Source organism: Cytobacillus sp. FSL M8-0252 (assembly GCF_038007345.1).
Taxonomy (GTDB): Bacteria; Bacillota; Bacilli; order Bacillales; family Cytobacillaceae; genus Cytobacillus; species Cytobacillus kochii.
Map to the genome: position 1 here is coordinate 576,715 of NZ_JBBOWZ010000001.1, position 57,671 is coordinate 634,385.

Here is a 57,671-nt window from a genome sequence, read left to right on the forward strand (position 1 = left end):
GATGTTCAGATGACAATTTGGAATGATTTAGCCGATTTAGCTTTTAAAAATTATTATGTCGATGCCAATGGAATAAGAACGAGAGTGCTAGAAGCAGGAACTGGTGAACCACTTATTTTGCTTCATGGTACAGGTGGTCATATAGAAGCCTATGCTCGGAATATTAGAGGATTAAGTGAGCACTTCCGCGTCATTTGTATTGATATGCTTGGGCATGGATACACGGAGAAGCCTAACCACCCATATGGAATTGATAGCTATAGTGATCATCTATTAGGAGTGATTCAAGCTTTAGATTTGAGGGAAGTCTATTTATCTGGTGAATCCCTAGGCGGATGGGTTGCAGCCTGGTTTGCAGCCCATCACCCTGGCATTGCTAAAGCTTTAGTATTAAATACGCCTGGAAATGTGAATAACAAAGCTGAAGTGATGAAAAAACTGAAGGAATCTACCGTTAAGGCGGTGCTAGAAGCAAACTATGAAAATGTGAAAACGCGGCTTGAATGGCTAATGTATGATAAGAGTCAAGTGACGGATGAACTGATAGAGGCACGATACAACATCTATACCCAACCATCCTATCAAAAGGCAGTTGATCATATTGTCGCCTTACAAGAAATAGAATTTAGACAAAAATATAGCTGGGACCCCTCTTGGTGTGGAAAGATTGATGTGCCAACCTTATTAGCATGGACCGACCATGACCCAACTTCAACTGTTGAGGAAGCTATGCCGATTCAAGAGATGATACCCGGAAGTGAATTAATCGTTATTAACGACGCGGGCCATTGGCCGCAATGGGAAAAGGTTGATGCGTTCAATAAGGTCATTATTGACTTTTTTAGCAAAATACCTGTGAAGTAAGTTTGTTTTGTCTTACCTGACTTTGATAGTACAAGTGTAAAAATGTACTATCAAAGTTTTTTTGATATTCACAAGAAAGGGAGTTTAATCATTTGAGTAATCAAAAGACGATTAGTATACAGCAAATATACGAGCATTTACTTCATGCTGAACAAACGAAAACAGCGATTAAGCCACTAACTAATCAATATCCTAACCTAACTATTCACGATGCATATCAAGTCCAACTAAGAGCAATTGAACAGAAAGTGAAAGACGGTCATAAAGTTGTTGGTAAAAAGATTGGTTTAACATCCTTTGCGATGCAAGAACTTTTAGGAGTCGATCAACCTGATTACGGTCACTTATTAGATAGTATGAGCATACCCAACAAGGGATCAATCGATATCGATTCACTTTTCCAACCAAAAGTTGAAGGGGAAATTGCATTTGTACTTAATAAGGATTTAAAAGGCTCACATGTGACAGCCGAGGAAGTTTTATCCGCAACTGAATATATTATTCCTTCATTAGAAATTGTAGATAGCCGTATTCACAATTGGGAAATCAAATTAGAAGACACTGTTGCTGATAATGCATCTTGTGGGCTTTATGTATTAGGAGATGAGAAATTTAATGTTAGTGGTTTGGAGCTAAATAAAATCGAAATGAGCCTTTATAAAAATGGTGAATTATCGAATAAGGGAACAGGTGCAGATGTCTTAGGCCATCCAGCTGCATGTGTAGCATGGTTAGCGAATAAGTTATTTGAATATGATGTTGTTTTAAAAGCGGGAGAAGTAATTTTATCAGGTGCCTTATCCGCAGCAGTCGTTGCGCAAAAAGGAGATGTGTTTACTGCGGAATTCAGTAAGCTAGGAAAGGTGGAAATTGTTTTTCGTTAAAGGTACATACAAATAATCTATTATGCACCCTTATGAAGTATCAGTCTGATTACTCCATAAGGGTTTTTGCACTTTAATAGAATGGATATGGTTCTTTTGTTCATAATAAAGGAATAAATAACCATTTTAGGTTACGTTTTATACGTGATTATTACAGGTGATGTAAAAATTAAAGTATCTTAAATACAAAGTCGTTAAGTTAGGATTAAAATGCGTATGATGAATAGATTCTTTTGTATAATAAATGCGTTTTAATGCTAATAAAAGTAGGTGTGTAAATAATGGAAACCATCACAGATATATTTAAAAAACCAACTTCAAATAATGAAATTCAATTAATAGGGATGAAAGAAGAGGAAATTGCATTTGATCATTCGAAGGTGAAGTTTGTCGGAGAGGGCAATACATTAATTGTTGAACGTGGCGCCAAATTTAAAAATACGAATATTCATTTTAATGGCAATCATTCAGTTGTCATTATTGGTAAATCCAATCGACGTGCGACATTTAATGTTTCAGTATGGAATAATAGTGCCTTCTTTATTGGGCGCAATTATTCTTTTAATGGGAGTGCTAGATTTATTCTTTCAGAGCAAAAGAATCTTTTCATTGGTCATGATAATATGTTTTCCACAGGTGTGGTTGTAAGGTTAGCAGATCCACATTTGATTTATGATGCAGCAACGAAAAAGCGCATCAATCCAACTAAAAGCGTTTATTTAGGTGATCATATTTGGATTGGACAAGATGTGATGATATTAAAAGGTGTTAATATTGGGTCTGGTTCTATTCTTGGAGCAAAATCACTTGTGACAAAATCATTACCATCCAATGTGTCAGCAGCGGGAAGTCCGGCTCGAATTGTGCGCAATGATGTGTTTTGGGCTCGCCCATCTGTACATGCGTATACAGAAAATGAAACGGAAGCCGCAGAGCAATTTGCCGATGATCGGTTCATTTATAGCGAAGATGGAAGTATAAAGGAACCTATGAAGGTTATTGAAAAGCAATTAATTGATGCTGCTAACTGTGATGAGAAAGTAAATATCTTATTGCCTTACTTAGAAAATACTCCTAAAAATCGCTTTTATACTCCTGTGAAATCGAAACAGAAAGAGCCATTACTTAAAGGGATATTTTCAAAAGGAGAATAATTACTTCACATAAGTTGGTAATTGGTATAATATAATTATAAAATAATTGATGATTGATTAATCAATCATTTCAAGAAGGTGTTCAAATGCCATTATCGGAAAAACAAATTCAAAATATGGAGCTCCGGAAAAAGAAGATTTTAGAAGCGGCTATGGGGTTATTTGCGACTGAAGGGTATGAGGGTACGACAATTAAGAAGGTTTCTGTTGCTGCTAATGTTAGTTTTGGTAGTGTGTTTACTTATTTTAAAGATAAGGAAGCATTGTTTTATACCGTTGTTGTTGAACCATTAACAGAATTGAAGGAGCGCGTTTTATTTTTTGATGAGACGTCTGCTGATCCTTTATTGGAAACAAAACAGATGTTAAGAGAGCATTTTAGAGCATTTGCAGAAATGAATCGTTATTTGCAATTGGTTGTACAAGTTGTGGGACAGCATGAACGGTATGCTGATGTGTTTAAGGAATTAGATGAGTTCCATGATGTATTTCGTGGGAAGGTCGGGAAATTGGTACAAAACGGGCAGCAAATAGGGGTGTTTAAGAAACAAGATCCGCTTATTGTTGCTACATTGTATACGAGTCTCTTAATAGGCGTTCGTTTAAATTCAACTGATAATCGCTATAGTGATGTGTGGGAACAATATGCTGTCACTGCACTAAATCTTTTTGCACCAACTGAAAAAGTAACAGATAAAGGACTTTCTTAGTTTAGGGAAGTCTTCTCATTCGCTTCAATAATGATTGATTAATCAATCATTAAAAAGAGGAGGAATATGTATGAAAAATCTGCACCCAGCCATCCGTATTAGATTACTGTTACAATTCATTTCATCTATTTCAACAATGGCGATTTTACCTTATATCATTATTTATTTTGCTGAAGAAGTTGGGAAGGCCGTGACAGGTGTTCTATTTCTATGTGTGATGTTGGCAAGTGTTTTAGGCTCCTTATTAGGTGGATTTACTTCAGACAGAGTAGGGAGAAGGAAGGTAATATTGCTTGCAGAACTGTTTGTATTTATAGGGTATATAGGTGCTGCAGTTGCCAATACATCCGTTGGTGCCTATCCTTACATCACTTTTCTATTTTTTATGATCATTCAATTTAGCACAGGTGTCGTCAATCCAGCCTATCAAGCATTAATCATTGATGTGAGTTCCCCTGAAGAAAGAAAAATCATTTACACTTATGCCTATTGGGTTCGAAATTTAGGGATTGCTATTGGTAGTATGGTCGGCGCTTTCTTCTTTTTTTCCCACCTTGTCTTATTACTCCTTAGTGCAGCTCTTGTGTCCTTCCTTTCTATTTTGATGACAAAGGTGTTTATTAAAGAAACCTATCAACCTAACGTGCAGCGACAAAAAAGTAGTCAAACGATTCAAGTGTATAAAGAGTATTTAAATATATTAAAGCATAAATTTTTTATCATATTTATTCTTGCTAGTGTATTAATTGTAGCTGTGGAGGAACAATTAACGAATTATATTGGTATTCGTTTAAAAGAACAGCTCCCAAATCCAATACAAATCATTACCGCCATTCCTATGGAAGTAGATGGTGTGAATCTACTAGGATTTTTGAAGGCAGAAAATACTTTACTTGTTGTTGCGCTTACGTTCGTTGTTATCACAGTCATAAAAAAGTGGAAGGAACGTGTGACATTTTTGGTTGGACTTTTGCTATTTTTCACCGGTTATACAGTTCTTAGCTTTACAACCATTCCCATGCTGCTTATTGTTGCTATGTTCCTCGCATCAATTGGTGAGATGATGTATATCCCGATGCAGCAGACCTTGCTCGCTAATAGTGTGCCTGATCATGCGAGAAGTACTTACATGTCGCTGTATGGTGTTTCAATTTTCTTAGGTGTCAGTGCTGCAGGTGTCGTTGTCATTGTAAGTGAATGGGTTCCGCCTCTTGTTATTACTGGTGCAATTGGTCTAATGGGCGGGGTGAGTTTTATTTTGTTTGCGCGGTTAGTAAGCATAGCAAAGGAACAAGAAGAAACAAATATAACTAACCTAAAATCAGTCTCTAGATAGTAGGTTAGGTTAAAACGCAATATGTTTAAAAATCGACAAAAAAAGGGTGCCTACCTTCATCCAAACAATACTCGACCCGTTGCCTGTAGTTTTGCCATTCAATCATTTGTAATGCCTGGTCAATAGGGAAGTAGCCAACTGCTAAGCTTTCTGAGCTTGTGGTTAGTTCTCCGCCGGTAGGTTTGGCAAGGAATAAGGTGTTACAGATGGATTTTTCTACGTTTTGGAAGATGCCACAGAAGCGTAGGATCTCTACGTCGATTCCAGATTCTTCTTTTGTTTCGCGGATGGCTGCCTCTGTGATGGATTCACCTTCTTCTACTTGTCCACCAGGCATTTCCCAACCTCTTAGTGGCCCTTTTATGAGTAGGATTTCATTATGATCGTTTAAAACAATCGTTGCTGCTGAGACAATATGTTTAGGTGTAGCCATAAAATCTCCCCTTGTATTTTTTAGATAATTTATTCCATATTATCATGAATGGATGAGATTTTTTCTAAAAGTTAAATCTATTAAAACATTTCAGCTTTACCTTACTAAAGAGTTTTCTTTTTCTGCAAAAAGGTCTACAATTTGATGTAAGTAATCATTGTGGAGGATTTAGGATGATAAAGCGAAGTTTAGTTGAAATTCAAGATATGTTAAATGGTTCAGGTCTGCAAGAAGAGTACGCTGATATCCGTGTTGACGGGGTTTCGATAGATACAAGAACATTACATAAGGGGAATTTATTTATTCCTATTATGAGAATTGATGATGGTCATAACTATGTAAATACGGCTTTCGATCGGGGGGCTACTGCAACCCTTTGGAAGAAGGGGCATAAGCATCCACCCGAAGGCGTACCTGTGATTTACGTTGATGATCCACTTCTAGCATTACAAGAATTGGCAACTGCTTATCGTGAGCAATTAAATATAAAGGTTGTCGGTGTAACGGGGAGTAATGGAAAAACAACAACAAAGGATATGGTTAAGTCCATCTTACAGACGACATATAAAGTCCATAAGACAAAAGGGAATTTAAACAGCCAAATCGGGTTGCCTCTTACCATTCTTGATGTCGCAGAAGAGACAGAGGTCCTTGTTCTAGAAATGGGTATGAGTGAAAAGGGACAAATTCATCGTCTGTCAACCATTGCTCAGCCTGATGTTGTAGTTATTACGATGGTTGGTTTGGCACATATTGCGACACTAGGTTCAGAGGAAAATATCGCTAATGCTAAACTGGAAATTATTGATGGTTTAAGAGATGGCGGCTTATTTATATACTATGGCGATGATGCTCACTTAAAGCAGGCGTTAGCCAATGTTGATTTACCCATGCGTGTTAAAACATTCGGTCATGAGGTAACGAATAATTACTACTATGAAAAAGTAAAAGAATATAAAAAATATCTTGAGTTTGATATCGCAGGAGAGCAGTTATTTAAAGATCTAAAAGTATCGATCATTGGTAAACATAATGTGAAAAATACGTTAGCAGCGGTAGCTGTCGCTCTTGAATTGGGAGTGACACCTGAAAACATTATCGCTGGATTGAAGAACTTAGATTTGACTGCCATGCGAATGGAAACAATTCAAACAAAAAAAGGATACACCATTATTAATGATGCTTGGAATGCGAGTCCTAACTCTGTACAAGCTGCGATTGAAACAGTACAGGAAATGGAGGGCTATCATCAGAAAATATTAGTACTAGGAGATATGCTAGAGCTAGGTGATAGTGCTGAAACTCTCCATAAACAAATGGCAAAGGCAATTGACCCGAATGAAATTGATTTTGTCGTCACATATGGAATATTAGCCTCTGCAATTGCTAAAGAAGCGAAACAAATGATGGGGGAAGACAAAGTGGTGTCTCCTTATACAAAATCGGAAATCGTCCAATTTATTAATAAAATCGTGAAGAAAGAAGCCCTCATTCTATTTAAGGGCTCCAGGGAGATGAAATTAGAAGAAGTAGTGAAAAACTTAATCTAAGTTTAAAAGCAGCTCACTTAAAATTTATGTGAGCTGCTTTTTTATTTTCCTATTTGGTATAATTCTCCTTTCAATAACAAATAGTAAGGTCAGAATATTGTGAAGGGAAGTGCACGCATGACAGAAGAAAAGATTAACCTTTCTTCTTCGGAGTTAGCGTCTTTATGGACATCTTATATGCAAAATACGATGTCCGTTCAGTTTTTAAGTTATTTGCGAGAAAACGTTGAGGATAAGATGATATCTCAACTAGTACAAACTGCTTGTCAGATTTCAGAAGACCATATAGCAAAATTGAAAAGTATCTTTCAACAAGAGAAAATACCCATTCCAAAAGGGTTTACTGCTGAGGATGTAAATATTCATGCCCCGAAAGTGTATACAGATATTTTTATGTTAACCTACATTCATCATATGGCTAAAGCTGGCATGCTTAGTTATAGTGGCTTTCTTGCCTTAAGTGCAAGAAAAGATATAAGGAAGCTTTTTAATAAGACACTTTTTGCGACAGCTGATTTATTTGAGCAAAGTTCAGAAATACAAATCAATAAAGGTGTATTTGTACGATCGCCTGTTATTCCTTATCCAAAAGAAATTGATATGGTGGATGATAAAAGTTATTTCAAAGGATTAAATCCGTTTGCAGACAAAAGGGCGTTGAATGCTGTGGAAATCTCTCATCTTCATCTTAATTTTTTCAATAATGTTGTTGGGCTAAAATTAGCTACAAGCTTTGCCCAAATGTCACCAAGAAAAGAAGTACAAAAGATATGTATACAAGGCAAAGATATTTCAGAAAAACATGTGGAATTATTTGCTGTTACTTTGATTAACAATGGTCTTCAAGCACCAATTGATGGAGATGTTAGTATTACCAATTCAACTGCCGAAGTATTCTCGGATAAATTAATCCTTTTTCAATTAGGGATGTTAACAGCTGCCGGGAGTGGAAACTATGCGACGGGTGCTGCAGCAAGTCAAAGGCATGACCTGATCATCAATTATGAACGTTTAGCTATGGAAGTGGGTCAGTATGCAAAGGATATAGGGAATTTAATGGTGGAATTGGGTTATCTTGAACAACCACCTGGAACATTAGATAAAGAAACATTAGCCAAAAATAAAGAAAAACATTAGTAAGGTAAGCATCGTGAAGATGCTTACCTTTTTACTATCCGTGATTGGTAGAACGTCTACTTTACGCCATTGACCTAGCTCTATTTATTCTTAGGAGGCGATTAGATCTCTTGTAGATAGAGTAGTTTAATTTCACTAACCATCTTTGGATTAGATGAATCAAATGAGCAATAAATTCCAACGTCCATCCCTCCACACCGATATTACGTGACGAGCACGTAGCCCTATCTTTTCCTAAAGAATAAATGTTATACAGATGAAAAGTTGGTAATAAATGACGAATGTGACATGTTTAATAAAGGGGAGAAAGGGAATGGGTTAAGTAGAATCAATAATATCCCTAAAGGAGCTTGATTATACTTATGCGAAATTATACTAAGCAATATATTAATGGCGAATGGGTCACATCAACGGGATCTAAAACCATTGATGTCATTAATCCAGCAACGGAAGAAGTAATGGGAAAAATTAGTTCAGGAACAGAAGAAGATTTAGATAAAGCAGTGGCAGCGGCCAAAGCTGCATTTCCATCATTCTCTCAAACATCAGTAGAAGAAAGAATTGAGTTACTTGAGCGAATTTGTCAAGAATACGAAAAACGTAAAGACGATATTATAGAAGTGATTACAGAAGAACTTGGCTCTCCTGTTAAGCGAAGCAATAAAGTCCATTATCAAATGGGTTTACAACACTTTAAACAAGCGGTAGAGGAATTAAAAACGTTCAAATTTGAAGAAGAACGAGGAAACACATTAGTTCGCAAGGAAGCGATTGGTGTAGCAGGACTCATAACACCATGGAACTTCCCTACGAATCAAACCTCTACTAAACTGGCAAGTGCGTTTGCTGCTGGTAGTACCGTAGTGCTTAAACCAGCATCTAATACACCATTTGCAGCGATGATTTTAGCGGAAATCTTTGAAGCGGCAGGTTTGCCAAAAGGTGTCTTTAACCTAGTAACAGGTTCAGGTTCAACAATCGGTAATGGCATTAGTTCACATCCTGATATTGATTTCGTATCCTTTACAGGATCTGGTGAAGTCGGACAAAAAATTATGGAAAACGCAGCTTCAACTATCAAGAAAGTTTCTCTTGAGTTAGGTGGAAAATCACCACTTATCGTGTTAGATGATGCAGACATTAAAGGAGCGGCAAAAACAGCCGTTGCGCTCGTCGCAGGAAATACAGGTCAAGTTTGTACAGCGGCAACAAGAACACTCATTCCAAAAGGAATGCATGATGAATTCGTTGAGGCTGTAAAAGAAGTGATTGAAAACTTCCCAGTCGGTGATCCAACAAGTCAAGATGTTCAAGTGGGTCCTCTTGTCGATGCAGATCAATGGGAAAGGGTACAATCGTATATTAAAAAAGGATCAGAAGAAGGAGCAGAATTAATTGCCGGTGGTCCTGGAAAACCAGAAGGACTGGAGAAAGGTTATTATACGAAAATCACTGCTTTTACAAATGTGAAAAACGATATGACGATTGCCCAAGAAGAAATCTTTGGACCAGTAATGAGTATCCTCACATACGATAACTTGGATGAAGCAATCGAAATCGCTAATGATACCATTTATGGATTAGCTGGATACGTTTACGGTGGCGATCGTAACACATTACAAAAAGTGGCCAAAGGCATTCGCGCTGGACAAATCCAAGTCAATAATTCAAAAACTGATTTCTCAGCACCGTTTGGCGGCTTTAAACAATCAGGCATTGGACGTGAATGGGGAGACTTTGGTATCGAAGAATTTTTAGAACCTAAATCCATCATCGGCTACTATGCTTAAATCTAATAGGTTCCCTTGTACCGGGGACCTTTATTAATTTTTCTAAAGGTGTTGACAGAATGTAACACTAGATGTAAAGTGAACATGGCAATCCATATGAATCCTCGTTAGGTGAGGCTCCTGTATAGAGATATGCTACTGCCCAAAAATGTCCAAAGACGCCAATGGGTCAACAGGAACCATCGACATAAGGTGGTTTTTAATGTAGCTGGTATTTACCTATGCTGTACAGTGCTAAAGCTCTACGAATGGAGGGGTAATTACTGCTTGTACAATACGCGTACATGTTGTATTTTCTATGCATTTTATGCACCTCCACGGTTAGTTGGAGGTGCTTTTTCATTTTAAAAAAACAAGGAGGTGGTGCGGGATGGATAGTATTCCCAATCCGAGGTCGAGTAAACAGGAATTGATCAATAGGGAGAAAAGAGGAGGGTATTTGTTCTGCACCACTCATCTTATACAGAATAAATAGGCTCTTCTTCAGAAATGGAGGAGTCGAAATGAACCAATTATTAAAATTAAAACAAAAAAAAGATTACCAAAAACAAGTATTAAAATATATCACTGAACGCAACTTAAAAATGTTTCGTGAGACATTCCTTGAATTGCATCCGACGGACCAAGTAGAAGTGTTTAAAGAAATGGAACTGCCATTACAAAAACAATTGCTACTTTTTCTGACACCCGAAGAGTTCTCTGATATTTTTCAAGGGCTAGACTTAGAGGATCAATCTGAGGTTTTCACTCATATAGGCTTTCAATATGCTGTCGCGATGTTTAATTATATGTCCGCTGATGACGTTGCCGATTTCTTGCTTGAAATGGAAGTAGAAAATGCAGATGATATCCTTCAATCCATGGATCAAGAAGAAGCCAATAAAGTCATCGAGCTGATGACTTATGCACCGAGAACGGCCGGTGCCATTATGACGAAAGAATTCATTCGCATTTCAGTTGAGTCCACTGCCGCCCAAGTCATTGAAGAACTAAGAGAAACGGCAATGGCTGCTGAGACGATTTACTATTTATACGTCGTCGATATAGAGGAGCGTCTTGCTGGGGTTGTTTCATTAAGAGATTTAATTATTGCACAGCCTGATCAAATCATTGATGATATTATGAGCACACAAGTGGTTTCTGTACCGGTCAATGAAGATCAAGAAAAAGTGGCACGTTTGATTAAAGAATATGATTTTCTAGCGGTTCCTGTCATTGGGAAAGAAGGAAAGCTTGTCGGTATTATTACAGTCGATGATGTTATCGATGTACTAGAAGAAGAGACAGATGATGATTTTGGAGAATTTGCTGCTTCTAAAGGGGCGACAGATTTAAACTTAACGGCTTTTAGTGCCGCAAAAAAGCGTGCACCTTGGATTGTTTTATTGATGTTTTTCGGTATGATTACCGCTAACATCATCGGTCGCTTTGAAGAAACATTACAGCAAATTGTCATCCTCGCTGCATTTATGCCATTGATTATGGGAACGGCAGGTAACACAGGGACACAATCATTAGCTGTTGCTGTCCGTGGATTAGCCACTGGATCAGTAGAGAAAAACGGTGTATGGCAAATAGTGAAAAGGGAATTGGGTACTGGTTTGATGCTCGGTGTCGTATGTATGATCGTATTAACAGGTATTATTGGTCTATTCTACCAAGGAAATTGGCTGCTTGCTTTTATCGTTGGTGCGTCACTATTTTTAGCATTAAGTATGGCCGCAGTGATTGGAGCAGTTGTTCCGCTCATTATCAACCGCTTAAAAATTGATCCAGCCATTGCATCCGGCCCTTTTATTACTACATTAAATGATATTCTTAGCCTACTGATTTATTTCTCTATTGCAACGACCATGATGGACAAAATTATATGAAAGAACCAACACTTCCATTTAAGAATGGAGGTGTTTTTTTATGGGGAAAATACAATACAAAGCAAGCGGAGAAAGATAATTAGGAAATCGGGGAAAGATAACTTTGTATTATTCTTGGCGTGTGACAGTAAATTCGCAACGAGCCAGGATTTGTTGAGAGTACCGATTTTTGGAGCGTTTACTTCTTAAACGAATCAAATATAGAGTAACCCTATGCTATTTGATACGTTTTCAGCAAGAACGAGTCAGTATTCTGAGGGCTGTGAAAAATTTGAAGCGTTTGTCTGTTAAACGAGTCAAATATAGTAGAAGGTTCAAATGTTTGATTCGTTCCTTTCCAAAACGTGTCAAGATTTACAGAATGTCCAAATTTTTGGAGCGATTACTTGTTAAACGAATCAAATATAGAGTAACCCTATGCTATTTGATACGTTTCCAGTAAGAACGAGTCAGTATTCTGAGAGCGGTGAAAAATTTGAAGCGTTTGTCTGTTAAACGAGTCAAATATAGTAGTTGGTTCAAAATAATTGCCGCGTTTCCAACTATTACAAAAGCTAGCTCGCCTATTCTGATTCGAGTTCACTAGAACAAGCCAATATTTCCGGCTGAGTACAATTCAGGCACCGTCATCTCATCAGCCCGTTTATCATTCTATATCATCCTCCGAAAAGTATCATAGAGGTAAAATAATCAATCATATCTTTCTTTATCAAGTGAGAGATATATAATATGAAGTTTCTTTTTTTGAGATATCTGCTGTTATCAGTTAAAATATAATTGAGAATGGGGAGTTGTGGACTGAAAAAGCTACCACTTGATTTCAGTTACAGTCCATTATATAATTTTCTCATAAACTATAACGTAATAGTTTGTGTTTTTTCTTAAAAAGTTTCAACCTATAAACATAGGTTTTAGATAAAACTGAAACGTAATACTTAATATAGAAAGGGGGTTACTTCATTGGGAAGGCGTTATTGCGAATTGGTCAGGTGGCGAAATTGAGCGGTTTAACATCACGGACGATTGATTATTACACAAAAAAGAATTTATTGAGTGTCGAACGTTCCTCTTCAAACTACCGTCTTTATCCTGAGGATGTCCTGAATACGTTAGAAAGGATTAAAGCTTTGAAGAAAGAGAGATTATCAATTCTAGAGATTCAGAGAGTACTTCATACACAGGATAACCAAGGAGTAGACCCCATGGTAATAGAGGTCCAAGAGGAAATCAATCGTTTAAAAGGGAAGCTTGAAATCGTAGAACAACGATATCAACAATGTTCCGAAATCGAAAAAAAGCGTGTGTTTCGCTTACTTGAAAAAGAATTATCAGATTGTTTCAAACGATTGAATGAGTGTTAACTATTTTGGAGGTGAATCCCTCAGTTAAGAGGGAAATAATTGGACATAATAACCATTACGAATTTAATAATGCTTGTAATTTTACTTGCTCTGACGGCGTTTTTCGTTGCGTCTGAGTTCGCAGTAGTCAAACTCCGTATGTCGAGAATTGACCAGTTAATTGCTGAAGGAAATAAAAAAGCGGTTCTTGCTAAGAAAGTAGCAGCGGACCTGGATTATTATTTATCAGCTTGTCAACTTGGTATTACGGTAACAGCCCTTGGTTTAGGTGCATTAGGTAAACCGGCTGTTAGTGCTGTGTTGTATCCTGTTTTTAGTTGGTTAAACATTTCTGCTACTATTGCTGATGTTGCTTCTTATGCAATTGCTTTTGCATTAGTAACTTATTTACACGTGGTAGTCGGAGAGATGGCACCGAAAACTTTAGCTATTCAATTTTCGGAAAAAGTGACGTTAATGCTTGCTCCTTCACTTTACTGGTTCGGTAAGATTATGTCGCCGTTTATTTTTGCTTTAAATGGTGCTTCTCGTCTTTTATTGCGTATGTTTGGTGTCGCGCCAGCTCCGCAAGAAAAGGCATACACTGAGGAAGAATTAAAAATCGTTATGGCACAAAGTTTCCAAGGTGGAGAAATTGATCAAACAGAACTGAAGTATTTAGAGAACGTCTTTTCTTTTGATGAAAGAGTAGCAAAAGATATCATGGTTCCAAGAACAGATCTTGTGACAATTGATAAGGATATGACTCCAGATGAACTGATCGCCATTTTAGATGAACATAATTATACGCGTTATCCCGTTGTCGAAAATGGGGATAAAGACCGTATTATTGGTGTTGTCAATGCGAAGAAAATGCTCAGTCACATTGTGAGTGGCAGGGAAGTAAAGTTAGAGCAATATATGCGTGATGTTCCATTTGTTGTAGAAGTAACAAGTATACAAGATGCGCTGTTGAAAATGCAGCAAGAACAAGTCCATATGACTGTTGTTATGGATGAGTACGGCGGAACTTCTGGTGTTTTAACGATGGAGGATGTACTTGAAGAGCTAGTTGGCGAAATTCGCGATGAATTTGATGAGGATGAAGTAGCGGATATCCGTCCAGCGGGTGAACAAAAGTATATCATCAATGGACGTGTGTTATTGACTGATTTGGAAGACCGGTTTGGCCTAACATTTGAAGATAGTGAAGATATCGACACAATTGCTGGTTGGATACAATATAAAAACCTTGAAGTAGTAGAGCAGGGTGACGAGGTTCATCACGATAATCATGTGTGGGAAGTGGCTGAAATGGATAATTATCAAATTAAACAAGTCATGTTCCATCAATATTTAGAAGATCAAATAGCAGAGGAAACCCCTCAATCATCGTAATCATCTTGGAGGTGAATCCCTCAGGAAGAGGGAAATAATTGGACAGTATAATCATATTAAACTTGTTTTTAGTTGCATTATTTATTTTGTTTACGGCATTTTTCGTAGGTGCCGAGTTTGCTATATTGAAAGTGCGTATGTCTAGACTCGATCAATTGATCGCAGAAGGAAATAAAAAAGCAGTACTTGCTAAAAAAGTAGCTCATAATCTTGACTATTATTTATCTGCCTGCCAGCTAGGTATTACCATTACAGCGCTTGTTTTAGGTGCTTTAGGTGAACCAACTGTACAGAAGATTTTAGAACCTTTGTTTATTGAATTTGAAGTATCAGCCGCTGTAGCGACAATACTTTCTTATATCATCTCACTGACTATTGTCTCGTTCTTACACGTCGTTATTGGTGAACTTGCACCAAAAACATTAGCGATTCAATATGCAGAAAAAATGACACTTCTACTGGCGCCAGCTTTATATTGGTTTGGTCGCATTATGAAGCCAGTTATTAGTTTATTAAATGGTTCCGCAACGTTTATTTTAAGACGATTCGGTGTTGAGCCAGCTGGTCATGATACTGTGCACTCGGAAGAAGAGTTGAAGTTGATTGTCACACAAAGTTATGAAGGTGGAGAAATCAACCAAACAGAACTTGCTTATTTGGAGAACATCTTTGCCTTTGATGGTCGTCAATTAAAAGATATTATGATTCCGAAAGAAGAAATGATTACACTGCAGAAGAATCAGTCATTGGACAGCATGTTAAAGGTCATCGATGAACATGAATATACAAGATACCCTGTTACATCTAAGACGAAGGAATATATCGGCTTCATTAATACGAAGGAAATGTTAACGAGTTTAGCTGCAGGACGTAAGGAAGATTTTAAAGAATTTATGCATGAGATTCCAAGCTATAAAGAAACTATCTCCATTAAAGAGGTTTTCTTGAAAATGCAGCAAACACGTACACATATGGCCCTTGTAACAAATAATCAAGGCAAAACCGTCGGGTTAGTAACAATGGAGGATATTCTTTCTGAAATTGTTGGTGAAATTAAAGATGAATCGGATGGCAATGAAGTGTACGCCTAACAGAAAAGATTGACAGTGATCACAAGCTTATATAAACTGAGAAAAGTAAATGAATAGACTGGAAGATATCCAGAAGAGGTTCATAGCTTTAAACCCTCTATAAAAAACTATGGATGCATGAAAAAAACCATGTCCATATTCGGGCGTGGTTTTTTGTTTCTTAGTTGACAGATGGTTTTAGCTCCCTGAACGAAATTGATTCAAGGAGGCTTTTTTATGTCAGGAAGAAAAGAAGAACAAGGATTAACGGATTTAACTTTATTAGGTAATCAACAGACCCAATACCCATCAGATTACGCACCAGAAGTACTTGAGGCTGTGGACAGCTTACATAGCGGTAGAGATTATTTTGTCAAATTTAATTGTCCAGAATTCACAAGTCTTTGCCCCATCACAGGCCAACCGGATTTTGCTACGATGTATATCTCTTACATCCCTGATGAAAAAATTGTAGAAAGTAAATCATTGAAACTGTATCTCTTTAGCTTTAGAAATCATGGCGACTTTCACGAGGACTGTGTCAATATTATTATGAATGACCTCATTGATTTATTGAACCCCCGTTATATTGAAGTTTGGGGGAAATTTACGCCTCGTGGTGGTATTAGCATTGATCCGTGGTGCAATTATGGCCGACCGGAAACGAAATACGAAAAGATGGCAGAGCATCGATTAATGAACCATGATCTCTATCCAGAAAAAGTGGATAATCGATGATTCTATATTTAAACGGCATCTATGTGGGCTTGCTTATTTTAGCTAATATAGTTGCTGTGAAATTATTCAGCCTTGGCGATTTAGCGATTCTTCCAGCAGCAGTGGTCGTTTTTATCTTTACGTATCCAATCATTGATATTATCGTCGAATTATATGGGAAAGAAGCTGGTAAACAAACGGTGAAAGCTGGTCTTATCACACAAATATTGGCGATTATCTTTATTATGATCACCATCCAATTACCTGCTGCTCCCGTATTCGGCGAACAGGCATCATTTCAGGCGATTTTAGGTGGTAGCTTTCGTGTAATAGTTGCGAGTCTTGTGTCTTATTTTATTAGCCAGCATATTGTTGTGTATGTTTTTCATCAACTAAAAATGCGTCATGGTAAGAAGAAGTTATGGTTCAGAAATAATATGTCTGTAATGATTAGTCAAATCGTCGACACATCGATATTTATTACGATCGCCTTTTACGGAACGATTCCAACTACCGCATTATTGGGATTGATTCTCTCGCAATATTTATTTAAATTTATTGCCTCAATTTGCATCACACCGCTTGTTTATTTAGTTGTGCATATGATTCGTAAGCGTGAATTCATCATGGAAAAAGTGTAATTCGATGAAAAATTAGAGTCTTGCTTCCTTTTAATTGAAGCAAGGCTTTTTTTATACGGTTCTATTGGTTTTTTCCCCCACTTACATAACTGTTCTAAAATAGGTACAGACTTAGGTGGTCATCGATTTGTTCAAAGAAAAGTTTAGACCAAAAGGCGATAATTATGTAGATATCACTTCTTATCTTTCAGCAATCGTACCCAATAGTTTAAGAGCTAGGTATTTTCGCGTTTGCACCACCTTCTCTCAATTAAAATAATATGATGAAGAGGAGGGGAAGCCCTATGGAACGAGGAAATTACGGAAAAGAAACAAAATGTGAGGAGATTGTATTTAGCTTTCCGAAACAAAAGCAGAATAGACAGCCAGGGATGGAATACGAAATGGTACCAAGACCCATATATGATAATCCGCAATATAGAGGTACCGGCAAGCTAAAGGATAGAGTAGTAATTGTAACTGGGGGCGATAGTGGGATAGGGAGAGCCGCTGCGGTCGCTTTTGCGAAAGAAGGAGCGAATTTAGTAATTGCCTATTATGATGAACATCGCGACGCAGAAGAGACGAAACAGGCAATCGCTTATTATGGCGGGAAATGTCTTCTTATTCCAGGTGATCAAAGGGAGGAAGCGCATTGTAAACGAATTGTAGAAGAGACCATCCAAACCTTTGGCAGATGTGATGTGCTTGTGAATAATATCGCTGTACAGTTTTTGCAAGATGAATTTACAAATATTAGTTCAGATCAGTGGAACATAACCTTTGACGTGAATATTCGGTCGTATTATTATATGACAAAAGCAGCCATGCCTCACTTGAAAGATGGGGCCAGCATTATTAACACAACCTCAATTAATGCCTATATCGGTAGAAAAGATCTCATAGATTATTCGGCAACAAAGGGCGCAATTGTTAGTTTCACACGAGCGTTAGCTAATAATGTTGTAGACAAAGGCATTCGTGTCAATGCCGTTGCACCGGGGCCAATTTGGACGGCACTCCAACCTGCAAGCCAATCCCCGGAACAAATCCAAACATTCGGTCTCGATGTCCCAATGAAAAGAGCAGGGCAACCGTATGAATTAGCACCCGTTTATGTCCTTTTAGCATCTGATGACGGCTCTTACATCACAGGTCAAACCATCCACGTTAACGGGGGAGATTTTGTTGGCTCCTAATAAAAAAGCCGAGCGACTTTAACTAAAAGTGTTAATGTCCCCTTTAAGTAGACATTCAAAAAAACCTTCATGTTACCATGAAGGAAAGAATGCTACTTGGAGGGGATTTTTCTATGGCAAAGAAAGGACAAACTTTTAATAGTTATTCGGAAGAGTTTAAACATAATGCCGTCATGAAATATGTGAATGGGTCTAAAAGTTATAAAGCATTGGCAGAGGAACTGGGAATCCGTCACTGCAGCCAGCTTAAAGTGTGGGTTAAGAAATGGAAAGAAGGAGCCCCGTTTGATGAACGTAAAGGAGTTTCTAATCCTTTAAAAGGCAGGCCTAGGACTAAATTTAAGTCGGTTGAAGAGGAAAGGGATTATTTGAAAGCACAAGTTGAATTTCTAAAAAAGCAGTATCCAAATCTGGTAAAGGAGGAGAAAACCCCAGACGAATGAAATATGAATTGGTGGATGAGTTAAGGGTTACCTATCCGGTCTCCTGGCTGTTGGAGATTGCCTATATCAAACCGGCTAGCTACTACAAATGGAGAAAAAACAATCATAAACGCGAAGCAAAAGTTAGGGATGAACAAGAGGTTCGAGAGCACATTTTGGGCATACATTTTATGCATCCCGAATATGGACGACCCCGTATTACAGACGAATTAAATGAAAATGGGTATTTAATTAATCACAAAAAGGTCTACCGATTGATGACGGCAATGAACATACAATCAGTCATACGAAAAAAGAGAAAACGACATGGTCATAGTCCTTCTAACCTCTTTCCTAACCGTCTGAAAAGGAAGTTCAAGGCGGTAGGACCTAATCAAAAAATGGTAACGGATATCACATTTGTGTCTGTTGGCGAAGAATATTATTATTTATCGGTCATACAGGATCTCTTTAATAACGAAATAGTAAGTTGGGAGCTAGCCCAAAGAAATGATTTGGAACTTGTGTTAAAAACGGTAGAGAAATGGACAAAGAAAAAAGACGTGGCTGGAGCCGTTCTCCATTCGGATCAAGGCTTCCAGTACACGTCAAAAATATACGGCAACCGATTAAAGGATTATGGCATCAAAGGCAGCCACTCTCGCAAAGGAAACTGCCTGGACAATGCCTGTATAGAATCATTCTTTTCACACCTCAAAACCGAGAAGCTGTATATAAGTAAGTGTAAGGGAGAAGAAGAACTAGAGCAAGCTCTTGAGGATTACATTTACCATTACAATTACAAACGAAGACAAAAGAAACTAAAGAAACGCGCGCCGATTGAATATCGACACGCGCTCACTGCTTAGCTTTTTATGTTGTCTACTTGACAGGGGCAAGACCAAAGTGCTCGGCTTTTTTTAAGAGCTTTTCTGTCCAGATAGCTTCCCATTCAAAAATTCAATCGTTTCAGCAACAGTCTGTTTATACGCAACAGCCTTGTGAAGCTGATAAATCGCACGATCTTCAGCTGCAACTATTTCTTCAAAAGAAATTGTCCCAAGCAAATTCTTAAAAGGGTGGTCTTTTTTAAGAAGCTTGATCTCTTTACTTATATCTTCCGCATTAACTTCATTGATGATATAAAAAGGGAACTGCAGCTGTTTTTCATTCATGATCTCGTGAAGTTTTACACGTTGCCCCTCGTTCCACTCACCATCGAGTATTTCTGTTGTCACTTCTACGTTATCGAGGTCTCCGACAGGAAAGGCAAATTGGGTATCGTATGTTTCTTGACTTGAATTCTTATCCGTATAGCAGGTGACCGCATAATATTGGGTCGTTGCTTTTTTTAGTTTTTTTAAATTGAACATACCTTCCATTGTTAGCTCAGTCCTTTACACAGGGTGGTGCCCTTTTGTTCTTCTGACGACATCTAAAATATCGTTGATAAGTAATTCACCGAAAGCTTGTTTTGCTTCTAAAAACTCTTGATCATCATGTTGTATCATCTTTAAAGTCCAATTATAGGAAGGTGAACTTAACACATGTAATCCTTCGATATTCCATTGATTCTCTTGGTTATAAAACATCATCAATCGATTCGTATGAATCTTTCGTTGAATGGATCTCCTAAAATGTTGAATAACTGACGAGTCATTACTATAACCATTATAGGTAGCCAAGTCAGATAAGTTATGTATTTTATCATGCTTACAATACAATTGATAATCTTTAGGATGAACAAGAATCGTTTCTGAATCTCGTGTTGGTAGAGGCGTTATTCCCCTCAACATTTTTGGAAGTATAACATGTTGCCAAGTCCATTCCGGTGTATCATGGACATAAATCTGATAGTCTTCTTCATCAGTTACTCTTAAGCATTGTATAACTTGTTTTTCTCCAAAGTAAAATAAAGAGCGATCCTCCTCATCTGTCAATGTTTCTACAACTACATTTGTTCTCGCGATAATCCACATTGCATCAATAAAGGATGATTCAAAAGATAATTCCCCATCGACAAGATCCACTAAATTCATTTCTCGGAGTTTTTTAAACGTAAACTCCCACTCTAAATCCATCTCAGCATCCGTGTAATTTAAGAAGGGATTAGTAATGCCAATGAGTGTCTTTGCATCTAAGATTTTCATTAAAAGACATATATCTTTCGTAGATAAAGTAGTATACATATGTCAGCCTCCTTTACTACAGATATTTTTGGTTTCTTTTTGATTTTGGTAAACCGAATTCAGGGTAAACCTGCTTTACAACCTCTTTATGCTTCTTTATGTAAAAATATCTGTGTACATAAGTACTAAAATAAGCTGTTAAAATAGACAGTAGACCAAATAAAAATACATAAATGAGCATACGGAGAGAGTAGTCATAGATAAAGGTGATTATAAGTTGACTGATAATATAACCTATACCAGATGCCGCAATTATATGTGAAATCTGTATATTGTTACCTTTTTCTTGAAGCTTCTTATAAGTGCCAGTTTTAAACATTTTCATGTTAGCAAATTGCATAGCAATAATAAGAGCTAAAAAGAGTATAAATCCTATCACAAATATAATCGTATGATTGCCTTCAATTATATGTGCATCAAGTAATTTCTGAATGAGTAGGAAATACACATACGTATTAATAATTCCATATACGCCGAAAAATAAATAGTAAGAATGCTCATATTTATAAGGATCAAAAATATAGATAATGGCCCACAAATGAATAAAGATAATAGGAATGATTCCAGCTAGGAAATATCCATATGAAAATGGCTCAGATAGGAGTGGGAGAATTCCTAAAAGATCCAAAAATATAAGAAAAAAAATAATAATATTCCCTCTATTTTCTTTCGGTGTTTGAAATTTGAGATAAGAGAGGATATTCCCGTCAATTTCTTGATGTTTTTGCAATGTTTACACCTCTTGATTTTATTTAAACCACGACCCGACTTTATCAATAAGACCTTTAGTCCCTTTTTTAATTGCATCCCCAACAGAATCAGACTTACCATCTCCATCTACATCCATAAACTTGAAATCACTTAAAACAGATGTGACGAGAACACCAACTGCTGCACCAGCAACTGCGCCTACAGCTACACCAACAGGGCCACCAAATGTACCAGCCAATGCACCTACTTTTGCACCAGCAGCTGCTGAAGCAGCGATAGAGGCACCAGCAACGGCAACATCACCGACAACATTACCGGTAATTTCACTTGCTGATTGATTATTTTGTACACCGTGTGTAATATTTCCTGCTACCGTAACTCCAATACCAATATAGCCGAGCTTGTTGCTTGCCCATTTAAAAGAATCCTTCACAGCAGCTGCAGGATTAATTAACTTATTCAATTTGGGATGGTTAGTTACATTTGTGCCGGAATAGGTTTTTTTGTTAAAACCACCTAATTCAGGCTTATCAATTTTAACTACTGGCTTTCTAACGCCTTGAGCAGTTACCCTGTGTGTATATGTGATTCCAAAACCTCTTCTTGCCAAATCAACTCTTTTAGCCGCACCGAAAGCCGTCACAGAAGTGGCAAACAGGTTAGCACCTGCATTAATAGGCTGGTCTTTCCATTGATCAAAATTAACGCCAAAAGTTGGAGTTGGATCCCATTGCATATTTAAATGATTAGGGTCTGTTGCATCAACAGCATAGCACATGGCACGCGGGTGATTATAAAAAGATTGAGTATTAGAAGGATTATTATTAATCGTTGTGCTTGTCATCGGATAGTGAACATTAGGATTATATGTATCTACTGATAGTGTACCATTATTAAATAGTGTCTGTATGTCATTTACATAGTTTTTCATCATTTGTACATTTTGATCTAGAGAATCGATTTTAGATTGTTGTTGTTGGTCAAATTGATTTAATTTTTCAACTGTTTGCTCAACATGGTTTTGTGAGGTGCGGACATAAGTGTTGAACTGTTGATCATCTAGTCTAGGCAAACTGACGATATCTTGGACTGTACTCATGGTTTGGTTCGCTTCGTTTGTTAGATCAGTAGTCGTATTTCTTACCGCGTTTAATCCATTCTCCACATCATTCTGTAAAAAATGTTGCTTGATGACACCATTCTGAGATGACTCCATTGCACTAAGGTCACTCTTAATCGTTTGTAAATTTGACTTGTAATCATCTATAAATTGTTGAAAAAAAGTGATAAAGGGTTGATGCATATCTTGATAGAATAAGCGTATTGCCTGCCCGCCACTTCCTTTTAAGGAATCGGTAAGTGAACTGATATTTAAAATTGATGTTTCTATTTGACTTAGTTGTTCATTATAAACTTGAAGCTTATCTATTGTTTGGGAAAGACCATTATTAAATGTTAGCGCATCTAACGTTTTCATAATAAGTTATACACCTTCCTCTACCTCATTTTTATGTAAGATGAAATTTGCTCATCTGCTTCTGTTAAGAATGCTACAGATTGACGGGTGGATTGCTCGTTTTGTAGTAAAAGTGTTTTATATGTTTCAGTAACTTGGATAATCATTTGATTAAGCTGATTTAATCTTTCTACTGTTGTTAACACATTATTTTGACCGATCTCTGCAGGAAGGGAGGATTTTAGGGCATTAGCTGAGGTTTGTAATTTTGCTAATGCTTCTTCCACATCCCCTTTTATTAGTTTAATTTCTGTACTCATATTGCACCTCGCAATCTATATCTTATTTTTGGTTTTTTGCGCGCTCTTGCGCTTCTAGATAAGATATTGTTTGTTGGATAGACTGAATTTCACTTTGAAGGCTTTGCATCTTATTCTGTAAAGAATTAAAGACTTGATTGAATTGATTTCCTTGCAGGTCATCATAGCTAGAAAGCATGCTTTCTCTCTTTTGTTCAAATTCATTTGCATTTTGACCATGCCATGTATGTGGTGTAAGTTCCGGTTGTAACACCGTTCTACGATAGTGGGAAAATTCTTGCTGTGTACCTTCTAATTGCCCATTACAAGTATGTAATCGAGCTAGCTCATTTTTTTTCTGTTGTAATAAGGCAGTATAGTAACTGATAGACATGTAATCACCTCTTAATGACAAAAATATTAATCTTATAAAAACCACAGGGTAAATGTGATTAGAAAATTCACTGAATTAGTCACCCTTTTACTATATCATGGGAGAAATTGAACATAATGATGTAAAATACTTATTTTGGGAGATAGTCGATAGGTAAAATGAACTGTTTTTATAAAATGTGTAAAAAATCATCATAATGTGAAATATAACCTTTTTAATAAAGATGAATGATAAAAAAATTGGTCGCATTTTTAATTACCTATTCCTTAAAAAGAAAATAAATGGAGTAAAAGTGTAAATATACAAACAAAGATATTGTTATTGCTATATCCATTTTTAGAGATATTAAACCTTTTCTGTTAAAAAAATCAAATAAAGTGGTTTATAATTCTAATTATTGTGGTAAAAGATGGATGAAATGAGATTAGAAGGTAGGGTATATATTATACTTGAATGAATGTCCTTAATCTTAGAATGGTACAAAAATGAGTCCATGGAGTTATATATTACGAGTTTAAAAGCAATTGAATATTGTTAAAACGGATTTTGCACCATACTTAAGCATCAAGAACAAAAAGCGTAATAAAACAAAAGTACTGTATTGAAAATTAGTGAAAATCCATTCTGATGAATATGGAAATAAACGTCACTACTCCATTCAAAAGAAACCCTAAAGAAAATAAGGAGGTGGTACAACGGAAAAAAATTATAGGTAATATGGTAAGTTCTTAACGGAAATCTAAAGGTGAGTAACAAGTATTATAAAGGTCCTTCTACCGATTGCCATGTGCCTACATAATTATGGTAATCTGTTCTAATGAAGTGGATATGACGAATGTAGGAAATTAGATATAGGTCATTGGCTTTTTTATTGTTTTTTAAGCAAAAGAATGATAAGAATAGTAGTTAATTATTACTGTTTTTCAAATTTTTACTAGATATTGATTGACCTTGTTATTGTGTATTTTTACAATTAAAATAACTTTGAGAAAAGGAGATGTTTTTTTATGTCAGGAATTATTCGTGTTACCCCAGCAGAATTAGAGGCTATGTCCGCCCGCTATAATAATGAAAGTTCACAGGTAGAAGATCAATTATCCAGATTGGATAGAATGATTGATGAATTACAAAGCATGTGGGAAGGGGAGTCTAGCCGAGCTTTTGCTGATCAATATGTGGCACTAAGACCTTCTATTGTTGATATGCAGCGTTTATTAACTGAAGTATCTGTACAATTGAAAAATACTGGTCATGCTCTTGCGGATGCAGATAGCCAAATCGCAAGCCAAATTAGAAGCTAATTTTTTCTTAATAGTTGAGCGCCTTCCTAAAGGTAGAGGCGCTCTTTATCTGTATAAATGAGGTGTGTGTATGTACATAGAAGTGACGATTGATTTAAAGAATTATAATAAAGAACTGTTTGATATAAGACTATCTAACTATCATACTGTGAAGAATCTTGTACATATTGTCTGGCAAGCTCAATCAATTAAAGAACAGCCGAGAGAAGGATATTGGTTAAGGGTTATGAATAAAAAAATGGTTGTTCCTGGAGAAAAGAAATTGGTTGATTGTGGAATAACAAATGGGGATCGTCTCGAAATTTTGTAAGGGAGCTAAGGAAATGTCACAAGAAAAGCAGACCTATTTAGAAAAACAGCTAGGCGCAGAATATAAAGTAAATGAAGACAAAATTAGTATTATCTTTCAAAAAGAAAAGATTAAATTAGATGATGAATCCGAAATTGCCATGCTGAATGAAGTTGGATCATCAATAGAAAAGCAAATCATCTTCACAGAGGACGAATTGATCCTCGAGTTTCATAAACCTTCACATTTAAAAACCTTTTCCCAATTAAAGAAATCCGATGAAAGAAGTCGGATGATTTTTGCTGCCCAATTAATTAAAAAAGTGAAATCTCATCGTTTTACTAGACTTCATTTATTTATTTGTCCAGATAATCTATTGATTGACGAGAGTCTCACGCCGCATTTTCTTCATTATGGGGTGAAAGAGAGTCTTCCTCCCTATGAAAAAGAACCTAAAGAACAATTAAATGCACTAAAAGCAACCATTGCTGCAACAGTTGATGGGAAACATCAATTCGAGCAGTATTTGCAGTTTAATCAAACGATTGATTTAACCCCATTAGCAGCTGATATAGTTGCAGCTGAGAGTGTGGATGAACTGTTACTTTATGTACAAACAAAAATAAATCAACTAGAGAAAAATGACAAGCAATTCCTAAAAGTAGAAAAGAAAAAGTGGAAGGGTATGAAGTATACCGTTATTGGTCTAAGTGTTGTACTCATCCCGCTTATTGTCTTTTCCCTATATACTGCTTTTATAACTCAGCCAAAACAAAATGCTTATATTAAAAGCCAAGAATACTTTCTTAAAGACGATTATAGTCAGGTAATTAATACTTTATCAGGTTACGATGTCCCTGATATGCCTAGAGTGACACAATACCAGTTAGCGCATGCTTATCTTGTGAATGAATCACTTAGTGAGTCACAAAGAAAGAATATACTAAATACAATTACTTTCCAAGCGGATCAACGTTATAGCCAGTATTGGATCTATATCGGCAGAGGCGAACCTGAGGAAGCGTTAAAAATTAGTCGTGAGTTGGAAGATTATGATTTAATCATGTATGCATTGATTCATTTTGAAGAAGCAGTTAAAGCGGATCAAAGTTTGGATGAAGAAGAGAAGCAACAGCAATTAAATGATATTCAAAACGAAAAAGAAGAATATGAACGAAATATGGAAGAGCAAGAAGAAGGTTCGTTATTAAATAATGAAGAAGAGGCTCAAGAGGCATCGACGGAAGAAGAAACAACTGAAGAGCCACCTGTAGAAGAAAAAGAGCAGCCTCAACAAAAAAAGAACAATGATGAAAGCAAGGAATAGTTGGAACGGAGGTGATTGTATTGTTGAAAAAAACGTTATGGCTATTTTACGGAAGCCATTATCAATCATTGGATTTAGAAAAGGTGCAATCAGAATATATATCTATTGGAAATAGCTTGAAGGATACAATAACGATTTCTCAGTTTCCTTCTGAGTTAGAGGCATTGCAGTTAAAAGTAACAAGTGACGGGGTAAAAATTTTTCAACATGATGAAGAAGTAGGCCATTTATCAGCTAGTAACACAATAGAAGAATTGACTGTTTATCAGATTAATATCCGATTTGTCATCACGACGAATCATTTTCAATCAGCTACTTATTACATAGGTGATACTAATGAAATTACTTTATCGAGTGCACAAGAAAAAGCTGAAATAAGATTTAAAGAAGAGGCCAACAGTCAAGCTTATACTTTTACTCTCTTTAAGCGGGAAAATGAGTGGATGATTGAAGATGGCGAGAAGACGGTATATAAAAATGGAGAATGGCTAGAAGTAAACGATGCCGTTGCTGTAGGAGAATGGCTTTTTGTTCCTTTTCTGATGGTTCGTTTCCTTGAGAGTGATGTGATAGAAGTAGCCGGATTAGCAGCTGTTGAATCCACTTTACCTTTGATGGCCCTGCCTGAATCGGAAATGAAAAAGAAATACCCCACCTATAGAAGAACGCCTAGAATGATTTACGAAGCACCAGACGACAAGGTGCGTTTATCTTTTCCTTCTCAAGAGACAGATGATTCTAATCGAGGCTTGTGGTTGATTATTTTGCCGCCTCTCGTAATGTTGATAGTGATGGGTGTCGTTGCCCTTATTCAACCGAGGGGGATATTTATTATTATTACAATGGTGATGTTTATGACCACATTGATTACTTCTTCTGTACAGTATTTTAAGGATAAAAGTAATCGAAAAAGAAAAAAAGCAAGGCGTTATAAAGTATATACCAATTATTTGGAGACGAAGAGGAAGGAGCTTCATGATTTATCAGAAAAACAAAGACATTATCTAACCTTCCACTTTCCTTCCTTTGAAAGAATGAAATACTTAACAGCAGAAATATCTGATCGTATCTGGGAGCGCACGTTAGAAAGTGAAGATTTTTTACAGTTTCGTTTAGGAATTGGTAGAGTAGAATCAAGTTATGACGTGGACTTGAACGCAAGTGATATGGCGAATAGAGAAATGGATGAACTTGTTGAACAATCGCAAGCATTAGAGAAAGTATATAGCCATGTTGAAGATGTACCGGTAGTAGCAAGCTTATCTGAAGGCCCAATTGGCTTAATTGGTAAAGCATCCGTGATGAAAAAAGAAATCCATCAAATGATTGGTCAATTATCTTTCTTTCACAGTTATCATGACATTCGGTTTGTGTTCATTTTTAATGAGTCAGAGTATAAAGAATGGGAATGGGTGAAATGGTTGCCTCATTTAAAACTCCCCCATATGCATGCTAGAGGACTTATATATAATGAACAGACACGAGATCAATTATTATCTTCAATTTATGAAATTATTCGAGAGCGTGACTTGGAAGAAGATAAGGAGAAGATAAGGTTTTCTCCGCATCTTGTTTTTGTCATTACGAATCAACAATTAATTTCAGATCATGTCATATTGGAGTATTTAGAAGGCAATCATCAGCATTTAGGTTTTTCAGTTATTTTTGCAGCGGAGTCGAAAGAGAATTTAACAGATAATATTTATACACTTGTCCGCTATATTAACGCGCAAGAAGGGGATATTCTTATCCAAAAGAAAAAAGCGGTTACTATTCCTTTTCGCCTAGATGAGCATGAACAAACGAGTAATGAAATTTATGCAAGATGGTTAAGAACGCTCGATCATCAAACAGGGATGACAAATTCGATTCCACAAAGTGTTTCTTTCTTAGAGATGATGAATGTACGTGATGTAAATCAATTATCGATAACAGAGAATTGGTTGACGAGAGAATCTGCTAAATCTTTAGCTGTTCCGATTGGATTGAAAGGGAAAAATGATTTTGTGTACTTGAATCTACATGAGAAAGCCCATGGACCACACGGACTACTTGCAGGTACAACAGGGTCAGGGAAAAGTGAATTTCTTATATCTTATATTTTGTCGTTAGCTGTTCACTTTCATCCTCATGAGGTGGCCTTCTTATTAATTGACTATAAAGGTGGGGGAATGGCCCAGCCATTTAAGAACATGCCTCATTTGTTAGGAACAATTACAAATATTGAAGGAAGTAAAAACTTTAGTGCAAGGGCTTTGGCTTCAATTAGAAGTGAATTGAAGAGGAGACAGCGCTTGTTTGACCAATACCAAGTTAATCATATCAATGATTATACGCGCCTTTATAAAAAACAAAAAATAAAGGAACCATTGCCACACTTGTTTCTTATATCAGATGAGTTTGCTGAGTTGAAAAGTGAAGAACCTGAATTCATTAGAGAGCTAGTCAGTGCGGCACGTATTGGTAGAAGTCTTGGTGTCCATTTAATTTTAGCGACACAAAAGCCGGGTGGTGTCATTGATGAACAAATTTGGAGTAATGCACGATTTAAAGTGGCTCTTAAAGTTCAGGATGCCAATGATAGTAAGGAAATCTTGAAAAACGCTGATGCAGCCTCCATTACTACTACGGGTAGAGGCTACTTGCAAGTAGGCAATAACGAGGTATACGAACTATTTCAATCCGCTTGGAGTGGGGCACCGTATATGGAAGATCATTCCGAGGTAGAGGATGAGATTGCCATTGTTACTGATTTAGGTTTATCACCATTATCTGATATATCTGCTAGTGAAAAGGCAAAAAAGGATAGTGTGTCTGAAATAGAAGCAGTAGTGAATAGAATTGAAGATATTCAACAAAAGTTACATATCCAGAAATTAAGTAGTCCTTGGCTTCCACCATTAAAAGAAAGAATGATCAGAGAAGAATTTTTATCAGATGAACAGTCACAAATACATTTTGCACTTGTGGATGAGCCGGAAAAACAAAGCCAGTATCCGTATTCCTATCATGTGATGGACGGTGGCAATATCGGCGTATTTGGTTCTTCTGGTTATGGAAAATCTTATACAGTTCTAACGTTACTAATGAGTATGGCAGAGAGGTATAATCCGGAAGAATTGCATTATTATTTAATGGATTTTGGTAATGGAACATTACTCCCATTAAGGCAACTTCCACATACAGCTGACTTTTTCTCAATGGACGATGAAAGAAAAATTGAAAAGTTTATGAAGATGCTGAAGAGCGAGATTGCCAAACGTAAACAGCTTCTACAAGCTTATGAAGTAAGCAATATTAAAATGTACAATCAGATGAGTGAAGAAAAATTGCCAATGATTTATGTGACGGTTGAGAATTTTGATTTTATTAAAGAAGAAATGCAAGATTTAGAACCAATGATCAATCAATTTGTACGTGACGGTCAATCATTGGGCATTTATATGATACTAACAGCTACCCGAATTACATCTATTCGCCAAGCAGTGATGAATAATTTGAAAATGAAGGTTGTCCACTATTTACTCGACCAAAGTGAGGCATTCTCGATTCTAGGTAGGACTGAATTTAGCCCTGAGCCTATTCCGGGAAGAGCGATTATTAAAAGAGAAGATGCACAATTCACACAAGTATTCTTACCTGCTAACGGCAAGGATGATATGGAAGTATTAGAAAACATAAGGATGCAAGTGAGTGAAATAAAAGAGAAAAATCTTCATTATCAAGCACCAGCTGCGATTCCGATGCTTCCAAATGACTTAACGGAAGTAAACTTTAAAAATTATTTAAAAGCCTCTCTACCAACATGGTTGATTCCAATTGGTTTAGATGAAGAGTTTGTCCACCCTGTAAATGTGAACTTTGAAACAATGAAGCATTGTATTGTTATGGGTCAAGGACAGAAAGGGAAAACAAATGTCTTAAAAGTTATATTGAATGCATTATTAGATAGAGAAGTGGATAGATTAGCTATTTTCGATTCATTTGATCGATCATTAGCTAATTATGCTGACGATAATAAGGTTAGTTATATTGAAACGAAAGACCAAATTACGGATTGGCTAACATCTATCGAGGCGCTTCTTAAAGAAAGAGAAGTCGAATATGCAGCAGCTGTTCAATCAGGACAACTGAATATACAATTTAATCCTATTTCACTTGTTGTCGATGGCTATGCGAGGTTCTCTCAAACATTAGATAGTTTACTGCAAGATCGCATGGCAAGATTGATTCGTAACTATAGTCATTTAGGATTCAATTTAATTGTTGCAGGAAGTAGTAATGATGTTTCGAAGGGATATGATTCATTAACAACCGAGGTGAAACAAATTCGCCAGGGAATTTTATTAATGAAGAAATCTGATCAGACTTTGTTCACTCTTCCTTATGATAGAAAAGAAATAGATATTCAAGCTGGCTTCGGTTATTACGTTACAAATGGTAAGGAAATAAAAATGAAAATACCATTATGTCAAACAGAAAGGAAGGTGTACTCGTGACTGGCAAAGTTGGATACATCGTTAAAATGCTTATCGTGATGGTTTTAGTTCTAGGTACGCCAATCATATTTTTCAGTTCTATTGGTGATAACCCTCTCACTGTTCGTACGAATGAAACAAGGAATATTGCCATTGTTAATGAAGATATTGGCGCGGAAAAAGGCGTAAATGACATATCTTTTGGTAATGAAGTAACTTCCGTTTTATCTTCTGACTCGAAATTTGATTGGACAGTATTAAGTAGAAGCGCAGCTGTCAATGGGTTGAAGAATAAACAATATGATGCGATTGTGTATATCCCGTCAGATTTTTCTAGTAATATCTTAACCTATGAAAACTTAACGCCTGTTAAGGCTGAATTTCAATACACCGTACAAGATCAGTTAAATGCTGTGAACAGAGAAAGTGTCCTTCGTGAAATTGATAATGCAACAGCACGTGTGAATTCCAGTATTTCTACACTTTACTGGAGCTATGTCTCACAAGATTTAGAAGGCGTAAGAAGTAAGTTCGATGGCATTCTTGAGAAGGAAATCGCCTTTCAAAATACGATGTATGCTTTTTACGCTCCGAGCTCTGAAACATTAGCGACAGAGATTGAACGGCAAAAAAGCATGTTAGAGGGAATTCAATCCTCATTGGCATCTAATGAGGAAATGACGGCATCTAACACAGATCAAGTACAGCAATTTGAACAATCCTTAAGTGCCTTTGTTGATTATGTAGAACAATATAAGCAATACCAAACGGAACAACAAGAGCTTTTACAGCAATTGCAAAACGATAGCATGGGCATGGTAACAGCAGCTATTAATGAGCAAAACCCTCGCTACATGGAATTACGTAATTATTTAAAAGAACAAAGTGATGAACTATCGAAAAACTTTGGTGTATTAGGCACAAAAATGTCTGATAACAATCAAACGATGGCTGAATTGTCTGCTTATCGAATTGAACAAGTGGCGAAACAAAGAGATGCCTTTTTGTCACAGCGAAGTAATGAAGAGAGTGGCCAGCAAAGTAATCTTATTCAGCGTCTATCAGAATTAAAGGGGCAACTTTCTGATGGATCGCAAGAGGACCCTACCCTGCCAGAAGAGCCGGTAGAAGAAATTCCAGATAATGAAGATATCCCTGAGAACCCTGGAGAGGGAGAGGGGGAGCTACCTGGTGAAGAACAATCTATCGATACAGAACGAGCAAAGCTTGCTGAAGTGGCTACAACAATTAATGAGATTCAGGCGAGTTTAACCGGTGTTAATGACCCTCCGGTGGAGCAAATTACACTAGCAATTGATGCCTTATTGGCATTAACAGGAGAAATCAATACAGTTAATGAAAACTTAAGAATAATTGGTGAGAGAGAAAATCCTTTAGAAGGTACTGTCGAAGAATTAAGAACACAGGTTGAACAACTTCAACAGCAAGTAGTGGACCTGCAGACACGTAATCAAGAATTAACAGAGAAGTTCAGACAGCAATATTTAGACCTGTTTAGGAACCGTTTAAAACCTGTACTAGATGAGATTGAGAAGAAAGAGGGACAAATCATCCAGTCTAGTTATCTTTCAGAAGGTCAAAGAGGAAGATTGCAAACGGTATTTTCACAAGAAATAGTCAATAAAAATCCAGAAGTGGTCATGAATTATCATGCGACGCTTGTGAAATTTGAAAATGCCATCAATAGTAGCTTGAGAAACGACCAAAATTATCAAGCATTTATGACACAGCTCAATCAAGTGCTCGGTATAAAAGAAAAAGAGCAAGCGATTTTAGATGAATTATTATTAGAAATGCCAGAAGCGAATGAAAGGCTTACCGTATTAAAAGACGAAACGGCAACTTTCTTTGATGGCTACCAAAATAATATGCAAACGATGCAGGATAAAATTAATGAGGAGCTCGGTTCAATTCAAGAAAGTGCAGACGGTGTGATGCGAAAAATGCTGTCTGTAATTGGTGAAGCACCGGTACAAGGAAATGAGGCGCTTGGTGGTGTTTCATTAGTAAATAATCAGCAATCGATTAGCGAAGGCTTGCTGACAATGAGTGATGCCATTAATACGATTGGGGAGAGCCAAAGCAATGTGGTGTCGTATACCGATGAGTTACAAGGGAAAGTGGAGAGCGTACAACAAGATGCGAACCATTTAAATGAAAAATGGTCAGAGAATGTAGAAACGACACAAATGTATCGCGATGATATCTTCTCTGTGCTTGGAAATACATTCGTTGATGGGCAGAAGAACGGTCAAGTGTATCAATATTTAGCCAATCCATTACAGACCAACGGCGAAGTTGCTGCTAAACAAGAAGAGAAAAAAGTACCTCCTGTAGTTGTACTGGTCATTGTTTTAATTAGTAGTCTCTTAATCGGTTACTTTAGCTACTACTTTACTCATTCACCTAAATCAGTACGTGCAGCGATGTTTATTCTATTAAACTTAGTCGTTGGTCTTATCATCAGCATGTACGGAATGGATATTTATCCTCTAGCAGAGCGAGGAGCCATTCAATGGACGATCTTTACGACACTACTATTAACAGCCGCTGCTTTAGTTGTAACGATTAGTTTTTCTATTAGCCGATTAGTCGGTTGGTTAGCAAGTGTCGGTTTGGTCATATTCTTTATCAGTCCATTATTGGCCCTAACAGCGCCCAACATTGGCTATGAAGACCCAATGTCAAGTGTGTATTTGTCTATTCAATACGGACCAGATACATTATTTATGCCAGCGGTGTTGTTGTTAGTCTCGATTATGATTGTACTTGCTTGTATTCCTTTAGCAATTCAGTTCTTTAAAAATAGAGATAAAACGAATGATGATGTCGAAAATAATGAAGCTTCTTAAATTAATACCGATTGCTTGTTTCCTAATCCTTACTTGTAACACTCACGTGGCAACGGCCTCTCCAAATATTGATTCCTTAATTCCTAATCTTTATGAAGAACAGGAATTTAATGATAATAAAGAGCTGCTAAGAAATAGAGAGACAAAGGAAACGAAACAAATCTCTGAGGAACAGCAAGCATTAACCTTTGAAGAGCGAAGTATCAATGATAATGGGGATTTAGTAGAAACATTATTCACAAATGTATCAGAGCCAAGAAAAACAGTGGCCCTTCAAGCAGAGCAATATCAATTGTTCTCAGATGAAGCTGCTTCCGTTTCTACTATCCAGCCGGATGGTGAAAACGAGAGTGGAGGATTACGTTTACAAACAGTCTATCTCATCATCCTCGCCATTGCGATTATTACTATCCTAGTTTTACTCATACCTAAAATGGCACAAGGTCAACCATCCTCTAAATAGTGGATGGTTGACTATTATCTGTAGAAAGCAAAACGAGGAAAAACTAACAAAATAGACTGCCGAAGTAACTTTTTAAGAAGTAAGAATATTTATATTGACGATGGAATGGTATCATTTGAAAATAATCTGCGGGGTGAAATATAATGAAGGTATTAGACGCAGAAGAACTATATACAGACATGGAAAATACGTTAAGGGGCTTGCGACATTTAAACAATCAGCTGGCAAAGACGGAAGAAAGCATTCTCTCACTTACAAGTTTAGAAGAGGAACTAAAAGGAGACGGAGGGAAATCAATTCGAGCGTTTTACAAGGATGTCCACCTTCCTTTCCTTCAATCAATGAAGGCTATGGTCGAACATTATGAAACGACCATAAGAGCGCTTACCCAATCACTTCGATCCCTAGATTCATCCAATCGCGCACTGATAAGAGAAAGCTTCATAGAACAAGACCTATCCCCAAGCATTAGAAGAACAGAAAACATCACAAGCGATTTAACCGACGAAGGCAACCGCACCATCCAATCAGTTGGTGATATCGTCTCCTTGCCACGACTAGATGATAACCGTTTACACCAACAAGCAGAGTCGGCCAACAACAAAATCACACAAACCGTGGAAAGATTACATCACTTCGATCAACAACAAACAAGTAAACTAGAATCAACTGCCCAAGACTTATCAAGGCTCAAAAGCACAATTAACGAGATCCAAACCTTATACCAAAATGGTAAACTAAGTCTATCAACCTATCAGCCCAACGAGCTCACTAACCTATTAAACAATCCAGTCATTGGGGGCATGTCATTATCACAAGCATACGGCCCAATGGCACTCGGCATGATGCCAGCCTATGGCCCACTTTCATCGATGAACTTTGCCTTTGGTGGTCAACCCGTCAAGGATGTAGAATCCAACCAATCCAACTTAGGTTGGCTTTCGACAGGTTTAGACTTTGTCCCAGGACTATCCAATATCAAAGCAGCAATCGAAGCCACCACAGGAACCGACTTCATCACCGGAAGAGAAATCGGCAACCTAGAAAGAGCCGCCCTCGTCGCCGCAATCTTCGGTGGACCACTCGTTAAAGGTGGCATCAAAGTCGTGAAGTGGGGAGGAAAACTCTTCAACAAGTTCAAGAATGTCCTCAACCCAAAGAAAGTCAAATCCGTAGTCGATGGTATCTTCAGTAAGGTAACCCAGGGATTTAACGCCCTGAGGAACACAGCCGCTGAATTGACGAAGAAGATGGCGGACATACGGATACCGTTGCCGGTGCAGCATCAGTATGCGGTGGCGGGTGGTGGTACATCAAACTGGGGCTTTAGATCAACAACAGTAGGCGAAATGGCGTCTAATGTGAAGGACACTTTAAGGATGAGTTTGGTTAGGGATGGGGTTGGTAAGGGTAAAGCAAATGGTACCATTGGAACAAGTGGCATTAAAATATTAGTTGGCGCAGGAGAGCAGTTTACAAATAGAAGGAAAAATAAATTAAAGCCTAACATTAAATATAAAACAGGAGAGTATGATTACTTTTACGAAACAGATAGTACGGGTAGAATAACAAAGTTTGAAACAGAAAATTTGCAACTAACTACAAGAACTGATAGATTGTCGCACAGCAAAAATACACCAGGTAAAGTAAAAGGACAAGACCATGCAGGACATTTGGCAGGTGATAGATTTGGAGGTTCACCTAAACTCGATAATTTAGTATCGCAGTTATCTGATGTTAATTTGAAGGAATATAAGAAGATTGAACATGAGTGGGCTACGGCTTCGAAGGAAACACCTCCTAAACAAGTAAAAGTTGATGTTGAAGTAATATATTCAGGAAGCGATATACGCCCAGATAAATTTAAAGTGACTTACTTTATTGATGGCGAGCCTGTTTCTAAAATTATTAAAAATTAATCTAAGGAGTGAGCATTAAGATGAAAGAATTTGAAGATAAATTTAGTGAGTTACAAGCAGATATGATATCTATATGTATGGAATATATTGAGGACAGGGCTGATAAAGTGTATGTTTATGCTTCATGTGAAGGAAACATTACTTCAAGTAAGTTCTTTTATTTAATAAACAACAAATATGTAAAATGTCATAAAGTAAATGATGCGTTAGGAGATGGAGACGAAAGATACGATGTATCTCCAAACAGAATGCTCATGGTATTGAATATAATAAATGAAGATATTGAAAAAGTAGAAAATTTATGTAAGGAATACGAGCGAGAGATGCCGACGGAGATGAAGTTAATCTATAATGTTCAGAGTGGAAAATTTAAGGCGGAATATAATTATGATTTAGTATATACGAATGATGATGTTAAAACAGCAAATCATATTGCTGATGAATGGTTTGAGGAAGTAAAGATTAATAATCTTTAAGTTAATTAGAGTCAGAGATACGTTTGAAGAGCTTTTGAAGTTTGTAGCAGTGGCTTAGAAACATGTATAGTTGAATGATTAGTAGAACATATTAGAAGGTGCCGAAAAGAAAAAGTCTATTTTAAAATAATGATATTATAATAGTTATCATCATAGGTTTTTACTGGTAGTTGAATATAAACTGATGAAATGTATATTAAACTAACACACTCGTAATTTTTAACCTAGTAGTTGTTTCAACATAAAGGGTGTTATACTATAAAACATGCAAATATTTGTATCAAGAACTCTGAGAACTTTATAGCACTTGATTGTCAGTTATAGACAATAAGTGCTTTTTTAACGTTTCTAGACCGTAATAATTCATTTATCCATAAATCTTATCCAGTCGCGCACTGATAAGAGAAAGCTTCCTAGAACAAGACCTATCCCCAAGCATTAGAAGAACAGAAAACATCACAAGCGATTTAACCGACGAAGGCAACCGCACCATCCAATCAGTTGGTGATATCGTCTCCTTGCCACGACTAGATGATAACCGTTTACACCAACAAGCAGAGTCGGCCAACAACAAAATCACACAAACCGTGGAAAGATTACATCACTTCGATCAACAACAAACAAGTAAACTAGAATCAACTGCCCAAGACTTATCAAGGCTCAAAAGCACAATTAACGAGATCCAAACCTTATACCAAAATGGTAAACTAAGTCTATCAACCTATCAGCCCAACGAGCTCACTAACCTATTAAACAATCCAGTCATTGGGGGCATGTCATTATCACAAGCATACGGCCCAATGGCACTCGGCATGATGCCAGCCTATGGCCCACTTTCATCGATGAACTTTGCCTTTGGTGGTCAACCCGTCAAGGATGTAGAATCCAACCAATCCAACTTAGGTTGGCTTTCGACAGGTTTAGACTTTGTCCCAGGACTATCCAATATCAAAGCAGCAATCGAAGCCACCACAGGAACCGACTTCATCACCGGAAGAGAAATCGGCAACCTAGAAAGAGCCGCCCTCGTCGCCGCAATCTTCGGTGGACCACTCGTTAAAGGTGGCATCAAAGTCGTGAAGTGGGGAGGAAAACTCTTCAACAAGTTCAAGAATGTCCTCAACCCAAAGAAAGTCAAATCCGTAGTCGATGGTATCTTCAGTAAGGTAACCCAGGGATTTAACGCCCTGAGGAACACAGCCACTGAATTGACGAAGAAGATGGCGGACATACGGATACCGTTGCCGGTGCAGCATCAGTATGCGGTGGCGGGTGGTGGTACATCAAACTGGGGCTTTAGATCAACAACAGTAGGCGAAATGGCGTCTAATGTGAAGGACACTTTAAGGATGAGTGTGGTTAGGGATGGGGTTGGTAAGGGTACGGGTAATGGTAATATAGTCAACGAAGTTAAAGAAATTGATTTTGGAAAGCACATAATAAAAGGTGAAAACGGTAAGAAACAACTACTCCCAAATACTAAGTATGTAACCAATGATAACTACAAATATACTACCGATGAACTTGGACGTATTGTAAATGTAGATGCTCCCGAACTTGTATTGAAAAAAGCTAATAGAAATAAATATGCTCAGGCAAATGTAGGGGGAAAAGACAGATTACCAGATGATGATGGTGGACATTTAATAGGAGCACAATTTAATGGACCTCCTGATATTGATAATCTTGTACCACAAAATAGTCAAATTAATAGGAGGGGTGGAGTTTGGTACAAATGGAGACAGAGTGGGCCAATGCATTGAAAAAGGTACCGCCCAAGAAAGTCTCTGCTAGTATTGAACCGATCTATTCTAATAATTCAATGCGACCGGATTCCTTTATGGTCGAATATGAAATTGAAGGCCAATTTCCAGTGATTCGCGAGATTGCAAATAAATTAGGAGGCTGATATTGATGAGTTTTGAAACAGAATTAAACGAGTTATATAAAGAAATTGCACAACAGGTTAATGATATGATTCCAACTGAATGGGATAATCTTTGGTTTAATGGTGAAGTTAAGGAGGAAGAAGGAGGAGTTTTCTTCTTTTTTACGCCCAAAGGTGAGGAACAGCACGTTTTTTCACATTATATTCCAAAATTATATAGTGTAGATAAGAGGGCTTATAATAAAGAACTACATAAATTATTTCAACTAACTGTTGAACTCCAAAAAGTTTTTACTGATAATGACCAAGATCCTTGGTTTTCAGTGACATTAATATTAAATGATACAGATAAATTAAACGTACATTTTGATTATATAAATTGGCATAAAAGTGAATTTGGTCCAACAGATAGAATTAAGTATTTTGAATATAAAAATATAAGTCAAAACAAAGAACAGCTAGATTTAGATTTAATAGAGAGAATGAAGGAATTTGAAGAAAAGTAAACAATAAAGCACTTGGTTGCCTTTTAGGCAACAGGTGCTTTTATTTGTGCGCCCGGCATGGATGTAATCTATAGGGTGAAAGTTCCGAGCCGTGAAGGCAGAAGTAGCGGGTAGCTTAACGCAAGGATATCCATGGTGATGCTAAACTCATGAGCGCACTAGCGATGAAACTCACTGATAAACCACTATTTAAGCTCATTCGAAAATATTTACAAGCTGGTGTCATGATAAACGGTGTTGTTTCAAGTACAAAGAAAGGAACACCACAATGTGGACTACTGAGATCATTACTTTCTAACATCATTCTTGATGAACTAGATAAAGAATTAGAACACAGAGGGCATAAATTCGTTCGTTACGCCGATGATTGTAACATCTACGTAAAATCGAAACGATCAGGAGAACGAACAATGGCAGGCGTTCAGCGATTCATTTAGGGAAAACTTCGCCTATAGGTGAATGGGAAGAAGTCAGCAGTAGAACGACCATGGAAATGAAAGTTTCTAGGGTTTAGCTTTACAGCTTTAAAAGAGCCGAAAATTCGTATCGTTAAAGAAAGCCTAAAACGAATGAAGAAGAAAGTACGTGAAATTACTTCAAGGAATCCTAGAAGCAACTGCCCAAGACTTATCAAGGCTCAAAAGCACAATTAACGAGATCCAAACCTTATACCAAAATGGTAAACTAAGTCTATCAACCTATCAGTCCAACGAGCTCACTAACCTATTAAACAATCCAGTCATTGGGGGCATGTCATTATCACAAGCATACGGCCCAATGGCACTCGGCATGATGCCAGCCTATGGCCCACTTTCATCGATGAACTTTGCCTTTGGTGGTCAACCCGTCAAGGATGTAGAATCCAACCAATCCAACTTAGGTTGGCTTTCGACAGGTTTAGACTTTGTCCCAGGACTATCCAATATCAAAGCAGCAATCGAAGCCACCACAGGAACCGACTTCATCACCGGAAGAGAAATCAGCAACCTAGAAAGAGCCGCCCTCGTCGCCGCAATCTTCGGTGGACCACTCGTTAAAGGTGGCATCAAAGTCGTGAAGTGGGGAGGAAAACTCTTCAACAAGTTCAAGAATGTCCTCAACCCAAAGAAAGTCAAATCAGTAGTCGATGGTATCTTCAGTAAGGTGACCCAGGGATTTAAAGCCTTAAGAAACACAGCCACTGAATTGACGAAGAAGATGGCGGACATACGGATACCGTTGCCGGTACAGAATCAGTCTGCGGTGGCGGGTGGTATTTCAGGTGGGGCTTCTAGAACATTAGGAGAAATGGCGTCTGATGTGAAAGATACTTTTGTAAGGATGAGTAGTTCGGTTAGGGATGGGGTTGGTAAGGGTACGGTTAAAGATAGACCGATATATACAAAAGGCTTTGAAATAGAGCCTAAATATAGCTCTTATGAGCAAAGGATAAAAACTACACCAGTTAACAAAGGGAAATGGAGTAGCGAACGTGCAGAGTCATTATTTGTCTCAGATAAGACTGGTGAAATAAAAAAATATCTTGATGAAGCTGGTGTTGATGGTGTTGAGTACAAAAACGGTATGCCAGACTTTTCTCCATTTTCTAAAGGAGAAATTAAGTTAGAAAATATGACTAATGATCGAAAATCTAATTTTTCAACTGCTGATGAAGAATTAGCTAAAAAATGGAGTACTCAAGAACAAAAGTGGACAGCAGACGACATAGCTGATTGGAGAGAAGATAACAAATATACTTGGCATGAACTTAACGATTTGGAAACAATTCAATTAGTACCAAGTAAGATTAATAGCGTCTTTAAACATTTGGGTGGAGTTGGCGAATATAATATAAAAGTTAAGTTGGGAGAGTAAATAAAATGACAAATATTAATGATGAGTTGTTTGGAGAACTTGAATATAAAAAAAATTTCTGGCGAGGCGAAATGACTATTAAAATGTTTAATGTTGAGAGAAAAATAATATTGAGTGTTGATGCGCATGAAGATGCTGATTTTTCAAATATACAAAGAGATGCATTCCGTAATTTTATTCAAGATATGAACCATATTATGAGCGAGGCGGAGAAGGAAGTCTATGAGTATTATAGTGAGAATGTCGATGAATATAGAGAAATGTTAGAAGATGAATCACAAGCAAATAAAATTGCTCCTAAAATAGATTCTTTAACTGGGTTAGCAGAATTAGTGAAACCTACTGAGTTAATTGTAAGAAGAGTAAGGAAGAATGGTAAGAGAAGATTGGGGTTATTGTGCGATGTGTCTTGGGATATTGAGGATGGATTGGGTATAAAAATTGAAGATGAAGTTGTAGAAGAAGTAGGATATCAAGATATAGTACTATAAACTTATAGAAAAATGAGTGGCATAAAATAGAAGATAGCACTTGATTCTGAATTTGGTATCAAGTGCTTTTTTATGTAATGAGATTGGTTGAAAACAATAAAGAATACTTATGTAAATAAGTGCCATCATGGAGTACCTTGTAAACTTTCTTCATCGAGAAAAGTGCGAGAACCGAGCGAGATGATATTTTATATGGCAGGGATACGTATGATGCTGCAAAGCCCTTAAACTAAAAATAAAGACAGTGCTCGTGGCAATAAACAATGATTAACCCAAAAGGTTACATTAACAAAACAGTATAAATAAAAATAGGTTGTACTTTTCTTGGAGAAACCCCGTATAATACTCGCTATTCGCTAAGAAGCGTTACACAAATTACATTTTTCGTAACAGGAGGGTCAAAGTTGAATGTTGTTGGGTATATTCGAGTTTCAACACAAGGGCATTGCGAAAGATGGATAGTTTGAAATGTCCAGAAGATGAGATTAAAACATATTGTAAAGAGCATGGATGATACATATTTATAGAGATGAAGGAATCCAGCGGTGTAAAATTAAATGTAAGAAGCATTAGAAATAGACAGGGTGGGCTTACAGGAGATGTGGGCTCGCCTTTCTTCTGTCCAAGTTAATTCTGCGGTGGTGTTAAACCCAAGCAGGCTTTGGCGCTCGGATATTGTTAAGGACTGATTAACGCGAGTTGTTGATGAGCAAATTAATTAGGATTAATACAGCTATTTGGGTTATATTAGACCTCAATCATTTTAGACTAGTAATAGGCATTTACAGCTTAAAACTACCATAGAAGCCGTCGCTTCACAGGAACTGTAAATGCATCTTAGAATGAAATAAGGCACTTAAGGTAGTCTCTAATAATAGTTTTAGATTATTTTTTTTTCAGTGTCGGCTCAGGGAAATAGAAAAAAACAACTGGAATGAGCCTTTCAAAGAATCCCAAAGTATTTGATTGTCAACTAAAGGAACCACGTACTTTTTGTAATTTAGGAAAAGTAACGTGAATATTAAACAAAATAACCAATACCCCACTCACACTTTTCCAACAAAAAATTAATGCAAAAATTGTAGAACTTTCAATACAGGAATCTTCATATCCATAGAGAATGTCTTGTGATAAAAAGAAATATCGTTATAAAGTTTATTGCTTTAAATCGAGAAAGAGTGTTATTATCAAAATATTAAAAAAGTTATCAAGTGGGGGTAGTAGGTTATGAGGAAATTATTGGCAGGTTTGATTGGTAGTTCAATGCTGCTTCTTGGTGCATGCGGTTCTTCAGGTGCTGATGAAGCAAGCGGCAGTGAAGGCAATGAAAAAGTGCAAGAAGTTGTTAAGATTGGCATTACACAGATTGTTGAGCATCCTTCATTAGATGCAGCGAGAGAAGGCTTTATTGCTGCCTTAAAGGATGCGGGTTATGAAGAGGGAAAGAATTTAGAATTGGATTATCAGAATGCACAAGGTGATGCTAATAATAATATGTCCATTGCGCAAAATTTGGTTAATGACGATAATGATTTAATTCTTGCAATTGCAACTGCTAGTGCTCAGTCAGTAGTACAATCAACAAAAGATATCCCCATATTATTTACAGGAATCACTGATCCACTCAGTGCAGATCTTGTAAAGGATTTGGACAATCCAGGTGAAAATGTAACAGGCACATCTGATACTCACCCTGATGCGATAAAAAATACAATAGCTTCTATTAAAAAGTTTGTCCCAGAAGCGAAAACGGTCGGAATTATTTATAACGATGGGGAAGCCAATTCAATTGTAAACGTTGAAAATGCGAAAAAGGCGCTCGAAGAGAATGGGCTTGAGTATGCACTAACAGCAATCTCTACCAGTTCAGAAGTCAAACAAGCGGCAGAGTCACTTGTCGATCGCTCCGATGTCTTTTATATTCCAAAAGACAATACCGTTGTTTCAGCTTTAGAATCAGTTATCACAGTAGCTAATAAAGAAAAAATCCCCACATTTGTTGGTGAAAGTGATTCAGTTGAAAGAGGCACATTCTCTTCTTATGGCTTTGAATACCATGATCTCGGTTATAAAACAGGTGAAATGGCTATCGAAATATTAAATGGGAAGAATCCCGGGGACATTCCCGTCGGATTTCCAGATAACTTGGAATTAATCGTTAATAAATCGGCTGCCGAGAAACAAGGTGTTGAATTGACAGATGAACTATTAGAGGGGGCTAAAGTCATAGGTGAATAATTTTAGTCATGTAAGAGAGGTGTAGTTACTAAGCTACACCTCTTTTTATATGAAATCGTTGTCGAACTATGTCAACAGTTTTCCGTATAATTAAACAGTTCATCCTAGAAATATCTTAAGTATTATAGAGTCTATAGAAGATAGATATTATTTCAATAAAATAATGCCGATTAATAGATAATTAAGTATTCCATTGAATTTAAAAAAACCGAAATTTTTTATGCGTTTTATTATCCATTTGAAGAGATTAAAACACATCGAGTGGAAAATTACTCTGAGTGAAGGGTTGGGATTTTTAAGAAAAGATTTTTAACATTTATATGAGTATATTTTAAATAAAAACGACGTTTGCTTACAAAATAATTCTAAAGAACTATAAAAATATATATTTGATTATTATTCGCCATTAGGTAATTGGAATTGTTTCTATGCGCCTGTACGCTTGCCCGTCTAACCTCACATAAAAAATCTCAAAAATGAGGGAAAGTTAGTACAAAAATCACAGACAAAATTCGACATCGACGATATTGAATTTGACGGAAATTTAAAGCCATGTTAGTAAATATATAACAGTAATAAAGAAAAATTTACAAATTATCATGTTTAAATCTCTTTAAACGAGGTAAAAAGTAATGAATTATTTTCCAAATATTACTTAATTATAGAAAATGAAAATATATGGGAGAGGAAGCATAATGGTGAGATCTAAGTAAATTTTATTTGATGTCTCTTACTTTGAAGATACAAGATGTTTCTTTTGTTGAATGCATCGGGAAGTATGCTTTGTCTTTTATAAAGGGGTATTGAAATGATTAACGTGAAACCAACAAAAAATCATAAAAAAAGCATCAAGGCTCATAAACGTTTATTTGAAAAATGGAATATGTGGGAGTTCGCATTTAAGCAAGGGCGTGATTATTATTTCATAGTTGCTTATATGCAAATAACCGGTAAAGTAACTGGTTATTTAATACTCGATCAAAATGGCAATGTTCCATCGTTAGATGAAGCCAAAATTCCTTCATATAATTTAGTTCTCTATAACACAAAAGTGAATAATGCTGTGACAGAGATGGTTATTCAAATGAAGAAAAGTATGAAACCATATGAAGAGATGTATGAAGTGCTAATGGCATACAAAGATTATATTCTTAAAGAGAAACCTTTATTGGAAAGCTCTATAAATTCGATTATAGAACAGAGTAGAGAAGGCATGAAGAGGCCAGTAAAGATTCGAGATATTGTAATGAAGTTGGGTAATATGCAAAGAGAGATAACAAGAGGTACAGGTTATTTTGAAATAGCCTTTTTAAATAGATTTGAAGAAGAATATGGAAAATATGCAGAAATAATTTATACCTTTATAAAAAGAGAAGAAGAACTAAAACCTGTCTATGAAGAATTAAGAACAGTTGTTTCTTTGCAAGAAATGGGGTTAGCAGCAAGTGGAAAAAAGAAGATTATTGGTATACTGGATGCATGGTTATCTTCATTTGACAGAGTATTGAAGAAATCTATCAGTTCTTTTGAATTAGATGATCGAGGAAATAAAATACCCATTGATTTAACTAATATTAAACATTCTATATCGAAATCCAGTGAGGAAATTGCGAAAAGGGATTTTAAGCGACTAATTTTACCTATTATGAGAAATCCGAAATAAATAGGAAAACTAAAAAATATTTCCCTGTTTATCCATCAAATGGCTTTTATTTTTAACTATTTCACATGATACAAAATTTTAGGATCTATATCAGGAGGATATTTATAATGTCAAAGAAAGAAAGCAAATGGAAAAGAATCTATTTATTTATTATGCTATTTGTCTACATCCTCTTCGTTCCCATTTCACTTTTTGAATGGTTACTTTCAGGTGATCGTTTCCCAATAGCCGCAACGGTAGTGGCTATTGCTCTGCCTTTTATGCGTAAAAATCATTTGAATACTATCAGAAGGGAAGAAACAGGAAGCGTACAGAAGTAAAGGCTATATCTAAAGAGATATGGCCATTTTTTGCGAAGAAAATGGCAGATAGTAAAATCTATCGATTGTCTTATCTAACAATATATATCTGGAGGATTCAATCATGAAAAAACAATCCATACTCTACCTCCTTGTTCTATTCTTTCTCTTGGCCGCCTGTTCAGCAGAAAAAGAGGCGAGTAATCAAAAAGAAGATGACCAAAAGAAAGCTGGAGCGGAAGTAACAGAGGAGCAACAAAAATCGGACGAAGAAAATGAATCAGTGGAAGACGTAGATAATGAAGAATTGGTTGTGAGAGAACTGCCTAAAAGTATTGAAGAAGTTGTTGAATATCCTATTGGTGTGTTAGGTGTTGAGGATATCATGTTTGTTGATGAGCGGATAGAGACGATCTTAAAAGATATTCCTGCTTTACCAGAGGATGCAAGTCATGAGGAATTACAGAACTTGACAAACTATTTGTATTCAGTATTTAAGATGCCATACGAAGACCCGAAAGTTTCTATTGAAGAAAGCAGTTTAAACAAGCCTAAGGAAGCCGAAGAATTAGCATCTAAAGAACAATATAATGTAGAAATTGTATTGGACGCCAGTGGAAGTATGGCGAATTATATGGGTTCTAAAACAAGGATGGATTTAGCTAAAGAATCGATCGAGGAGTTTGCATCCACATTACCGGAAGATGTGAATTTAAGTTTAAGAGTGTATGGCCATGAGGGGTCGGGTTCAGATGAAGATAAGAAAATGTCTTGTGCTGCCAATGAGTTAGTATATGAATCGCAAACATATAATGAGTCAGAATTGTCCTCTGCGCTTAATTCTTTTGAACCAGCAGGATGGACACCGCTAGCTCAGTCGATTAAGGAAGCGAAAGAGGATCTATCAAAGTACTCTGGAGGAGAACATAAAAACGTTGTCTATATAGTCAGTGACGGAATTGAAACATGTGATGGCGATCCGGTAGTAGCTGCGAAAGAATTAAAAGATTCGGGAATCTCACCGGTGGTTAATGTCATTGGATTTGATTTAGCCAGTAAAGATGAACAGCAACTGAAAGACATCGCCAAGGCAGCAGATGGTAGCTATGTAAATGTGAATAACCAAAACCAGCTTAATGATGAATTAAGTAAGACAGTAAATGATACTCTGAAATGGTTAAGCTGGAAGAGTGGTGAAACGCTAGATGCGATTGTTAAAAAGAGCAATGAAATAATGGATATTATTGCAATGAAAAATGATTGGAAAAATAAGTTGCGTAAAGAAAGAAATCTAACCACACAGTCTGTTTATAGCTTGAAGTATGATGATAAAATTTCTAATGAACAAGCGAAAAAAATGGTTGAAAATGTAGATGAATATTACAACAAACATAATGAGTCTATAGAAGAACTTGCAACCATCTTAATGGATTTATCAGAAGAGAACTTAGACAAAACGTTAGATGAAATAGATAAGTTATATGATGAAAATGCTGGAAAATAACAGCTTGTTCAGCAGAAGAAAATAGGAATAAGGGAAAGGATCAGGAAATGGGGCAATAACATGTCAATCTATTTAATTGATCAACATGAGGTGTGTATATGCTAAGGATGAGTAATTTACCAGAAGAAATCAAATCTAACCTAATGGCCTATTATAGTAAAAAAGAGAAGCCGGATGTATTCCCTTCAAAATTCGAAGTGAATGGTGAATATTATTATTTTTTCACCTTTGCTCCAGCTGCCGAGCAGGTAGTTATGAAAGAAAATGGTGAAGTTCCGTGGCATGATGAAATATCCAACGTAGCGTTAATTGCAACAAGTTATAATCACTCCATTGAAGTAACAGCCCATATAGGTTTCAAATGGGCAAATCCAGAAAGAATGAAAATCTTTACATCATTAAGAGATTTGCTAGAAGAAGTAGAACAACATTTCAAAGAAATGCCTATTGAAGTTAGGGAATCATTACACGTATATAAAAGGCTAGCAAAAGAATTAATTGAAAAACAAAGAATCATTGAAAACTCGGTAGAAGATGCCAAAAAATTGTGGGATCGTACAAATGAAAGTGAATTAGTGAGAGAAAATGATCTAAAAGTTATGAGAGCTTATGTTGTAGAGACGGTACAAGCGGGATATAGACAAAATGAAGCTCAACTAGAAACGGATAGTGATAGAAATACAGTTGAAGAATTTGTGAAAAAAAAACAAATCCTTATTTGACTTTAAATCAATGAAAAATATAACAATAATGTAGAATAATGAGTTCTATTTAAAGGTATGCCAGTTTCATTCCCTTGGGTAAAGCGATTTGAACGAAGGTAATAGCTGACAATATCCAACTTATCAATTGATATTTACCAATCCCAAACCATCTACCTCCAAGAATCAACCCCCAAAATCCACATTTACTCCTTTCTCCTTTTGTAAAGCAAAGGAAAATCTTTTATTGTTATTCATATAGTGGTAAAAGTGTGAAAAAAGGGGTAATTGGATAGAGAAACTTTTTACCTTTTGTATCGTAAGTATGATTGAACTGATTTTTGTAATGATATGTTTGATAATTAGGGTTCGTAAGGAGGTTAACATGTTAAAACGAGTTTCGTTGTTTCCTATATTACTTGTGATGGCAGGTATGTTGCTGATCGGCTGTAATGATAAGGGAGCCGTGAGTAGCGAAGAAGTGAAAAAGCAGGTTGATCCGTATGAACAGTTAGTGGAAGAAAAGAATAAGGAGTTAGAGCTAGAGCCTTTGACATTAACGACGTATAGTGATGAAATTGGTGCAACGTTTGATTCGCCGGAGTACCGGGAGTTTGCGGCGAATGGTACGGTGACGATTGAGGGGAGCATTGAGGATTATCGAGGATTGAAGTCTGGTTATGCTTGGATTAGTGTGACGGCAGAGGAAGACGGGGTTGCCGGAAGAGAGCATGAATATTATGCGCCTATAAAAGAGGGTCAAATCAAGCAGGATATTCAGTTTTTTAATGGCGAAGGTACGTATCATATAAAGGTACAATTACCCGATGATGAGCGGGAGAATTATTATTATGATACAGCACGGTTTACTGTTCATAATGTGAATCCGGATGTGAAGAGAGATGTGACGTATACACCATATGGTCAAGAAGCAGGACTTTCGTTAGGGTTGGATACAAGCTTCTTTGAAGCAGAAGAAGTTTTCCCATTAAAAGGTGTGGCAGAAGGATTGGATGAGGAAGATACAGTAATGCTTCGTGTGTCGAAGGGAACGGATAATTGGAATCATGTACTCGCCGTTAATCAAGAGCACCAATTCGCTTATGAGGTGCCTCTCTTTTATGGAGAAGGCTTGCATAAAGTGGAAGTCATGGTACCGGATGGTGACCGAGAGAATTATTATCAAACGGCTACGACTCTCATGGTGAATAATACATCTCAGCAAACGATGGAGCCAATCGAGTACTCTAGCCTTTATAATGAACGAGGGGTAACTTTAGAAACGCCTGCATACAGTGGAGATGAATCGAGTGGGGATTATACCATCAGTGGAATGATTCAACCTGAAGCTGAATTAGCGAGTGAGACAACACACCTTTATGTATCGAGTAAAAAGGGTGAGGATACGGCATTAGATGTGATTCCAGTTCAGGATTTTCGCTTTGACGACTCCTTTTATTTGAGGTTTGGACCAGGTACTTATGATATTACGGTTAGTGTACCTGAGATTACGAAAGAAAATAGTGATACCTTTCGCTTTTATAGCGTAGCTAAATTTCAGGTGGAAAATACCGGTGAAGATCGCCGGGATTTGTTACCGTCTCGTGGAGTTCAGTCCGACCATCCGAAGATTAATAGTTTAGCAGAAGAACTGCTTCAAGGGGTGGAAGGCGACCGTGAGAAAGCAAAGGCGATCTATGACTATGTGGCCGAACATATCGCTTATGATGTGGAGAAGTATAATACAGATGACTTTCATTGGGATGACAGTGCTATAAAGGCATTGGAAACGAAAAAAGGTGTTTGTCAAGACTATGCCTACTTAGCCATTGCTTTGCTGAGGGCAAGTGACATGGAAGCAAGGTTTGTTGAAGGTAATGCTGGTTCTGGTTTTACAAGGGGGGCACTCGGTGGCCGCCATGCGTGGGTAGAAGTGAAGGTGGATGGTGAATGGCTAACAATGGATCCTACTTGGGGTTCTGGTTATGTAGAAAATGATACCTTTGTTGCAGCTTATAACGAAGATTATTTTGACCCGGAACAAGCCTCTTTTGAGGAGACCCATTATCGTACAGGAATATCTTATTAATAAAGAAACGACATTCCCGAGCGAATGTCGTTTTTTTATGGCTCATTTATGTTGAAAATGGATGGATTCCTTGTTAAGAAAAGGATATTTTTTTACTTTTTTTGCGTTAAGATCATGTTTAAATAGATTGATTGCGTTAATCTGGTGATTATTGTAAGTATTATAGTAATAGGTACCTGATTGGGCACACATGGCATTTGTGTAGATGGTGTACCATGAGAGGTTATCACTTAATTCCGCTCCTTTTGCTACCTCACAGTATTCTAAAGTTTTGAATGTGTTCCGGACACCGCCAACCTCGTTAGTAACTGGCTCAATATGATTTCGCATGAATGCGGCTCTCACGAAACGGGAGGGGGAGGAGAAGTCGCCAGGTATGCCGAATGTACCGCTTAATAAATCCCCGCCTTCTAATGGATATCTACCCCAAGTGGCTTCTTCAGGATCATCTGCACTTACTGTTGAATAGATACCAAGGTGAGTTAATTGCCATTCAAAATCAGGACTGTTCGTCATCACACCAATTTTATTTGCATGAACCTTTAATCCCTTTTTAGTTTTTTCGACAACGATAGAACGACCAGATCGGTCACTAAAAATCCAATGCATGGGTGGGATGCTGTCAAGAACCTCGATTTTTGCACCAACTATATTCACCTGGGCGATATGTTCGGCGAGTTCTTCTATTGATTGAAATTGTGATAAAGCCCAAAAGAGTACATCATAGCAAGCAAGGTTGATCACGTTGTTTTTTGGGGTGCTATAGTAAGCATATCCTTCAAAATAGAGAACCGCACCCATCAGACCTTGTTCATTCATGCCGTCAATCATGGCGAATTGATTTTGACCCATTAATCCCATACCTATTATTGCATATGGGTTCGTAATGGTTTTTTGATCCTCACGATTTACCCATTGATAATTTCGAGGGAACACATAGATGTTATAATCCGCCGGAAGATCCACAAAGTCCATATTCCTACCAAGGAAACTCAAACGATTCTTCGTACGTAACGCTACGCTTGTGCACATTAATAAACAACTCCTTTCCTTTAATATCCTTATAACGATATATGATATGTAGGAAGGGGATTGTATTAGTCGTAACTTGTGAAGGGATGAACATTTATATAACCATTTATAAGCCAACTTAACCGAGTCTGAATGATTTATCTTAAGTGTTAAATCATATAAAATAAGAATTATAAATGTTAGTTCATTTTTATTCTTTTTTTCCTAAATCATAGGAAGAAAGAAGATGAATTTGTGCGAAGAATGGTAGATTTCACAGGAATTTAGCAAGATTTAGCGAATAGAAGTATAAGTAAGGAGAAGAATGCCCTTTATTAAAAAATCAGGAGGATGGTCAATGAATCATAAAATGAATCCGGTAGTCGAGCAAGTGCTCATTAATATAGATAAAGTAATGATCGGTAAAAGAGAAGTGGCAGAATTGAGCTTGGTTGCCTTATTATCTGGTGGTCATGTGTTACTTGAAGATGTGCCTGGTGTTGGTAAGACGATGATGGTTCGAGCGCTGGCAAAATCGCTAGGTGCGAACTTTAGGAGAATTCAATTTACCCCTGATTTATTACCATCGGATGTGACAGGCGTTTCAATTTATAATCCGAAAGAAATGGCATTTGAATTCCGCCCGGGTCCAATAATGGGTCAGATTATATTAGCAGATGAAATCAACCGGACATCCCCTAAAACACAGTCCGCCTTATTAGAAGGGATGGAGGAGAAGAGTGTAACAATTGATGGAGTGACTCATCAATTAGGTAGCCCTTTTTTTGTGATGGCGACACAAAATCCGATTGAATATGAAGGAACTTACCCGCTCCCAGAAGCGCAGCTTGACCGTTTTCTGTTAAAAATGCGTATGGGTTATCCTGAAGGAACAGAAGAGATTGAATTATTAAGTCGTGTTCAAAGTGCACTCCCGATAGAAGAAATACAGCCAGTAATGGAGTTAGAACAGCTGAGAGACATGCAGGCGAAAGTAAAAGAGGTGTATGTCGATCATTCCATTAAAAGCTATATTGTTCATATGGCTGAGCAAACAAGAAACCATAAACATGTGTATTTAGGCGTTAGCCCTAGGGGGTCTATTGCTTTAATGAAAGCATCACAAAGCTATGCGTTTATGCATGGAAGAGATTATGTCCGTCCTGATGATGTGCAATATTTAGCAAGTGCGGTCTTTAGTCATCGCTTAATTCTCAAGTCAGAAGCAAAATTTGAAGGGGTCAAAGCAGAACAAGTGATTGAGAAGATTATCGATGTTACACCGGTACCAGTGCAAAAGGCTGTGAAATAGGATGAGGCGATGGTTATTCGCAGTAAAGGGTGTATGGAAGTTAGTGTTATTGTTCCTTTTACTACTCATTACTTTTTCATATGCGATGTTTCAAGGAGGATTTGTCAGCTGGTTCTTATTTTATAGCTTTTTACCGTTTGGTTTATATGCATTTGCACTGGCAATGTATCCGTTGCATCGTATCCATGTAAAGAGAGGACTTTCCAGTCAAGAGGTGAGTGCAGGAGATACACTATCGATACGTCTTTCTATTCATATGGATACGATTTTTCCGTTATTTTTTCTTGTTATCGAAGACCATATAACATCTTCGCTACAGATGAAGAAATATCTGTTATTTCCTGGATTTCGTAAAAACATCGTTGTTTCGCAATCATTTAAGGAAATCCCTCGCGGAGAGCACGTTTTCCGATATGTTCGGCTGAAAATAGGTGACCCTCTTGGATTAATCGAACGTGAAGTAAACATGTCACTTGAAGACCGCATGATTGTGTATCCAACTTATGAAGAAATAGTTTATCAACCATTTAGTCACCAATTTGATCAAGGAATGACGGCTTCAGATGAAAGGGTGCAGAGAGATACGTCTATGGCTACAGGCGTCCGTGAATATCAACCAGGTGATCGTTTTTCTTGGATTAACTGGAAAACATCCGCCAAGCGTAATGAAATGATGGTTAAAGAATTTGAACAACGCAAATCGCATGATGTATATCTTCTCATCGATCGTTTTCCTGATGTACATTTTGAAGCAATCGTTTCTTTTACCGCTTCTCTTGTACATGCAATACTCCGAAAAGGGGCACAGGTAGGGTTCCTTTCAGCGGGGAGAAATCGAGTGGAGTTCCCAATTCTTGGTGGTGAAGGGCAGCTACAACGAATCTTTTATCATCTAGCTACAGTGAAGGCGGATAGTAAACGTCCTTTAGAACAAGTGTTAGACGTAGAAAGAAGTCTTGCCCAACAAAATGATCAACTACTGCTTGTTACTGCCAAACTAAACAAACGTTTGATTGAAAAGGCGAGCTTTTATTCTCAAAAAGGAAGTGTGACGATTTTTCTTGTGAAAAGAAAGGAAGAGCAAGCAGTACAAGAGGAAATTCGTTTAAAAGACACCGCTACTTCAAGAGGAATACGTATACAAATTGTGCATGAAGGTCAATTTTCTGCCGCATTCTCGGAGGTGAGGAGCGGATGATGAAGAGATTTTCTACTTTGGTTCTTTATCTATTTGGTTTTCTCCTCATTTGGGAGTGGATTAGGCCGTTAGAGCAATTAACGGATACAGGGAATGTGTGGGTGTTCTTACTTTTCCTATGTATTGCCCTTGCGATGGATTTTTTAAAATGGCATTGGGTCATCCGTTTTGTCATTAATGGAGCAATTATTTTCTTCAGTTTAATGTATATTTATTTTCTTGATCAATATGGACTGATTGGGTCGTTTCCTATGATGATTCAAGAGTTATTTGATAACTTTTTGACGATGTTACAAGCGCAATGGACCGCTATAACAGACATGTTTAGGACTTTATTATTCTTCATTCTTTTATGGTTGATGTCTTACCTTATTCAATATTGGCTCATCCAACGGAGACAAATTTTTATTTTCTTTTTCATGACATTGGTCTATATTACTGTCCTTGATACATTCACACCATATAATGCAGAAATGGCAATTATTCGAACCGTGATTTGTGGATTTTTAATGATGGGGATTCTCGCCTTCTATCGTCAACTAGAGAAGGAAGATATTGAAGCGAAAACATCGAAACTAAGCAAATGGATGATCCCTCTAAGTGGATTGGTGCTCATCAGTTCTCTCATTGCCTTTGCTGCACCAAAGGCAGATCCAATTTGGCCAGATCCTGTTCCTTATATCACCTCATTTAATGAAGATAGTAGAAATGAAGAAGCTGGAGGGGTGCGGAAAATTGGCTATGGTGAGGATGATTCTTTATTAGGTGGCTCTTTTGTTCCTGATGATACTCTCGTGTTTGTTGCGAAAACGGAAGATCCCCATTATTGGAAAGTAGAGACCAAAGATGTCTATACAGGTAAGGGGTGGGAACTTTCAGAAGAAGATCGTGGTAGCGAGTTTTTTGCATCAGGAGAAGAAGTGCCTTTGCAATCATTTTCAGAGAATGAAAATGTCGTTGTTGAGGAAAGAGTCAGTAATGTACAAATGAACAGAGCACGTCCTCAAATTGTCTATCCATTAGGGATAAAAAGTTTTCAAAGTGAAAACATCCCATTTGAATTGAATGAAGCGCTTGAGAAATTTTCAATTAGATATGCAGAGGATTCTCTCATGCCAACTTATGACGTAATCTATAATGAACCCACTTATAGTGTAAATGCATTAACGGCAGTTAATAATGATAATCACGGTTTAGATTCAGCGTTTTATGAAAGGTACACGCAATTACCAGAAGATCTCCCTGATCGTGTGCGTGAATTGGCAGAAGAGATTGTGGCAGGGCATGATAATTGGTTTAACCAAATTCGTGAGATTGAAGGCTATTTTGCTCGATCGGGTTTTGTTTATTCACAAAGAGATGTGGCTGTGCCAGGACCAGATGAAGATTATGTCGACCAATTTTTGTTTGATACGAAGTTAGGTTATTGCGATAATTTTTCAACAGCAATGATCGTGCTAGCCCGTTCTGCTGGTATTCCGACTAGATGGGTTAAAGGGTTTACTGAAGGTGAAAGAACCAACGCAAATGGATTAGCTGTTGGTACTTATGACATTACGAATAACAATGCTCACTCATGGGTGGAGGCTTATTTTCCTGGCGTTGGATGGATTCCGTTTGAGCCAACAACAGGTTTTAGTAATCCTGTAGAATATGAGTTTGATTTAGATGAGGAAACAACGCCTAATAACGCGGAGGAAACGGAAACACCGGAAAGAGAAGAGAGACCAGATGAAGCAGAAACGACTGAACAAACAGAAACAGCGTCAAGCACTTTTAGTTTGACGGAGCTATGGGATTCGGTAAAGGAAGCGGTTCAACAACACTGGAAAAAGATTATTTTTATAATCATTGTGCTTGCTTTCATCGGTTACCTAACGTATATCAAGCGGGGTAAATGGCTACCTTACTTCTATATTTGGACATACAAACATCGTAATAATGATCGGGATTTTGAGAAAGCGTACCTTGTTTTACTACATGAATTTTCACGGTTCGGGGTGAAAAGGAAACAAGGACAAACCTTACATTCTTTTGCCAAAGAGGTCGATCGTTTGCTTGGGCATCAACAGATGAGTCAGCTAACGGATAGTTACGAGGCTTATCTATATAGCGGTAAGCAAGAAAAGGGCATTTGGAAGAGAAATAAGGAATTGTGGGAAAATTTAATAAAAGCCACAATCGCTTGACCGTTAAAATAACCTGTTGTTAAAATAGTTGAATGAGAAGTCATGGATTCATATGCATGATGACTATCAATAATTTTAACGAATAACCTTCATATATCCTTGGTAATATGGTCCGAGAGTCTCTACCAGACTGCCTATAACAGTCTGACTATGAAGGCAGAATATATTTAGCCTAGCTAGATTTCTGCCTTCTGACTATATTTTCGGGGGGAAGAACTCTAGTTTTTTGTATGAAATAGTAGGTGTTGGATAACCTACAAATGATACATTCGGAGTCACTCTTCATATATGAAGTGGAATAAAAGAATGAGGGAATCATTCTATCAATGTTGACGAGGTGAACAGCGTGACGGGGAAAGTAGAATTGCATGACCAGGAAATGATCGTTGTACTAGACTTTGGTAGTCAGTACAATCAGTTGATTACACGCAGAATTAGGGAGTTTGGCGTTTATAGTGAATTACATCCGCATACCATTACTGCACAAGAAATCAAAGAAATGAATCCAAAAGGAATCATCTTCTCTGGTGGTCCAAACAGTGTTTACGGCGAAAATGCTTTTCGTTGTGATCCAGAAATTTTTGAATTAGGTCTACCAATCTTCGGTATTTGCTACGGTATGCAATTAATGACGATGCATTTCGGAGGAAAAGTAGAAGGTGCAAAGCAGCGTGAGTACGGTAAAGCTGTATTAAAATTACAAAATCAATCTAAATTATTTGCCGATCTTCCTGAAGAGCAAGTGGTTTGGATGAGTCATGGTGACTTAGTCGTTGAAGCACCAGAAGGTTTTGCAATTGATGGCACTAACCCTTCTTGTCCTGTCGCAGCGATTAGTGACGAAGCACGTGGGTTATACGGAGTTCAATTCCACCCAGAAGTACGTCATTCTGTATACGGTAATGATATGCTGAAAAACTTTGTTTTCGGTATTTGTGGCTGTAAAGGCGATTGGTCTATGGAGAACTTTATTGAAATCGAATTGGAAAAAATTCGCCAAACAGTTGGAGATAAGAAAGTCCTTTGTGCACTTAGTGGCGGAGTAGATTCTTCTGTTGTTGCTGTTCTTATTCATAAAGCGATTGGTGACCAATTAACATGTATTTTTGTTGATCACGGTTTATTGCGTAAAGATGAAGCAGAAGGCGTTATGAAAACTTTCTCTGAAGGCTTCAATATGAATGTCATTAAAGTAGATGCTAAGGAGCGTTTCTTAAGCAAACTTGAAGGTGTCAGTGATCCTGAGAAAAAACGTAAAATTATTGGTAATGAATTCATTTACGTATTTGATGATGAAGCACATAAATTAGAAGGTATTGATTATTTAGCACAAGGTACACTTTATACAGATATTATCGAAAGTGGTACTGCAACAGCGCAAACAATCAAATCTCACCACAATGTAGGTGGACTACCTGAAGATATGCAATTCCAATTAATTGAGCCGCTTAATACTTTATTTAAAGATGAAGTACGCGCACTTGGAACAGAATTAGGTATTCCAGATGATATCGTTTGGAGACAACCATTCCCAGGTCCTGGTTTAGGTATCCGTGTTCTTGGTGCAATCTCTGAAGAAAAACTTGAAATTGTCCGTGAATCAGACGCGATCCTTCGTGAAGAAATCAAAAATGCTGGTCTTGAAAGAGATGTGTGGCAATATTTCACTGTCCTACCTGACATTCGTAGCGTAGGTGTAATGGGTGATGCGCGTACGTATGATTACACAATTGGTATCCGCGCCGTTACTTCAATTGATGGAATGACATCCGATTGGGCACGTATTCCTTGGGATGTGCTTGAAGTTATCTCAACAAGAATCGTTAATGAAGTGGACCATATCAACCGCGTAGTGTATGATATTACTTCTAAGCCACCAGCAACGATTGAGTGGGAATAAAACAATACACCTTAGAATCCTAGTTTGGATTCTAAGGTTTTTTAATAAGTATTCTTTTTGGGAGGGTGTTAGGTGTTATATTTAAAACAGGCACAATTAGAAGAGTTGGATGAAATCATGTCCATTATTGACCGAGCAAGGGAAACGATTGTTAA

The 57,671-nt window shown here is 37.2% G+C and carries 47 protein-coding genes, 2 pseudogenes and 3 riboswitches (1 of these 52 running past the window's edge); of the genes and pseudogenes, 41 read left to right on the plus strand and 8 right to left on the minus strand.

Going from position 1 to position 57,671, the window contains the following annotated elements:
• Positions 1-9: 9 nt before the first annotated feature.
• The 5 genes from MKX83_RS03055 to MKX83_RS03075 all read left to right on the plus strand — a co-directional run bounded on the left by MKX83_RS03055 (position 10) and on the right by MKX83_RS03075 (position 4,948).
• Positions 10-864, plus strand: coding sequence for an alpha/beta fold hydrolase (locus MKX83_RS03055; protein WP_095370773.1), 855 nt, complete (start codon positions 10-12; stop codon positions 862-864).
• Positions 865-956: 92 nt separating this feature from the next.
• A complete protein-coding gene (locus MKX83_RS03060) occupies positions 957-1,748 on the plus strand; it encodes a 2-keto-4-pentenoate hydratase (RefSeq protein WP_341053981.1) in 792 nt (263 codons plus the stop codon).
• 281 nt (positions 1,749-2,029) lie between these two features.
• Positions 2,030-2,902, plus strand: coding sequence for an acyltransferase (locus tag MKX83_RS03065; protein WP_095370772.1), 873 nt, complete (start codon positions 2,030-2,032; stop codon positions 2,900-2,902).
• An 86-nt stretch (positions 2,903-2,988) separates the two neighbouring features.
• Entirely contained in the window at positions 2,989-3,612 is a 624-nt protein-coding gene (locus MKX83_RS03070) for a TetR/AcrR family transcriptional regulator (protein WP_095370771.1), read from the plus strand.
• Between the two features lie 70 nt (positions 3,613-3,682).
• Positions 3,683-4,948: an MFS transporter gene (locus MKX83_RS03075; RefSeq protein ID WP_341053984.1), complete on the plus strand. Its 1,266-nt coding sequence runs from the start codon at positions 3,683-3,685 to the stop codon at positions 4,946-4,948.
• A gap of 25 nt (positions 4,949-4,973) precedes the next feature.
• On the opposite strand, the gene MKX83_RS03080 is transcribed toward MKX83_RS03075, so the two are convergent.
• Positions 4,974-5,381 (minus strand): NUDIX hydrolase, encoded by a 408-nt coding sequence (locus MKX83_RS03080; RefSeq protein ID WP_095370770.1) that lies wholly within the window; start codon positions 5,379-5,381, stop codon positions 4,974-4,976.
• A 173-nt stretch (positions 5,382-5,554) separates the two neighbouring features.
• On the opposite strand from MKX83_RS03080, the gene MKX83_RS03085 reads away from it, so the two are divergent.
• The 12 genes from MKX83_RS03085 (at position 5,555) to MKX83_RS03135 (ending at position 19,367) form a co-directional block, all read left to right on the plus strand.
• Positions 5,555-6,931, plus strand: a complete 1,377-nt coding sequence (locus tag MKX83_RS03085) for a UDP-N-acetylmuramoyl-tripeptide--D-alanyl-D-alanine ligase (protein WP_307318766.1) — start codon at positions 5,555-5,557, stop codon at positions 6,929-6,931.
• A gap of 117 nt (positions 6,932-7,048) precedes the next feature.
• Positions 7,049-8,068: a DUF3231 family protein gene (locus MKX83_RS03090; RefSeq protein WP_341053986.1), complete on the plus strand. Its 1,020-nt coding sequence runs from the start codon at positions 7,049-7,051 to the stop codon at positions 8,066-8,068.
• Between the two features lie 362 nt (positions 8,069-8,430).
• Positions 8,431-9,858 carry an aldehyde dehydrogenase family protein gene (locus tag MKX83_RS03095; RefSeq protein ID WP_322910505.1) on the plus strand — a complete coding sequence of 476 codons (1,428 nt, stop codon included), beginning with the start codon at positions 8,431-8,433 and terminating at the stop codon, positions 9,856-9,858.
• Positions 9,859-9,954: 96 nt separating this feature from the next.
• A riboswitch (M-box (ykoK) riboswitch) is annotated at positions 9,955-10,119 on the plus strand.
• A gap of 242 nt (positions 10,120-10,361) precedes the next feature.
• On the plus strand, positions 10,362-11,732 hold the full coding sequence (mgtE, locus tag MKX83_RS03100) for a magnesium transporter (RefSeq protein WP_095370766.1): 1,371 nt from the start codon (positions 10,362-10,364) through the stop codon (positions 11,730-11,732).
• A gap of 989 nt (positions 11,733-12,721) precedes the next feature.
• Positions 12,722-13,093 (plus strand): MerR family transcriptional regulator, encoded by a 372-nt coding sequence (locus tag MKX83_RS03105; protein WP_224939188.1) that lies wholly within the window; start codon positions 12,722-12,724, stop codon positions 13,091-13,093.
• Between the two features lie 39 nt (positions 13,094-13,132).
• Positions 13,133-14,470 (plus strand): hemolysin family protein, encoded by a 1,338-nt coding sequence (locus MKX83_RS03110; RefSeq protein WP_224939152.1) that lies wholly within the window; start codon positions 13,133-13,135, stop codon positions 14,468-14,470.
• 38 nt (positions 14,471-14,508) lie between these two features.
• Positions 14,509-15,561, plus strand: a complete 1,053-nt coding sequence (locus MKX83_RS03115; protein ID WP_095370763.1) for a hemolysin family protein — start codon at positions 14,509-14,511, stop codon at positions 15,559-15,561.
• 69 nt (positions 15,562-15,630) lie between these two features.
• Positions 15,631-15,678, plus strand: a riboswitch (PreQ1 riboswitch).
• A gap of 99 nt (positions 15,679-15,777) precedes the next feature.
• Positions 15,778-16,278 carry a preQ(1) synthase gene (gene queF / locus MKX83_RS03120; RefSeq protein ID WP_095370762.1) on the plus strand — a complete coding sequence of 167 codons (501 nt, stop codon included), beginning with the start codon at positions 15,778-15,780 and terminating at the stop codon, positions 16,276-16,278.
• Complete coding sequence (locus MKX83_RS03125; RefSeq protein ID WP_341053989.1) at positions 16,275-16,898, plus strand: queuosine precursor transporter; 624 nt, start codon at positions 16,275-16,277, stop codon at positions 16,896-16,898. The genes queF and MKX83_RS03125 overlap by 4 nt, the downstream gene beginning before the upstream one ends.
• 284 nt (positions 16,899-17,182) lie before the next feature.
• Positions 17,183-18,076: an SDR family oxidoreductase gene (locus MKX83_RS03130; RefSeq protein WP_095370760.1), complete on the plus strand. Its 894-nt coding sequence runs from the start codon at positions 17,183-17,185 to the stop codon at positions 18,074-18,076.
• Positions 18,077-18,189: 113 nt separating this feature from the next.
• Positions 18,190-18,519, plus strand: a complete 330-nt coding sequence (locus MKX83_RS24590) for a transposase (protein ID WP_251161713.1) — start codon at positions 18,190-18,192, stop codon at positions 18,517-18,519.
• Complete coding sequence (locus tag MKX83_RS03135) at positions 18,516-19,367, plus strand: IS3 family transposase (RefSeq protein WP_445293149.1); 852 nt, start codon at positions 18,516-18,518, stop codon at positions 19,365-19,367. The genes MKX83_RS24590 and MKX83_RS03135 overlap by 4 nt, the downstream gene beginning before the upstream one ends.
• A 51-nt stretch (positions 19,368-19,418) precedes the next feature.
• On the opposite strand, the gene MKX83_RS03140 is transcribed toward MKX83_RS03135, so the two are convergent.
• From MKX83_RS03140 to MKX83_RS03165, 6 genes are read right to left on the minus strand one after another with little or no spacing between them, the layout of a single operon-like run.
• The gene (locus tag MKX83_RS03140; protein WP_095370759.1) at positions 19,419-19,880 is read right to left on the minus strand and encodes a hypothetical protein; all 462 of its coding nucleotides are present in this window, start codon (positions 19,878-19,880) and stop codon (positions 19,419-19,421) included.
• Between the two features lie 15 nt (positions 19,881-19,895).
• Positions 19,896-20,687 carry a hypothetical protein gene (locus tag MKX83_RS03145; protein ID WP_095370758.1) on the minus strand — a complete coding sequence of 264 codons (792 nt, stop codon included), beginning with the start codon at positions 20,685-20,687 and terminating at the stop codon, positions 19,896-19,898.
• Positions 20,688-20,703: 16 nt separating this feature from the next.
• Entirely contained in the window at positions 20,704-21,417 is a 714-nt protein-coding gene (locus MKX83_RS03150; protein ID WP_341053994.1) for a hypothetical protein, read from the minus strand.
• Positions 21,418-21,435: 18 nt separating this feature from the next.
• A complete protein-coding gene (locus MKX83_RS03155) occupies positions 21,436-22,875 on the minus strand; it encodes an LXG domain-containing protein (protein WP_341053996.1) in 1,440 nt (479 codons plus the stop codon).
• Positions 22,876-22,895: 20 nt separating this feature from the next.
• The gene (locus MKX83_RS03160; protein WP_095370755.1) at positions 22,896-23,174 is read right to left on the minus strand and encodes a YwqI/YxiC family protein; all 279 of its coding nucleotides are present in this window, start codon (positions 23,172-23,174) and stop codon (positions 22,896-22,898) included.
• Between the two features lie 22 nt (positions 23,175-23,196).
• Positions 23,197-23,547 carry a YwqH-like family protein gene (locus MKX83_RS03165; RefSeq protein WP_095370754.1) on the minus strand — a complete coding sequence of 117 codons (351 nt, stop codon included), beginning with the start codon at positions 23,545-23,547 and terminating at the stop codon, positions 23,197-23,199.
• A 1,007-nt stretch (positions 23,548-24,554) separates the two neighbouring features.
• On the opposite strand from MKX83_RS03165, the gene MKX83_RS03170 reads away from it, so the two are divergent.
• From MKX83_RS03170 to MKX83_RS03265, 19 genes and pseudogenes are all read left to right on the plus strand, one after another.
• On the plus strand, positions 24,555-24,848 hold the full coding sequence (locus MKX83_RS03170; RefSeq protein ID WP_095370753.1) for a WXG100 family type VII secretion target: 294 nt from the start codon (positions 24,555-24,557) through the stop codon (positions 24,846-24,848).
• Between the two features lie 70 nt (positions 24,849-24,918).
• The gene (locus MKX83_RS03175) at positions 24,919-25,158 is read left to right on the plus strand and encodes an EsaB/YukD family protein (protein WP_095370752.1); all 240 of its coding nucleotides are present in this window, start codon (positions 24,919-24,921) and stop codon (positions 25,156-25,158) included.
• Between the two features lie 13 nt (positions 25,159-25,171).
• Positions 25,172-26,464: a type VII secretion protein EssB gene (gene essB / locus MKX83_RS03180; RefSeq protein WP_095370751.1), complete on the plus strand. Its 1,293-nt coding sequence runs from the start codon at positions 25,172-25,174 to the stop codon at positions 26,462-26,464.
• 23 nt (positions 26,465-26,487) lie between these two features.
• Entirely contained in the window at positions 26,488-30,963 is a 4,476-nt protein-coding gene (gene essC, locus MKX83_RS03185; RefSeq protein WP_341058557.1) for a type VII secretion protein EssC, read from the plus strand.
• Positions 30,960-33,815 carry a type VII secretion protein EsaA gene (gene esaA / locus MKX83_RS03190; RefSeq protein ID WP_341054004.1) on the plus strand — a complete coding sequence of 952 codons (2,856 nt, stop codon included), beginning with the start codon at positions 30,960-30,962 and terminating at the stop codon, positions 33,813-33,815. The genes essC and esaA overlap by 4 nt, the downstream gene beginning before the upstream one ends.
• Positions 33,802-34,278 (plus strand): type VII secretion protein EssA, encoded by a 477-nt coding sequence (gene essA, locus MKX83_RS03195; RefSeq protein ID WP_180317021.1) that lies wholly within the window; start codon positions 33,802-33,804, stop codon positions 34,276-34,278. The genes esaA and essA overlap by 14 nt, the downstream gene beginning before the upstream one ends.
• A gap of 143 nt (positions 34,279-34,421) precedes the next feature.
• Positions 34,422-36,197 (plus strand): T7SS effector LXG polymorphic toxin, encoded by a 1,776-nt coding sequence (locus tag MKX83_RS03200; protein WP_341054008.1) that lies wholly within the window; start codon positions 34,422-34,424, stop codon positions 36,195-36,197.
• Positions 36,198-36,217: 20 nt separating this feature from the next.
• Positions 36,218-36,673, plus strand: coding sequence for an immunity protein YezG family protein (locus tag MKX83_RS03205; protein ID WP_095370747.1), 456 nt, complete (start codon positions 36,218-36,220; stop codon positions 36,671-36,673).
• Between the two features lie 395 nt (positions 36,674-37,068).
• Positions 37,069-38,582 (plus strand): annotated as a pseudogene (locus MKX83_RS24595) (DNA/RNA non-specific endonuclease).
• 5 nt (positions 38,583-38,587) lie between these two features.
• On the plus strand, positions 38,588-39,067 hold the full coding sequence (locus MKX83_RS03220) for an immunity protein YezG family protein (RefSeq protein WP_341054013.1): 480 nt from the start codon (positions 38,588-38,590) through the stop codon (positions 39,065-39,067).
• Between the two features lie 143 nt (positions 39,068-39,210).
• A pseudogene (locus MKX83_RS03225) lies at positions 39,211-39,672 on the plus strand (reverse transcriptase domain-containing protein); the annotation flags it as partial.
• Between the two features lie 214 nt (positions 39,673-39,886).
• Positions 39,887-40,921, plus strand: a complete 1,035-nt coding sequence (locus tag MKX83_RS03230; RefSeq protein WP_341058560.1) for an HNH endonuclease — start codon at positions 39,887-39,889, stop codon at positions 40,919-40,921.
• A gap of 5 nt (positions 40,922-40,926) precedes the next feature.
• Complete coding sequence (locus MKX83_RS03235; RefSeq protein ID WP_095370742.1) at positions 40,927-41,412, plus strand: DUF6985 domain-containing protein; 486 nt, start codon at positions 40,927-40,929, stop codon at positions 41,410-41,412.
• A 1,227-nt stretch (positions 41,413-42,639) separates the two neighbouring features.
• On the plus strand, positions 42,640-43,650 hold the full coding sequence (locus tag MKX83_RS03240; RefSeq protein ID WP_341054017.1) for an ABC transporter substrate-binding protein: 1,011 nt from the start codon (positions 42,640-42,642) through the stop codon (positions 43,648-43,650).
• An 808-nt stretch (positions 43,651-44,458) separates the two neighbouring features.
• A complete protein-coding gene (locus MKX83_RS03245; RefSeq protein ID WP_307319170.1) occupies positions 44,459-45,313 on the plus strand; it encodes a hypothetical protein in 855 nt (284 codons plus the stop codon).
• A gap of 107 nt (positions 45,314-45,420) precedes the next feature.
• Positions 45,421-45,633, plus strand: a complete 213-nt coding sequence (locus MKX83_RS03250; protein ID WP_341054023.1) for a hypothetical protein — start codon at positions 45,421-45,423, stop codon at positions 45,631-45,633.
• Positions 45,634-45,736: 103 nt separating this feature from the next.
• On the plus strand, positions 45,737-47,116 hold the full coding sequence (locus tag MKX83_RS03255; protein WP_341054026.1) for a VWA domain-containing protein: 1,380 nt from the start codon (positions 45,737-45,739) through the stop codon (positions 47,114-47,116).
• Between the two features lie 98 nt (positions 47,117-47,214).
• Positions 47,215-47,838, plus strand: a complete 624-nt coding sequence (locus tag MKX83_RS03260) for a hypothetical protein (RefSeq protein WP_341054029.1) — start codon at positions 47,215-47,217, stop codon at positions 47,836-47,838.
• 364 nt (positions 47,839-48,202) lie between these two features.
• Positions 48,203-49,906 carry a transglutaminase domain-containing protein gene (locus tag MKX83_RS03265; protein ID WP_341054033.1) on the plus strand — a complete coding sequence of 568 codons (1,704 nt, stop codon included), beginning with the start codon at positions 48,203-48,205 and terminating at the stop codon, positions 49,904-49,906.
• A 42-nt stretch (positions 49,907-49,948) separates the two neighbouring features.
• Here the strand turns inward: MKX83_RS03265 and MKX83_RS03270 are convergent, their stop codons facing one another.
• Complete coding sequence (locus tag MKX83_RS03270) at positions 49,949-50,938, minus strand: choloylglycine hydrolase family protein (protein WP_307319157.1); 990 nt, start codon at positions 50,936-50,938, stop codon at positions 49,949-49,951.
• 337 nt (positions 50,939-51,275) lie between these two features.
• Here MKX83_RS03270 and MKX83_RS03275 point away from each other — a divergent pair, with 337 nt between their 5' ends.
• The 5 genes from MKX83_RS03275 to MKX83_RS03295 all read left to right on the plus strand — a co-directional run.
• Positions 51,276-52,229 (plus strand): AAA family ATPase, encoded by a 954-nt coding sequence (locus MKX83_RS03275; protein WP_224939194.1) that lies wholly within the window; start codon positions 51,276-51,278, stop codon positions 52,227-52,229.
• 1 nt (position 52,230) lies between these two features.
• The gene (locus MKX83_RS03280) at positions 52,231-53,427 is read left to right on the plus strand and encodes a DUF58 domain-containing protein (protein WP_328200374.1); all 1,197 of its coding nucleotides are present in this window, start codon (positions 52,231-52,233) and stop codon (positions 53,425-53,427) included.
• Positions 53,424-55,616, plus strand: a complete 2,193-nt coding sequence (locus MKX83_RS03285; RefSeq protein ID WP_341054037.1) for a transglutaminase TgpA family protein — start codon at positions 53,424-53,426, stop codon at positions 55,614-55,616. The genes MKX83_RS03280 and MKX83_RS03285 overlap by 4 nt, the downstream gene beginning before the upstream one ends.
• A 69-nt stretch (positions 55,617-55,685) precedes the next feature.
• A riboswitch (purine riboswitch) is annotated at positions 55,686-55,787 on the plus strand.
• Between the two features lie 208 nt (positions 55,788-55,995).
• Positions 55,996-57,516 carry a glutamine-hydrolyzing GMP synthase gene (guaA, locus tag MKX83_RS03290; RefSeq protein ID WP_412728639.1) on the plus strand — a complete coding sequence of 507 codons (1,521 nt, stop codon included), beginning with the start codon at positions 55,996-55,998 and terminating at the stop codon, positions 57,514-57,516.
• Positions 57,517-57,588: 72 nt separating this feature from the next.
• On the plus strand, positions 57,589-57,671 hold the beginning of the coding sequence (locus MKX83_RS03295; RefSeq protein WP_307319146.1) for a GNAT family N-acetyltransferase. 430 nt of this gene lie beyond the right edge of the window; only the first 83 of its 513 coding nucleotides appear in the window; it begins with the start codon at positions 57,589-57,591; the stop codon falls past the right edge of the window.

Bases quoted from the DNA above. Each gene is read 5' to 3' on its own strand.
- MKX83_RS03055 (WP_095370773.1), top strand. From the start codon at position 10: ATGACAATTTGGAATGATTTAGCCGATTTAGCTTTTAAAAATTATTAT.
- MKX83_RS03065 (WP_095370772.1), top strand. From the start codon at position 2,030: ATGGAAACCATCACAGATATATTTAAAAAACCAACTTCAAATAATGAA.
- MKX83_RS03070 (WP_095370771.1), top strand. From the start codon at position 2,989: ATGCCATTATCGGAAAAACAAATTCAAAATATGGAGCTCCGGAAAAAG.
- MKX83_RS03075 (WP_341053984.1), top strand. From the start codon at position 3,683: ATGAAAAATCTGCACCCAGCCATCCGTATTAGATTACTGTTACAATTC.
- MKX83_RS03080 (WP_095370770.1), bottom strand. From the start codon at position 5,381: ATGGCTACACCTAAACATATTGTCTCAGCAGCAACGATTGTTTTAAAC.
- MKX83_RS03085 (WP_307318766.1), top strand. From the start codon at position 5,555: ATGATAAAGCGAAGTTTAGTTGAAATTCAAGATATGTTAAATGGTTCA.
- MKX83_RS03090 (WP_341053986.1), top strand. From the start codon at position 7,049: ATGACAGAAGAAAAGATTAACCTTTCTTCTTCGGAGTTAGCGTCTTTA.
- MKX83_RS03095 (WP_322910505.1), top strand. From the start codon at position 8,431: ATGCGAAATTATACTAAGCAATATATTAATGGCGAATGGGTCACATCA.
- mgtE (WP_095370766.1), top strand. From the start codon at position 10,362: ATGAACCAATTATTAAAATTAAAACAAAAAAAAGATTACCAAAAACAA.
- queF (WP_095370762.1), top strand. From the start codon at position 15,778: ATGTCAGGAAGAAAAGAAGAACAAGGATTAACGGATTTAACTTTATTA.
- MKX83_RS03125 (WP_341053989.1), top strand. From the start codon at position 16,275: ATGATTCTATATTTAAACGGCATCTATGTGGGCTTGCTTATTTTAGCT.
- MKX83_RS03130 (WP_095370760.1), top strand. From the start codon at position 17,183: ATGGAACGAGGAAATTACGGAAAAGAAACAAAATGTGAGGAGATTGTA.
- MKX83_RS24590 (WP_251161713.1), top strand. From the start codon at position 18,190: ATGGCAAAGAAAGGACAAACTTTTAATAGTTATTCGGAAGAGTTTAAA.
- MKX83_RS03135 (WP_445293149.1), top strand. From the start codon at position 18,516: ATGAAATATGAATTGGTGGATGAGTTAAGGGTTACCTATCCGGTCTCC.
- MKX83_RS03140 (WP_095370759.1), bottom strand. From the start codon at position 19,880: ATGGAAGGTATGTTCAATTTAAAAAAACTAAAAAAAGCAACGACCCAA.
- MKX83_RS03145 (WP_095370758.1), bottom strand. From the start codon at position 20,687: ATGTATACTACTTTATCTACGAAAGATATATGTCTTTTAATGAAAATC.
- MKX83_RS03155 (WP_341053996.1), bottom strand. From the start codon at position 22,875: ATGAAAACGTTAGATGCGCTAACATTTAATAATGGTCTTTCCCAAACA.
- MKX83_RS03160 (WP_095370755.1), bottom strand. From the start codon at position 23,174: ATGAGTACAGAAATTAAACTAATAAAAGGGGATGTGGAAGAAGCATTA.
- MKX83_RS03165 (WP_095370754.1), bottom strand. From the start codon at position 23,547: ATGTCTATCAGTTACTATACTGCCTTATTACAACAGAAAAAAAATGAG.
- MKX83_RS03170 (WP_095370753.1), top strand. From the start codon at position 24,555: ATGTCAGGAATTATTCGTGTTACCCCAGCAGAATTAGAGGCTATGTCC.
- MKX83_RS03175 (WP_095370752.1), top strand. From the start codon at position 24,919: ATGTACATAGAAGTGACGATTGATTTAAAGAATTATAATAAAGAACTG.
- essB (WP_095370751.1), top strand. From the start codon at position 25,172: ATGTCACAAGAAAAGCAGACCTATTTAGAAAAACAGCTAGGCGCAGAA.
- essA (WP_180317021.1), top strand. From the start codon at position 33,802: ATGAAGCTTCTTAAATTAATACCGATTGCTTGTTTCCTAATCCTTACT.
- MKX83_RS03200 (WP_341054008.1), top strand. From the start codon at position 34,422: ATGAAGGTATTAGACGCAGAAGAACTATATACAGACATGGAAAATACG.
- MKX83_RS03205 (WP_095370747.1), top strand. From the start codon at position 36,218: ATGAAAGAATTTGAAGATAAATTTAGTGAGTTACAAGCAGATATGATA.
- MKX83_RS03220 (WP_341054013.1), top strand. From the start codon at position 38,588: ATGAGTTTTGAAACAGAATTAAACGAGTTATATAAAGAAATTGCACAA.
- MKX83_RS03230 (WP_341058560.1), top strand. From the start codon at position 39,887: ATGAACTTTGCCTTTGGTGGTCAACCCGTCAAGGATGTAGAATCCAAC.
- MKX83_RS03235 (WP_095370742.1), top strand. From the start codon at position 40,927: ATGACAAATATTAATGATGAGTTGTTTGGAGAACTTGAATATAAAAAA.
- MKX83_RS03240 (WP_341054017.1), top strand. From the start codon at position 42,640: ATGAGGAAATTATTGGCAGGTTTGATTGGTAGTTCAATGCTGCTTCTT.
- MKX83_RS03245 (WP_307319170.1), top strand. From the start codon at position 44,459: ATGATTAACGTGAAACCAACAAAAAATCATAAAAAAAGCATCAAGGCT.
- MKX83_RS03250 (WP_341054023.1), top strand. From the start codon at position 45,421: ATGTCAAAGAAAGAAAGCAAATGGAAAAGAATCTATTTATTTATTATG.
- MKX83_RS03255 (WP_341054026.1), top strand. From the start codon at position 45,737: ATGAAAAAACAATCCATACTCTACCTCCTTGTTCTATTCTTTCTCTTG.
- MKX83_RS03260 (WP_341054029.1), top strand. From the start codon at position 47,215: ATGCTAAGGATGAGTAATTTACCAGAAGAAATCAAATCTAACCTAATG.
- MKX83_RS03265 (WP_341054033.1), top strand. From the start codon at position 48,203: ATGTTAAAACGAGTTTCGTTGTTTCCTATATTACTTGTGATGGCAGGT.
- MKX83_RS03270 (WP_307319157.1), bottom strand. From the start codon at position 50,938: ATGTGCACAAGCGTAGCGTTACGTACGAAGAATCGTTTGAGTTTCCTT.
- MKX83_RS03275 (WP_224939194.1), top strand. From the start codon at position 51,276: ATGAATCATAAAATGAATCCGGTAGTCGAGCAAGTGCTCATTAATATA.
- MKX83_RS03280 (WP_328200374.1), top strand. From the start codon at position 52,231: ATGAGGCGATGGTTATTCGCAGTAAAGGGTGTATGGAAGTTAGTGTTA.
- MKX83_RS03285 (WP_341054037.1), top strand. From the start codon at position 53,424: ATGATGAAGAGATTTTCTACTTTGGTTCTTTATCTATTTGGTTTTCTC.
- guaA (WP_412728639.1), top strand. From the start codon at position 55,996: ATGATCGTTGTACTAGACTTTGGTAGTCAGTACAATCAGTTGATTACA.